The sequence below is a fragment of the Pseudomonas sp. ICMP 10191 genome (assembly GCF_001467335.1).
GTDB classification, from domain to species: Bacteria; Pseudomonadota; Gammaproteobacteria; order Pseudomonadales; family Pseudomonadaceae; genus Aquipseudomonas; species Aquipseudomonas cerasi.
In genome coordinates, this window is record NZ_LKGW01000146.1 from 173,014 (window position 1) to 230,684 (window position 57,671).

At 59.4% G+C, this 57,671-nt stretch carries 45 protein-coding genes and 3 pseudogenes (1 of these 48 running past the window's edge); 36 read left to right on the forward strand and 12 right to left on the reverse strand.

Annotation, left to right across the window (positions count from 1 at the left end; all coding sequences use genetic code 11):
• Positions 1 to 181: 181 nt before the first annotated feature.
• Both AO388_RS22545 and AO388_RS22550 read right to left on the reverse strand, forming a co-directional pair.
• Complete coding sequence (locus AO388_RS22545; RefSeq protein ID WP_058417167.1) at positions 182 to 1,618, reverse strand: coniferyl aldehyde dehydrogenase; 1,437 nt, start codon at positions 1,616 to 1,618, stop codon at positions 182 to 184.
• A 181-nt stretch (positions 1,619 to 1,799) separates the two neighbouring features.
• Positions 1,800 to 2,483 (reverse strand): TetR/AcrR family transcriptional regulator, encoded by a 684-nt coding sequence (locus AO388_RS22550; RefSeq protein ID WP_003433998.1) that lies wholly within the window; start codon positions 2,481 to 2,483, stop codon positions 1,800 to 1,802.
• A gap of 160 nt (positions 2,484 to 2,643) precedes the next feature.
• On the opposite strand from AO388_RS22550, the gene AO388_RS22555 reads away from it, so the two are divergent.
• The 27 genes and pseudogenes from AO388_RS22555 (at position 2,644) to AO388_RS22680 (ending at position 38,654) form a co-directional block, all read left to right on the forward strand.
• A complete protein-coding gene (locus AO388_RS22555; RefSeq protein ID WP_054081427.1) occupies positions 2,644 to 3,069 on the forward strand; it encodes a DUF2147 domain-containing protein in 426 nt (141 codons plus the stop codon).
• 28 nt (positions 3,070 to 3,097) lie between these two features.
• Complete coding sequence (locus tag AO388_RS22560; RefSeq protein WP_003433995.1) at positions 3,098 to 3,979, forward strand: TorF family putative porin; 882 nt, start codon at positions 3,098 to 3,100, stop codon at positions 3,977 to 3,979.
• Positions 3,980 to 3,989: 10 nt separating this feature from the next.
• Positions 3,990 to 5,618, forward strand: coding sequence for a xylulokinase (locus AO388_RS22565; protein ID WP_058417168.1), 1,629 nt, complete (start codon positions 3,990 to 3,992; stop codon positions 5,616 to 5,618).
• On the forward strand, positions 5,615 to 6,298 hold the full coding sequence (locus AO388_RS22570; protein ID WP_058417169.1) for a class II aldolase/adducin family protein: 684 nt from the start codon (positions 5,615 to 5,617) through the stop codon (positions 6,296 to 6,298). Before AO388_RS22565 ends, AO388_RS22570 begins: the two co-directional genes overlap by 4 nt.
• Positions 6,295 to 7,776 (forward strand): aspartate aminotransferase family protein, encoded by a 1,482-nt coding sequence (locus AO388_RS22575; RefSeq protein ID WP_003433991.1) that lies wholly within the window; start codon positions 6,295 to 6,297, stop codon positions 7,774 to 7,776. Before AO388_RS22570 ends, AO388_RS22575 begins: the two co-directional genes overlap by 4 nt.
• 10 nt (positions 7,777 to 7,786) lie before the next feature.
• Positions 7,787 to 8,407, forward strand: a complete 621-nt coding sequence (locus AO388_RS22580; protein ID WP_058417170.1) for a hypothetical protein — start codon at positions 7,787 to 7,789, stop codon at positions 8,405 to 8,407.
• Positions 8,408 to 8,429: 22 nt separating this feature from the next.
• Positions 8,430 to 9,605 carry an MFS transporter gene (locus AO388_RS22585; protein ID WP_058417171.1) on the forward strand — a complete coding sequence of 392 codons (1,176 nt, stop codon included), beginning with the start codon at positions 8,430 to 8,432 and terminating at the stop codon, positions 9,603 to 9,605.
• Between the two features lie 280 nt (positions 9,606 to 9,885).
• Complete coding sequence (locus AO388_RS22590) at positions 9,886 to 10,395, forward strand: sigma-70 family RNA polymerase sigma factor (protein WP_058417172.1); 510 nt, start codon at positions 9,886 to 9,888, stop codon at positions 10,393 to 10,395.
• Complete coding sequence (locus AO388_RS22595; RefSeq protein WP_054081424.1) at positions 10,392 to 11,357, forward strand: FecR domain-containing protein; 966 nt, start codon at positions 10,392 to 10,394, stop codon at positions 11,355 to 11,357. Before AO388_RS22590 ends, AO388_RS22595 begins: the two co-directional genes overlap by 4 nt.
• A gap of 69 nt (positions 11,358 to 11,426) precedes the next feature.
• The gene (locus tag AO388_RS22600; protein ID WP_058417173.1) at positions 11,427 to 13,835 is read left to right on the forward strand and encodes a TonB-dependent receptor; all 2,409 of its coding nucleotides are present in this window, start codon (positions 11,427 to 11,429) and stop codon (positions 13,833 to 13,835) included.
• Positions 13,836 to 14,183: 348 nt separating this feature from the next.
• Positions 14,184 to 15,560: a diaminobutyrate--2-oxoglutarate transaminase gene (locus tag AO388_RS22605; RefSeq protein WP_003372849.1), complete on the forward strand. Its 1,377-nt coding sequence runs from the start codon at positions 14,184 to 14,186 to the stop codon at positions 15,558 to 15,560.
• 195 nt (positions 15,561 to 15,755) lie between these two features.
• A complete protein-coding gene (locus tag AO388_RS22610) occupies positions 15,756 to 17,540 on the forward strand; it encodes an IucA/IucC family protein (RefSeq protein WP_058396922.1) in 1,785 nt (594 codons plus the stop codon).
• Positions 17,533 to 18,741 (forward strand): type III PLP-dependent enzyme, encoded by a 1,209-nt coding sequence (locus AO388_RS22615; RefSeq protein WP_003433977.1) that lies wholly within the window; start codon positions 17,533 to 17,535, stop codon positions 18,739 to 18,741. Before AO388_RS22610 ends, AO388_RS22615 begins: the two co-directional genes overlap by 8 nt.
• Positions 18,738 to 20,144, forward strand: coding sequence for a DHA2 family efflux MFS transporter permease subunit (locus tag AO388_RS22620; protein WP_058417174.1), 1,407 nt, complete (start codon positions 18,738 to 18,740; stop codon positions 20,142 to 20,144). The genes AO388_RS22615 and AO388_RS22620 overlap by 4 nt, the downstream gene beginning before the upstream one ends.
• 21 nt (positions 20,145 to 20,165) lie before the next feature.
• Positions 20,166 to 22,025, forward strand: a complete 1,860-nt coding sequence (locus AO388_RS22625; protein ID WP_058417175.1) for an IucA/IucC family protein — start codon at positions 20,166 to 20,168, stop codon at positions 22,023 to 22,025.
• Positions 22,025 to 22,798: an HpcH/HpaI aldolase family protein gene (locus AO388_RS22630; protein ID WP_003433971.1), complete on the forward strand. Its 774-nt coding sequence runs from the start codon at positions 22,025 to 22,027 to the stop codon at positions 22,796 to 22,798. The genes AO388_RS22625 and AO388_RS22630 overlap by 1 nt, the downstream gene beginning before the upstream one ends.
• A gap of 3 nt (positions 22,799 to 22,801) precedes the next feature.
• Complete coding sequence (locus AO388_RS22635; RefSeq protein ID WP_058417176.1) at positions 22,802 to 24,685, forward strand: IucA/IucC family protein; 1,884 nt, start codon at positions 22,802 to 22,804, stop codon at positions 24,683 to 24,685.
• A complete protein-coding gene (locus tag AO388_RS22640; protein WP_058417177.1) occupies positions 24,675 to 25,580 on the forward strand; it encodes an ABC transporter substrate-binding protein in 906 nt (301 codons plus the stop codon). Before AO388_RS22635 ends, AO388_RS22640 begins: the two co-directional genes overlap by 11 nt.
• Positions 25,577 to 26,566, forward strand: a complete 990-nt coding sequence (locus AO388_RS22645; RefSeq protein ID WP_058417178.1) for a FecCD family ABC transporter permease — start codon at positions 25,577 to 25,579, stop codon at positions 26,564 to 26,566. The genes AO388_RS22640 and AO388_RS22645 overlap by 4 nt, the downstream gene beginning before the upstream one ends.
• On the forward strand, positions 26,559 to 27,590 hold the full coding sequence (locus AO388_RS22650) for a FecCD family ABC transporter permease (protein WP_058417179.1): 1,032 nt from the start codon (positions 26,559 to 26,561) through the stop codon (positions 27,588 to 27,590). Before AO388_RS22645 ends, AO388_RS22650 begins: the two co-directional genes overlap by 8 nt.
• Positions 27,591 to 27,600: 10 nt before the next feature.
• Positions 27,601 to 28,392: an ABC transporter ATP-binding protein gene (locus AO388_RS22655; RefSeq protein WP_058417180.1), complete on the forward strand. Its 792-nt coding sequence runs from the start codon at positions 27,601 to 27,603 to the stop codon at positions 28,390 to 28,392.
• Positions 28,389 to 29,168, forward strand: a complete 780-nt coding sequence (locus AO388_RS22660; RefSeq protein ID WP_058417181.1) for an IucA/IucC family C-terminal-domain containing protein — start codon at positions 28,389 to 28,391, stop codon at positions 29,166 to 29,168. The genes AO388_RS22655 and AO388_RS22660 overlap by 4 nt, the downstream gene beginning before the upstream one ends.
• Complete coding sequence (locus AO388_RS22665; RefSeq protein WP_058417182.1) at positions 29,159 to 29,809, forward strand: RraA family protein; 651 nt, start codon at positions 29,159 to 29,161, stop codon at positions 29,807 to 29,809. Before AO388_RS22660 ends, AO388_RS22665 begins: the two co-directional genes overlap by 10 nt.
• A gap of 196 nt (positions 29,810 to 30,005) precedes the next feature.
• Positions 30,006 to 30,728, forward strand: a pseudogene (locus AO388_RS30425) (PAS domain-containing protein); the annotation flags it as partial.
• Between the two features lie 111 nt (positions 30,729 to 30,839).
• Positions 30,840 to 31,268: pseudogene (locus tag AO388_RS30430) on the forward strand (methyl-accepting chemotaxis protein); the annotation flags it as partial.
• Positions 31,269 to 31,541: 273 nt separating this feature from the next.
• Positions 31,542 to 33,146, forward strand: coding sequence for a putative bifunctional diguanylate cyclase/phosphodiesterase (locus tag AO388_RS22675; protein ID WP_058396919.1), 1,605 nt, complete (start codon positions 31,542 to 31,544; stop codon positions 33,144 to 33,146).
• A gap of 306 nt (positions 33,147 to 33,452) precedes the next feature.
• A complete protein-coding gene (locus AO388_RS22680; RefSeq protein WP_058417183.1) occupies positions 33,453 to 38,654 on the forward strand; it encodes a DUF4011 domain-containing protein in 5,202 nt (1,733 codons plus the stop codon).
• Positions 38,655 to 38,661: 7 nt separating this feature from the next.
• On the opposite strand, the gene AO388_RS22685 is transcribed toward AO388_RS22680, so the two are convergent.
• The 4 genes and pseudogenes from AO388_RS22685 to AO388_RS22700 form a co-directional block, all read right to left on the reverse strand.
• Complete coding sequence (locus tag AO388_RS22685) at positions 38,662 to 39,780, reverse strand: metallophosphoesterase (protein WP_003372883.1); 1,119 nt, start codon at positions 39,778 to 39,780, stop codon at positions 38,662 to 38,664.
• Entirely contained in the window at positions 39,780 to 40,004 is a 225-nt protein-coding gene (locus AO388_RS22690) for a hypothetical protein (RefSeq protein ID WP_054081409.1), read from the reverse strand. The genes AO388_RS22685 and AO388_RS22690 overlap by 1 nt, the downstream gene beginning before the upstream one ends.
• 45 nt (positions 40,005 to 40,049) lie before the next feature.
• Positions 40,050 to 40,265, reverse strand: a pseudogene (locus AO388_RS22695) (helix-turn-helix domain-containing protein); the annotation flags it as partial.
• 50 nt (positions 40,266 to 40,315) lie between these two features.
• Positions 40,316 to 41,305 carry a SphA family protein gene (locus tag AO388_RS22700; protein ID WP_058417184.1) on the reverse strand — a complete coding sequence of 330 codons (990 nt, stop codon included), beginning with the start codon at positions 41,303 to 41,305 and terminating at the stop codon, positions 40,316 to 40,318.
• Between the two features lie 256 nt (positions 41,306 to 41,561).
• Between AO388_RS22700 and AO388_RS22705 the strand changes: the two genes are divergently transcribed.
• From AO388_RS22705 to AO388_RS22720, 4 genes are read left to right on the forward strand one after another with little or no spacing between them, the layout of a single operon-like run.
• On the forward strand, positions 41,562 to 42,554 hold the full coding sequence (locus tag AO388_RS22705; RefSeq protein ID WP_058417185.1) for a TRAP transporter substrate-binding protein: 993 nt from the start codon (positions 41,562 to 41,564) through the stop codon (positions 42,552 to 42,554).
• 4 nt (positions 42,555 to 42,558) lie between these two features.
• On the forward strand, positions 42,559 to 43,053 hold the full coding sequence (locus AO388_RS22710) for a TRAP transporter small permease (protein WP_058417186.1): 495 nt from the start codon (positions 42,559 to 42,561) through the stop codon (positions 43,051 to 43,053).
• Positions 43,050 to 44,336, forward strand: coding sequence for a TRAP transporter large permease (locus AO388_RS22715; protein WP_054081406.1), 1,287 nt, complete (start codon positions 43,050 to 43,052; stop codon positions 44,334 to 44,336). Before AO388_RS22710 ends, AO388_RS22715 begins: the two co-directional genes overlap by 4 nt.
• A 25-nt stretch (positions 44,337 to 44,361) precedes the next feature.
• On the forward strand, positions 44,362 to 45,588 hold the full coding sequence (locus AO388_RS22720) for an aminotransferase class III-fold pyridoxal phosphate-dependent enzyme (protein WP_003433944.1): 1,227 nt from the start codon (positions 44,362 to 44,364) through the stop codon (positions 45,586 to 45,588).
• On the opposite strand, the gene AO388_RS22725 is transcribed toward AO388_RS22720, so the two are convergent.
• The 3 genes from AO388_RS22725 to AO388_RS22735 form a co-directional block, all read right to left on the reverse strand.
• The gene (locus AO388_RS22725) at positions 45,561 to 46,478 is read right to left on the reverse strand and encodes a LysR substrate-binding domain-containing protein (RefSeq protein ID WP_042931183.1); all 918 of its coding nucleotides are present in this window, start codon (positions 46,476 to 46,478) and stop codon (positions 45,561 to 45,563) included. The two genes, AO388_RS22720 and AO388_RS22725, sit on opposite strands and share 28 nt — an antisense overlap.
• 72 nt (positions 46,479 to 46,550) lie before the next feature.
• Complete coding sequence (locus AO388_RS22730; RefSeq protein ID WP_003372901.1) at positions 46,551 to 47,618, reverse strand: NAD-dependent epimerase/dehydratase family protein; 1,068 nt, start codon at positions 47,616 to 47,618, stop codon at positions 46,551 to 46,553.
• A gap of 146 nt (positions 47,619 to 47,764) precedes the next feature.
• Positions 47,765 to 48,832: an AraC family transcriptional regulator gene (locus tag AO388_RS22735; protein ID WP_003372903.1), complete on the reverse strand. Its 1,068-nt coding sequence runs from the start codon at positions 48,830 to 48,832 to the stop codon at positions 47,765 to 47,767.
• Positions 48,833 to 49,052: 220 nt separating this feature from the next.
• Here AO388_RS22735 and AO388_RS22740 point away from each other — a divergent pair, with 220 nt between their 5' ends.
• The 3 genes from AO388_RS22740 to AO388_RS22750 all read left to right on the forward strand — a co-directional run bounded on the left by AO388_RS22740 (position 49,053) and on the right by AO388_RS22750 (position 52,194).
• The gene (locus tag AO388_RS22740) at positions 49,053 to 50,465 is read left to right on the forward strand and encodes a flavin-containing monooxygenase (RefSeq protein ID WP_058417187.1); all 1,413 of its coding nucleotides are present in this window, start codon (positions 49,053 to 49,055) and stop codon (positions 50,463 to 50,465) included.
• Entirely contained in the window at positions 50,462 to 51,313 is an 852-nt protein-coding gene (locus AO388_RS22745) for an SDR family oxidoreductase (protein WP_058417188.1), read from the forward strand. The genes AO388_RS22740 and AO388_RS22745 overlap by 4 nt, the downstream gene beginning before the upstream one ends.
• A gap of 140 nt (positions 51,314 to 51,453) precedes the next feature.
• Entirely contained in the window at positions 51,454 to 52,194 is a 741-nt protein-coding gene (locus AO388_RS22750; RefSeq protein WP_042931175.1) for an IclR family transcriptional regulator, read from the forward strand.
• Positions 52,195 to 52,276: 82 nt separating this feature from the next.
• Here AO388_RS22750 and AO388_RS22755 read toward each other — a convergent pair whose 3' ends face one another.
• Both AO388_RS22755 and AO388_RS22760 read right to left on the reverse strand, forming a co-directional pair.
• A complete protein-coding gene (locus AO388_RS22755; protein ID WP_058417189.1) occupies positions 52,277 to 53,611 on the reverse strand; it encodes an MFS transporter in 1,335 nt (444 codons plus the stop codon).
• A 78-nt stretch (positions 53,612 to 53,689) separates the two neighbouring features.
• Positions 53,690 to 54,667 (reverse strand): hydroxyacid dehydrogenase, encoded by a 978-nt coding sequence (locus tag AO388_RS22760; RefSeq protein ID WP_003372913.1) that lies wholly within the window; start codon positions 54,665 to 54,667, stop codon positions 53,690 to 53,692.
• A gap of 236 nt (positions 54,668 to 54,903) precedes the next feature.
• On the opposite strand from AO388_RS22760, the gene AO388_RS22765 reads away from it, so the two are divergent.
• Positions 54,904 to 55,581: an RraA family protein gene (locus AO388_RS22765; protein ID WP_058417190.1), complete on the forward strand. Its 678-nt coding sequence runs from the start codon at positions 54,904 to 54,906 to the stop codon at positions 55,579 to 55,581.
• A 234-nt stretch (positions 55,582 to 55,815) separates the two neighbouring features.
• A complete protein-coding gene (locus AO388_RS22770) occupies positions 55,816 to 56,838 on the forward strand; it encodes a zinc-dependent alcohol dehydrogenase family protein (RefSeq protein WP_044308095.1) in 1,023 nt (340 codons plus the stop codon).
• A 431-nt stretch (positions 56,839 to 57,269) separates the two neighbouring features.
• On the opposite strand, the gene AO388_RS22775 is transcribed toward AO388_RS22770, so the two are convergent.
• Positions 57,270 to 57,671, reverse strand: partial view of a helix-turn-helix transcriptional regulator gene (locus tag AO388_RS22775; protein ID WP_003433926.1) — the 3' end only. The gene runs 453 nt beyond the window's last position; the window shows 402 of its 855 coding nt (coding positions 454-855); its start codon lies beyond the right edge, outside the window — the gene reads right to left on this strand; it ends in the stop codon at positions 57,270 to 57,272.

Below are 57,671 nucleotides of genomic sequence, written 5' to 3' on the forward strand. Positions count from 1 at the left end.
TATCAGAAAGAGTGATGGTCATCGGTCGGACGGCGGACAATGGCGTCGCAGAAGTGGGGCGGGCTGGCCGGCGTTAGCTCATGGTGCCTGATGTTGTGACGGGAAGTAGAAAGTGAATAAAACCCCGCGCATATGCATGTAAACGTCGTGATATGGCGGGGTAACATCGTTCGGCAGGCGCCTACTTTCCGATCATGAGTCGGGTGACCAGACGCGTAAGCCGTCCGTAAGGTGCCGAGACCTTGTCGGACATGTTGAAACGACCGAGCTTGAGAACGCCGCGGGCATGGGACAGGCGGACGAAGCCTTCGTAGCCGTGATAGGCCCCGGTGCCACTGTCGCCGACACCGCCAAAGGGCAGGTCATCCTGGGTTGCGTGCAGCATGGTGCCATTGATGGTCACGCCGCCGGACTGCGTGCGGTTCAGCACCCTGTCCACAGACGTTTGAACGTTGGAAAAGCAATAAAGGGCCAGCGGTGCCGGACGAGCATTGATAAAGGCGATGGCTTCATCCAGAGAGTCATACGCGAGCACCGGCAGCAGCGGACCGAAAATCTCTTCGCCCATGACATCTGCGTTCAGGGACACCTGAGTGAGTGCCATTGGTGCAATCTTGCGTTCGCCCGCCGTTGCAGGCGCATTGTGTTGCCACGCCTTGGCCCCCGTCGCGACGGCCTGACTGGCCATCGCCATAAGCCGGTCGTAGTGGCGCTGGGAGATGATCGAGGTGTAGTCCGGATTGCCATCGAGGGTCGGGTAAAGTTTTTTTGCCGCAGCCAGCCACTCGCTGGCAAAGCTGTCCACCTGTTCGCGCGGGACGAGGGCATAGTCAGGTGCTACGCAGGTCTGACCGGCGTTGAACAGTTTGCCGATAGCGATCATCCGGGCGGCTTTCGTGATCGAAAAGTCGTCGCAGACCACGACTGGCGACTTGCCGCCCAGCTCCAGTGTGACCGGTGTCAGATGGCGTGCCGCCGCCGCCATGACCTGGCGGCCCACGTGGGTCGAGCCGGTAAACAGCAGATGGTCAAAAGGCAGCTCACTGAACTGGCCCGCCAGCGTGGCGTCGCCAGTGACCACGACAACCTGCTCGGCGGGAAACGTTTCGCCGAGCAACTGCCTGAGCAGCTCGGAGGTTCGGGGTGTCAGTTCCGAAGGTTTGATCATCGCCCGGTTACCTGCAGCCAGCGCCTCTATCAAGGGCACCAGCGTCAGCGTCAGCGGGTAGTTCCACGGAGCGAGAATGCCGACGACGCCCAGCGGCTGATAAACCACCCGTGCTGCGGCGGGCCTGAAGACAATACCCGCCTTGCGCCGGGACGGACGCATCCACGCTTTGAGGTGCGAGCGGATGTGCTTGATGCCGTTGACCACCGGCATCAATTCACCGAGCCGGGTTTCGTCGAACGAACGGTTGCCGAAGTCTGCGCTGACCGCCTCGAGCAACCTGTCCTGATTATCGCTGACCATACGCAGGACGGCGTTGAGGTCTGCGATTCGTTGATCGTAGGAAGGCGCGCCCTGAGCACGGAATGCAGCCTGCTGTGCCTCGAACAGCTCGGTTAGCCCGGCAGCGTGGAACGTGGTACCTGGCGGAACCCTGACGGGTTGATTCATGACGCTGCTCCTGTGGCTGCGTGTTTTTTATAGTCACTGCGACCGAACCTGCCGCAAGTGCAGGCGTGTCAGCGGTAATGTGTCGATGTCCTGGCTCACCTAACCGTATAGGACACTGCAAAGCCAATGGAGGGGCGATCCGGCCGGTTAAAGTGGCTGGAACGGCCAACCTGTATTGCAATCATTGCTCGCCATGCACGGGTTCGGGCGCCAGGCGATCCAGATGACTGACAATCATCGCTGCCACCATCGCGCAGGTTTTCGCGGGCTCCAGCGGTTCATCGAACAACAACTCAATGGTCGCGTGAATCATTTCCACCGCAACGCGGGCAACCATGGCGATGTCCTCGGACGCCGCGTCTGGAAAAGCACTGCCGATGATGGCGGCCTGAGCCTTGGAAACCCTGCGGTGGGAGTCGAGCCGCACATGCTCCAGCGCGGGAACCGCCCTCAGTGCCTTGAGCGTCCACATGCCGCCCAGCGTGGCATCGGTGACCCGGTACGTATCCAGAATCAGCTCGGCGAGCGCCTGCTCAAGCGCCTGAGGCGGACCTGCGATCAGCTCGGGGGTGATCCAGTGATCGATCCGCTCGTTCTGTTTCTCGAGCAGACGTTCGCCCAGCACCGTCAACAGCGCGTACTTATTGGGGAAATAGCGATACAACGCGGGCGGCGTAAGGCCGGCCCGTTCGCATACCAGATTGGTCGACAAACGTTCTATGCCGACCTCGCACAGGGTGTTTGCCGTGGCGACCAGAATGCGTTCGTAGGTTTCGGTAGCACGCTGCTGCGCGGGCAACTTCTTGCGTTCAACGCTTTTCCCGGCGATCTGCTCGGGAAGGGTTTCGGTTTTCAGCCTGGCCATAAGTACCTGTCAAGAAGAATGGGGCGCCAGCATGACGATCAAAAAAACAGTTGCTGCACGATAAAATGATAGTTATAACTATCGTGTAGCGATGACTATCATAACTGAAGCGTCGTTATTGTGACGGTCTGTCAAAACAAAAAATAAAAAAGGTGACGCTATGAACGTACGGCAGTGGCTTTTCCTCTCTTCAGTTCTGATGTGCTCCACCGGCATTCATGCTGCTGCCGGTCCGCTTGAGGCCAAGGGCCTTTGGCTGACGGCGGAAAAGGACGCGGTAGTCAGGCTTGACGACTGCGCAGACAAGACCGGCGCTATCTGCGGCCAGATTGTCTGGGTCAAGGATGCTGCTTCGACGTCGAGTGACTGCGGCGTACAGATTCTGCAGCTGACCCGCTACGACCAGGACGCCTGGCGCGATGGCTGGGTGTATGACCCTCGTGATCAGAAAAAATATAAGGGCGCCGTTCGAGTCAAGGATGGACGCCTCAATGTAAGGGCTTTTGTCGGCACCGAAGTTCTCGGCAAGACAGAGCAATTCGAGCGAATCGCAACACTGCCTCCTGCCCCGGTTTGCAAATCGTAAATCCGGCCCTTTAGCGTGGGAGAGAATCATGCGCACGTATACAACCCGTTATGTAATGGCTGCAGCCCTGTGCTGCGCAGCAGGCCCGACTCTTGCCATCGCCGATGAAATGTCGAGCTACGCAGTGGATGTTACCGCCAAGGTCAGCTCGGACATTCGTACCCGCGGGATTTCCGATTCTCTGAATCGGCCCGGGGCCAAGGTGACCCTCCAGGTCGCCCATGAAACAGGCCTGGTGGCGCTTGCCGAATTTACCACGGTCAGCAAGAAACAGTTCCTCGACGGCGACGGTGCAGGTGTATTGCTGGCGGGCGGTTATCGCTTCGGCGATCCGGATGCCTGGCACTATGGCGTCGGGCTGGCGGCCGAGATGTTTCCAGGGGCTCAGTTCAAGGCACCGAACCGGTTCGATTTCGAAACGTTCACGCCAGGTGAAGAGCACTCGACCAATTACAACAGCCAGTTCGCCGTGCTTGAAATCGGTTACGGCGCGCTCGAAGGGCGAATCGCCCGGGTGCTCTCGAAAAACTACCGGGGTGCCAACAGTGGCGGGGTATGCGGCGCGCAATTGCAGTTCCGCGATGACCCGACCAAAGGCCTCGATTGCTATGCCAAGGGTGACCGCAACTCCCGGGGCAGCATGCTCTATGACCTCGATTACAAATACGCGCTGGGCATCAACACCAACCTGAAGCTGCACGCCGGCTATCAACAGATCGAAAACTTCTCGGAAGCCGACTTTGCCGATTATGGCGCAGGTCTGGTCCACCACTGGTGGGGCTTCGACTGGGGGCTTGACTGGGTGACGACCAAGACCAGGGCGCGCGAGCTGTATATGGCCGAGGACGACGGACATGTGCGCACCACGGACGGCAGTCGCTGGGTAGCGTCGATTTCCCGCACATTCTGAGTAGACCTTTATGACTTCGCTTTTCATTTCCCGGACGCCTGAGGCGGCTACCGGCCTGGAGCAACTCGTCCTCGCGATCGACCTGGGAACGTCCGGCTGCAAGTGCGCGCTGGTCTCCATGGAGGGAGACATCCGCGCCTGGGCGTTTCACGGCGTACCGCTGCACGTCAGTGGTCTGAGTGCCGAGCAGGAACCCGAGGACTGGTGGAACGCGTTTCTGCTTGGTGCCCACGAATTGCTGGCAGCCGACCCGCTCAGGCGTCGTCAGGTGGTGGCCGTGTGTTGCTCGACGCAAAGCGAAGGCACGGTCTGTGTCGATCGCGAGGGGGCCGCGATTGGCCGGGCGCTGCTGTGGCTGGACAAACGCGGCGCCGACTCGATCAAAAAACGCATGGGCGGAGGCTGGTGCAATCTGGGCGGCTACGGACCGCTCAAACTCTGGAAATCGCTGCGACTGACCGGCGGGGTAGCGTCGCTGTCGGGCATGGATTCGGCCGGGCACATGGCCTATATCCTTGACCACGATCCGGCAAGGTATGACCAGACGCACAAGTTTCTGAATGTGCTCGACTACATGAATATGCGCTTGTCGGGGCGTTTCTGCGCCACAGGTGACTCGATGCTGACCGCCTGGGTAACCGACAATCGCGATCCTCATCACATCCGTTACGACGCCAGCCTGATCAGGGCTCTGGGTATCGACGCAGGCAAACTGCCTGAGCTGGTGGGCTCGACGGAAGTCATCGGCACCTTGAAGCCCGAGCTCGCCGATGCTTTGGGGCTGCTTCGATCCACACCTGTGGTGGCGGGTGCTGTGGACACCTCGGCGGTGGCCGTTGGCGCCACCGTGCGCGACTTCGCTCCGCATCTTTATCTGGGCACCTCGTCGTGGGTCGGCGCTCACGTGCCGTTCAAGAAATCCAGTGTTCGCCACCACATTGCTGCGGTACCCAGTGCGGTCAAGGGCCGGTATCTGGCAATGGCCATGCAATCGGCGGCGGGCTCCAATCTGTCGTTTCTGCGCGACAAGGTGCTGTATCACCCGGATGAGTTGCTGAGCGATGAGCAGCAGCCGGACGTGTACGCCTTGCTGGACCGTATCGCCGCCCGAGTGCCACCGGGTTCGAGGGGGCTGATCTACACGCCATGGTTGTGTGGCGAGCGCTCTCCGGTAGGTGATCCGAGCCTGCGTGCCGGCCTGATCAACCTGAAACTCGAGCACTCGCGGGAAGACATCATCCGGGCCTTCATGGAGGGCGTCGCGCACAACACGCGCTGGATGCTGGAACCGTTCTCGCAATTTATCGGCCAGTCGCGCGGAGTCATCGTCGCCACCGGAGGCGGAGCGCAATCGGATGTGTGGTGCCAGATCATGGCCGATGTCTGCGGGCGAGTCATTCAGCAACCGCATAACCCGATTCAGACCAACGCACGGGGTGCGGCCTTCATTGCTGCAGTAGCGCTCGAAAAACTGCAGTTCAACGATCTGCCGGCCCTGCAACGGCCGCATCGGCTGTACGAACCCTCCGAATCAACCCGAAACCTGTATGACGACCGCTTCGCCACGTTCAAGGAAGTCCGCAAACGTCTGGCGCCGCTCTATCGCAGGTTGAACCCATCGCAGGAGACGGCACCATGAGCAATGTTCAACAGCAGATCGTCGACCTGTCGCGGCATCTGTCACGCCGCGGCTTCTTTGCCGCAACCGGCGGCAACCTTGCGCTGCGTATCGACGCATTGCACATCGCGGTCACTCCGTCGGCCACCGACTACTTCAGCATGCGGCCAGAGGACGTCTGCGTATTGCGACTCAAGGACCTCAAGCAGCTGTCGGGCGAACGTTCGCCCTCGGTTGAAAGCGAGCTGCACGCGAAAGTCCTGCGCAGTCGCCAGGACGTCAATTGCAGCATTCATACCCATCAACCATTGGCCAGCGCCTGCACATTGTTCGGCAAATCGCTGGAAGTGCCATACCCGCCGCTGTGGCAATCGCTGGGCCGGCGAATTCAGCTGGTGGGTTATGCGCCGTCCGGTTCCGGTTGGCTGGCGGGCAAGCTGGAAAAGACCATCCGGCCTGACCAAAACGCCTACCTGATGCGCAATCACGGCGTTCTGTGCTGTGGCCCGGACATAGAAGCCACCCTGAAGCGCCTGGAGGACCTGGAAACATTCTGTCGTGACCATCTTCTCAACCAGATCAAAGCCAACAGCCGTGGCAAACCCGAATCACGCGTTGCAATAGCACGCCTGATCGACGCCCTGACCAGTGCCGGCTCGCACGCCCTCAGCCCTCAGACTTTTTCAGAGACTCAATCATGAACAGACCTCTCGATCCTGCCAACATCCCTGACATTCCCGCATCGGCCGTGTCGCAATGGCCCGATGTCGATTCACTGTATCGCCGCTTCGATGAGCTCGTGAAACAGCCGATTCGCCCGATCAAGCGCGACGCGATGAACAAGATCATGGGCTATTTCGACGAGCGCTGCCAAGGCTCGAAGCGGCTTTCCGAGGCGGCGAAAAAGGTCATACCGGGAGGCGTGCAACATAATCTGGCGTTCAACTATCCGTTTCCGCTGGCCTTCGCCCAGGCTAACGGTGCGCACCTGACCGATGTCGATGGCAATCGCTACACCGACTTCCTGCAGGCAGGCGGCCCGACGTTGCTGGGCTCCAACCATCCGGCCATTCGCGAACAGGTTGACCGGATTCTCGATGAGTGCGGGCCGGTGACCGGCTTGCTGCATGAATATGAAGTCAAACTGGCGGAACTGGTCTGCCAATCGATGCCGGGCGTCGACATGCTGCGCTTGCTGGGCTCGGGCACCGAGGCGGTCATGGCCGCGGTTCGTCTGGCCCGTGCCTATACCCGCAAGAAATGGGTGATCAAGATCGGCGGCGCCTACCACGGCTGGAGCGACCAGTTGGTCTATGGCATGCGCTTGCCGGGCACCGGGCGCATGGAGGCAGTGGGAATCCCGCGAGGCGCCACCGCAAACACTCAGGAGAGCCCACCCAACAATCTCGATGCGTTGCGTCGCAGGCTGCAAATCAATCGTCTGCGTGGTGGCACCGCAGCCATTATGGTCGAACCTTTTGGCCCGGAAAGTGGCACGCGTCCGGTGCACGCCGACTTCAACCGACAGCTGCGTGCGCTATGCAACGAATTCGATGCCCTGCTGATCTTCGACGAAGTGGTCACCGGATTCCGTGCCGGTCTGGGCGGCGCACAGGCTTACTTCAATGTCATGCCGGACATCACGGTACTGGGCAAATGCCTGACCGGGGGCTATCCGATGGCGGGTGCCATTGGCGGGCGCCGGGACGTGATGCAACTGCTTGCCGGTGGCATCGGCACATCCTCGCGACGGGCGTTCGTCGGCGGCACGCTGTCGGCCAATCCGTTGTCATGCGTCGCTGGTTATTACGCGCTGGTCGAAGCCCGCCGCCTGAACGCGCCGGCGCTGGCGGGAAGGGCGGGCGACCGTATGCGCGCAGGACTGGAAGAGATCATCAATCGGCGCGGCTTGCCCTACGTGGCGTACAACATGGGCTCCATCGTTCACCTGCAGACGTCCGGCGTCCTGCTGCTCGATACCGGCAACCCGCTCAAGCTGCTGAGGGCGCGCAATGAAGCCAAGACTCGCAAGCACATGATGGAAGAGATGGGTGCCGCGTATACCGCTCACGGCCTGATCACGCTGGCCGGGAGCCGCTTGTACACCAGCCTGGCTGACACCGACGATGTCATCGACGACGCGCTCGAACGCTTCGACGCTGTCTTTCAGCTGGTGTGAGGTGAGCAGCATGCGCGATTCACTTCGAAAACAGTGGTTTGATCTGCGTGAACGCCTGATGGGGCAGGTGGACTCACACAGCAGTGTGTCGTTGCGATTGCCGGGCGAACAGAGCATGTGGCTGGGCAAGCTCGACGACCTGGCGCCGCAGGTGGTTGATTGCAACGACTCGGCAGCGGGCGACGGCCAGACGCACGCGGCGATCTACCGCGCCCGAGCTGACGTCGGCGCCGTTCTGCTCGGCGGCGGTGCCTTTGCCAAAAGCCTGGTGGATTTTGGCGGAGTCCTGCCGATTCTATTTGATGAGCAGGCACGCCATATAGGCCATATGGCTACGCCTGCCAGTTCCGAGCAACCACTGACGCGACTGTTGAAGCGTGGGGGAAATGCTGCGGTGATCGACAGCACGCCGGTGGTGATGGGTACTACAGGGGCGCGAATGGTCCTCAATGCAGAGTTGTTCGAAAAATGCGCCAAGGCCTATACGCTGGCCAAGGCATGTGGCACGCACCTTACGTTACTGCCCTGGTGGGTGGTGCTGGTGGCCAACGGAAGGCTGATGAAAGACGAGAAGCGGGCGGCGCAGTGTTTTGCCGAAGGCCGTATTCCACCTGAAACCCGCGGTTACTGAAACTTCCGAAGAGGCGCATGCCATGCAAACGTCGTCCGCTGTAACTCGCAGGCACCTGAGTGCCGCCTTGGCACTGGGCTCTGTCGCGGTGCTGATGGTAGGGCTGCAACCATTGCTTCTTGGCGAGTTACTGGCGCAAGACCACGTATCACTGGAAGGTGTCGGGCTGGTCGCGATGGGTGAAATCGTCGCGCTGGGGCTCGGTGTGGTGCTGGGCGACCTGCTGCGCTCGATGCTCAACCTGCGTCTGCTGACGGTCACCGCCATCCTGTGCGCTGCCGGAATGGATCTGGTCACGGCCACTGTCACCGGCGACGGGCCGTTGACCGCTGCACGCGCGCTGGCGGGGCTGGCCGAGGGCCTACTGCTCTGGGGCGCCGTCAGCCTTATCGTTCAGGGGCCTGCGCCAGATCGGGTGGCAGGCGTGTTTATGGTCGTCCAGACCCTGGCTCAGGCACTGATGGCCGCAGCGCTTGCGTACCTGATACTGCCTGATCGTAGCGTGCATGCAGGGTTCGTGTTTCTGGGAATGATGACCGCAAGCTCAGTGCTGTTCGTTGTCTGGTTACCAAGACGCTTGCCGCAGCAGCCTGACAGACAGCTGGATACATCAGGTTTCAGATGGAATTTGAAGCAAGTGCTGCTGCTGATGCTGGTGTTCATGCAGCTCTCGGCCGTTGGCGGGTTGTGGGCGTATCTGGAGCCGCTGGGCATCCACGCAGGGCTGGGCGCTCATGCGGCGCAATTGCTGGTGTCCGCGATGTTATTCATGCAAGTGCTGGGCGGCTGCCTGGGCATTCTGCTGGTACGCAGGGTGCCTGATTACTCGATGTTGGCTACCGCCGCGTTTCTTCTGGCCGGCATTGCATTGGGCATGTACGTCACAGCCGATCAGGGGGTAAACGTATTTCTGGGCCTGTGCGCGCTGTTTGCCCTGATCTACCTGATGCTGACCCCGTTTCAGGTGCGCATTGCGCTGCAGATAGACCCCTCGGGACGCATCGCCGGGCTCATTCCCGGCATGCAACTGCTGGGCTGCGCATTCGGACCGCTGCTGGCGTCGCAATGGGTGTCTGGCGACAATGCTCAACCGGTACTGCTGGTCAGCGTCTGGCTGTCGGTATCGGCTTTGTGCCTGATAGCGCTGCTGCACCGGCGGGCAGTTGATAGAAGGGTCGGGGTTGTGGGCGGGGTTTGATTGGCGGCGTACTTAACAGTAATGGGAGTAGCCGATTCACCCATCCCGGCAGGCATTGTCTCGGAAAACGTACAAACAGGACACGAAGGGCGCTTTTTCAGCGCTCATTTGTCGTGCAGGTGAATCGCCCGAATGCAGCGCGGATCAACGTGTTGCGGGCTGACAGCCCCGATTTCACGCAGCGGCGATGGGCTTTTTGAAAAAAAGAGCGTGGACTCGGGATATAACACTAATTAGAATCAGTCTCATTTGGCGCATCCCATCGCTCAAGGCTTTTGACATGACTCAAGCAGCGACGCTATCACAGCAGACCTTGCATTCCCTGTACCGCGATCATCATGGCTGGCTGGAAAGCTGGCTGCGCAGACGCATGGGCAATGCCTGGGATGCGGCTGACCTGAGTCAGGATACGTTCCTGCGCGTGCTCTCCAGCTCCCAGCAGATCGCCGATATGCAGGAGCCGCGTGCCTACCTGCTGACCGTGGGCAAGCGCCTGCTGAGTAATTTCTACACGCGTCGCAGCCTTGAACAGGCTTATCTGGAAGCGCTGGCGCAGTTGCCTGAAGAAAGCGTGCCGTCGCCTGAGCAGCGCTGGCTGTTGCTGGAAATCCTGCAGGCGCTGGACGAGCTGCTCGATGGTCTGTCGGCAGTGGTGCGACGGGCGTTTCTCTGGAGTCAGCTCGAGGGGCTGGGCTATCGGGAAATCGCTGAACGCCTGAGTGTTTCCGAACGCACCGTCAAACGCTATATGGCACAAGCCTACGAGCACTGTTTGCTGGTGGACTGGTGATTCGCCCGGCACCTTCTACCGAAGAACGCGAGGTAGTACGCAAAGCGGCGCAGTGGCTGGCGCTTCTGGAATCCGGTGGTGCCAGCGATGAAGATCACGCCATGCTGCAACACTGGCGTGACAGCTCCGCCAGTCACGAACGCGCCTGGCAAAAGGCCCAACAGCTGCGTCAGCGTTTTTTCGGTCTGCCTGCCAACCTCGCCATGGCGACGCTGGATCGTCCTGACAAGGCCAGGCGTGCGACGCTAAAAAGAGCGTTGGGCGCCGTGACACTGGTCCCTGCAGTCTGGCTGCTGGGGCGTCAATTGCCGCTGGATGTCTGGCGTGCCGACCTGCAAACCGCAGTCGGCGAGCACAAGCGCCTGTCGCTGGCTGATGGCAGCATGTTGCAACTGAATACCGACAGTGCGGTGAACGTGGACATGGGCGCCCGGGCAATCACCCTTGTACGGGGCGAAATAGCCCTCAAGGTGCCTGGCAGCGCGCCGCTGACCATCAACGGTCCTTACGGGCGCATCGTGGTTGGCCGGAGTGAAGTCTGTGTGCGTCTCAACGCCAGCGATTGCAGGGTCTCGGTCATCAGCGGCACGGTGCAGCTTTATCCCCTGCGCGGGCCGGTGCTGGCCTTGAATGCGCAGCAGCAGGTCACGCTGAAGCAGAGCGGCATCGGTCCTGTCAGTGCCTTCGACGCCTTGCTGCCTGGCTGGCGCGACGATGTGCTGAGCGCGCAGAACCAGTCACTGGGCGATTTCCTTCGCGAGCTGAGTCGTTACCGTCCGGGCCTGCTGCGCTGGGAACCTGAGCTGGAAAACCTGCGAGTGACGGGCAGTTTCAGGCTCGACAATACCGACCGCGTGCTGTCCTTGCTGGCGGCCAGTCTGCCGGTGGACGTGCAGATGCGCACGCGTTATTGGGTGACCCTGGTGCCTCGAAAAAACATTTCGACAAAAAATAGTGCGTAATGCTGTCCCTTTTTTTTGTCTCGCTGGTCATTCCAGGTAAGTGCACAAAAAATACGAGAGCTTCCCTCTATGTCCGCAGTGTCTTCCTACCGTTTGCGTCCACTTTTGCATTTCAGCCTGTTGCTGACGTTGAGTTCCAGTCCGTTATTCGTCTCGACCAGTTGGGCCGACACATCGGGCAGACGCGCCTATGAGGTGCCGGCCGGCAGCCTGAGCGCTGCGCTCACCCGTTTCGCCGGGCAGGCCGGGGTCAACCTGTCGGTAGATCCTGCGCTGGTGAACGGGCGGAACAGTTCGGGGTTGTCCGGCGAGTTCGCGGTCGAGGAAGGCTTTGCGCGCCTGCTGCAAGGTTCCGGCCTGCAACTGATGCCCGTCGGGGAGCAGGCCTACACGCTGATCCCGGCACCTGACAGCGCCAGCGCAGGCCTGCAACTTGCACCCACCTCGATTGTCGGTGACAGCGGCTCTACCGATGGCCAGGAATACGCAGGCGGCCAAGTGGCACGCAAAGGCTCGCAGGGCATGCTGGGTTCGCGGGACTTCATGGAAACGCCGTTCAGCATGACCACCTACACCAAGGACGCGGTGAAAAACCAGCAGGCCCGAACCTTGGGCGACCTGATCGCCAGTGACCCGTCAGTGCGTGCCACCAACCCCGCAGGCGGGCGTTACGAGCAGTTCACGATTCGCGGCTTCAGCCTGTTCAATAGCGACGTTTCCTACAACGGCCTGTACGGCATTCTGCCCACTTACACGATCGACATGGAAATGGCCGAACGGGTGGATATCCTCAAGGGGCCGAGCCAGTTGATCAACGGCATTTCGCCGCGAGGCAGTGTCGGCGGCGGGATCAACGTGGTCCCCAAGCGCGCGACGGATAAACCGCTCACCGAGCTCACCACCAGCTATGCCTCCAAGGGGCAGGTGGGTGCTGCAGTCGATGTAGCCCGTCGGTTTGGCGAAGACGACAAGTTCGGGATTCGTTTCAACGGCGTGAAACAGTCCGGCGACACTGAATGGGATCACCAGAGCGTCGATCGCGACATGGCCGTTTTGGGCCTGGATTTCCGTGGTGATCGCCTGCGTCTGTCGACGGACATCGGGCACACTGAACGCGACACCGATGCTCCGCAGGAACGCGTGCAGGTCGGTGCCAACGCGAAGGTGCCCAACGCCAACGATGTGCGTGACAACTATGCGCAGTCCTGGAGCAAGGCGCGCACCAAGGATACGTTCGGCGCAGTGAATGCCGAATATGACCTCAGCGACTCGGTGATGCTCTACGGCGGTGTCGGCGCGCGCAAAAGTAACCATGACTTCCTGCGCCATGCGGTATCGGTCACCAACGATGCAGGCGACTTCAGCGTTCAACCACGCGATTTCACCCGTGACGAAAATGTGCGCACAGCCACTGCCGGCGCGCGCAGCTGGTTCACTACCGGGCCGGTCAGCCACGAGGTCAATCTGGCTGCCAGCTATTTCTATATGGATTTTGAAAACGGTGGTGCACGCTACGCGGCAGCGCCGAGCAATCTTTACAACCCGGTCGACACGCCGACACCCTCGAATCCCACGCGGGCCGACTCCAAGGTTTACACCGAGAACCGCTTCAGCGGTGTGGCGCTGACTGACACGCTAGGTTTTTTCGAGGACCGTCTGCTGCTGACACTCGGCGCCCGCTGGCAGCGTGTCAAGGTTGATGACTGGACCGATGGCGTGAAAGGCGACACCGCCTACGATGAGGAAAAGGTCTCACCATCAGGCGGCATCCTGTACAAGGTGACCGACGACTTTTCGGTGTACGCCAACTACATGGAAGGCCTGAGCCAGGGCAAGATCGCTCCGTCGACCTCGGTGAACGAAGACCAGATCTTCCCGCCGTTCGTCAGTCGTCAGGTCGAGGTCGGCGCCAAATATGACCTGGGGTCATACGCCTTCACCGCCAGCGTATTCCGTATCAAACAACCGGCCTACGAGACCAATACCACCTCCCGTGTGTTCGGCCCGAATGGCAAGCGCCGTAACGACGGTGTCGAGCTGACCATGTTCGGTGAGCCGATGAAGGGCTTCCGTCTGCTGGGCGGGGTGATGTACATCGACAGCGAACTGACCAACACCGTCAATGGCACATTCGACGGCAACCGCGCACCGGCCACCCCCAAGTACAACGTCAATCTGGGGGCCGAGTGGGACGTTCCGGGCGTAAACGGTCTGACCCTGACCGGACGGGGCATCTACACCGGTTCGCAGTATCTGGATCAGGCCAACAGCAAAAGCATCGACTCATCGGAGCGTTTCGACGTCGGTGCGCGGTATGCTTTCAAGGTCGATCAGAAGGACATCACACTGCGGGCCAACGTCGAGAACGTGATGAACAAGTACTACTGGAGCTCGGCCGGCGCGTCGGATGACAGCGAGCCGGGGCTGACCCTGTCGACACCGCGCACCTATCTGTTGTCGGCCACCATCGGTTTCTGAGTGGATACGCGACGCCCAGGGAAGGGCTCACGTGTATAGCGAACGACCGGCAGTCCTCATCGAGGGATAACCTGTGTGCAGTATTAAATAATAAACCTCAACACGGCGACACCACAGTCTGTTATTTAAATAGACTGCTTGGTCATATGCCAGAATAACAAATGGCCACTTTCAATAGTGGCACATTGAGTTATACCGATTAATTCTGTCGGTATAACTGCGTGCCTTATTCATTGTCAGGCGCGCAGAAGCGTTCATTTAAATTTCATCTTTGTTTTCGAAATAATGGGTTGCACTTTTGGGTAAATGATAATAATTTGCATCCAGAAATCCAGCGAGGACTTACAGATGTTGAATAATGGCTTATTGCACTCTACGACGTCGCAGAAAACCAATGCCAACTATCTGGACAGGCAGAGCAAGTTTGAATCGAATGTAAGGAGTTACCCGCGCAAGTTGCCATTGGCGATAGCCAAGGCACATGGTGTATGGGTCACGGATGTCGAAGGCACCACGTATCTGGACTGCCTGGCCGGCGCCGGAACACTGGCACTGGGACACAATCACGAAGCTATCATGGCCAGTCTCGACAGCTTCCTGACCTCGGGCATGCCGATGCACACCCTTGACCTGACCACTGCGGTCAAGGACGCCTTCAGCGAAACGCTGCTGAGTCTGCTGCCAGGACAGGGGCGTGATTATTGCCTGCAATTCTGTGGTCCGTCCGGGGCCGACGCCGTCGAAGCCGCGATCAAACTGGCCAAGACCGCCACCGGCCGCCATAACATCATCAGCTTTTCCGGCGCCTACCACGGCATGACCCACGGCGCCCTGGCGCTGACCGGCAACACGGCGCCAAAAAACGCTGTCGCTAACCTGATGCCCGGTGTGCAGTTCCTGCCGTATCCCCATGAATACCGTTGCCCGCTGGGCATTGGCGGCGAGGCCGGCACTGAAGCACTGAGTTATTACTTCACCCAGTTCATCGAAGACGTGGAAAGTGGTGTGTCGCTCCCGGCCGCGGTAATTCTGGAAGCGGTGCAGGGCGAGGGCGGTGTCAATCCGGCACCTGCGGCATGGCTGCGCCAGATTCGCGAAGTCACCCGCAAGCATGGCATTCTGCTGATTCTGGATGAAGTGCAGGCCGGTTTTGGTCGTACCGGCAAGATGTTTGCCTTCGAACACGCCGGGATCGAACCCGACGTCATCGTCATGTCCAAGGCGGTCGGCGGCGGTCTGCCGTTGGCAGTGCTGGGTTTCAAACGCGAGTTCGACGCCTGGTCTCCGGGCAATCATGCCGGCACCTTTCGTGGCAACCAGATGGCCATGGCCACCGGCCTGGCGACCCTTGAAGTGCTGCAGCGACAGAACCTCGCTGGCCAGGCCGCAAAACGTGGCGACTGGCTCAAGGAACAGCTCGGTCTGTTGCAACAACGCTATCCGGCGATCGGCAATGTGCGCGGCCGCGGCCTGATGCTGGGTATCGAGATTGTCGATGAGCGCAAAGCGGCAGACCGCCTCGGCAGCCTGCCGATGGACCCGGACCTGGCTGTCGCCATTCAGCAGCATTGTTTCAAACAGGGGTTGTTACTTGAACGCGGTGGTCGCAATGGCAATGTCATTCGCTTATTGCCGCCGTTGATCATTACCGAAGAGCAATGCCACTTGGTGATCCAGCGTTTTGAACAAGCGCTCAAGGCGGCACTGTCCCAGCTACGTAAATAAAAGTTTGTAATAAGCAAGGCATAAACAGCCCATCATCGTGACACTGATATCACGATTGAAACAACACCGCACACAACGTTTGGCTGGGCGAACTTATCGCCCCTCGACAGCTCGATTGTTGTGCCGCAAGCGATAAATCAACGTTTGTTGCGACGTCATTTGAACGGTCAGCGTAAAGGCGACTGTGGAGCAGACATGACTAATACCGATCGCACCGTCTTATCAAACATGGTGAGCGAGTTGGCAACCACTCGCGCGTTACTCAATTGCCTGATCAAGGAATTTGCACTGCCGGAAGAGTGCCTGCATTACACCTGGCCTGAAGGCATGCAAGGCATAGCGCCTGGCAGTTTCGTCGATGGCGGGCAATGGAAGGGCATTCCGCTCACCATCAGCCTGCCCAATCAGCAGCAGTTCTTTGTTCTGGTGGACCGCCGCGACCACCTGGGCAGCCATCGCTACCTTTCCGATGTCTACGCTCGTCAGGGGCAGGGCACCTGGCGCTGCCTGGCGTTCGCCGAATTCGCCCGGCAACTGCTGACCGCCTGTGAGCACATGACCCGTGCCAGCAATGACGAACTGCTGGATCAGGTCCTGCAAAGCCAGCACCTGACTGCTGCCATCGTTGCGCACAACATGACCGGTCAGCATCCGGCACCGCTCAGCGGCTATCTGGCCAGTGAGCAGGGTTTGTGGTTCGGCCACCCCAACCATCCGGCGCCCAAGGCACGCCTGTGGCCTGAGCATCTGGCGCAGGAGACCTACGCCCCGGAGTTTCAGGCGCAGACCGCGCTGCATCTGTTCGAAGTGCCGATGGAAGGGCTGCGAATCACCTCCAATGGCTTGAGCGAAGCCGAGGTGATGTCAGGCTTCGCGGACCAATCGCGGGCCCGGCCCGGGCATGCGCTGATCTGCATGCATCCGGTACAGGCGCAACTGTTCATGCAGGACCGCCGCGTGCAAAGGCTGCTTGAGCTGGGGGATATCTCGGACCTGGGTGCCAGTGGCCTGCTGGCCAGCCCGACGGCGTCGATGCGCACCTGGTACATCGAGGGGCACGACTACTTCATCAAGGGTTCGCTGAATGTGCGCATCACCAACTGCGTGAGGAAAAACGCATGGTATGAACTGGAGAGCACGTTGATCATCGACGAACTGTTTCAGCGCCTGCAGCAGACTCGTCCGGAAACCCTCGGTGGGCTGTCCACAGTCGCCGAACCCGGTTCGATGAGCTGGGCGCCAAAAGGTGCGAGCGAGGCTGACGGTCACTGGTTCCGCGAGCAGACCGGCGCCATTCTGCGGGAAAACTTCTGCCGCCGCTCCGGCGCCGACAGCAGCGTGATGGCGGGCACACTGTTCGCTCGTGATCTGCGTTCACGCCCACTGGTGCACGACTTCCTCCAGCGTTTCAATGGCGGGGAGCTTGAGGACCAGCATCTGCTGGACTGGTTCGATGAGTACCAGGCCTTGCTGCTGAACCCGGTCATGGCGTTGTTCTTCAATCACGGCATCGTGATGGAGCCGCACTTGCAGAATGCGGTGCTGATTCACGACAACGGACGCCCGCAACAGCTGCTGTTGCGCGACTTTGAAGGCGTCAAGCTAACCGAAGAGCTGGGTATCAAGGCGATTCAGGTGGGGTTGCACCCGAGAATTCGCCAGTCGCTGCTCTACAGCCGCGAACAGGGCTGGAACCGCATTACCTATTGCCTGCTGATCAACAACCTGTCCGAGGCGGTACTGGCCTTGAGCTGGGAGCGCCCGCACCTGGCACCACTGATGTGGCAGCGCGTCGAGCGGCAATTGCAGCGTATTCGTGACGAACTGGTACTGCCTGCGCCCGAGCTGGACGCGCTGATCGCAGGCCAGTCGATTGCCTGCAAGACCAACCTCAAGGTCCGGCTCGCTGCCAAGGCCGATCGCGAAGCCAACTATGTGCGTCTTGCGTCGCCGTGGGCCACGGAGGCACGTTATGCATAAGGTGCCGGAAACCGTACTGGCGGCCATCAAGGAGGCTCGGGCGCTGGAAACCGATCCGCTGGCGGCCTTTGTCTACGATCTGGACGCGCTGCAGCAGCATGTCAGTGAAGTCATGGCGGCGCTGCCCGCCGGTGTCGAGCTGTATTACGCGATCAAGGCCAACAGCGAAGCGCTGATGCTGGAAACCCTGGCCCCGCTGGTCAGTGGCTTTGAAATTTCCTCTGGGGGCGAGATCGAGCGGGTGATGGCCTGTCCGACACGCAAGCCCTACGTGTTCTCGGGCCCGGGCAAACTTGATTCCGATCTGCGTTCGGCGTTGCTGAGCAAGGTTGAAGCCATCCACCTGGAGAGCCTCAACGAAATCGCGCGTCTGCAACAGTTGGCAGAACAAGCGGGGCGCGTGCAGCCGGTGTTCCTGCGCATCAACCCGCAACTGCCCGCTGCGCAATCGAGCAGGCTGGCGATGGCCGGGACCGCGACACCGTTCGGGATTGACGAAGCGGATCTGGCCGAGGCGGTCAGACGCGTGGACAACGCCAGTCACCTGACGCTCAAGGGCTTCCACGTACACGCCATGTCGCATCAGATGTCGGTTGAACGTCATGAGCAACTGCTCGATTTCTACCTGCAGCGCTGGCCGGAATGGAAGGCTCTGGCCCGAGATCCGAGCCAGCTCACCCATTTCAACGTCGGCGGCGGTATTGGCGTCGATTACCTCAACAGTCAGCAGTTCGACTGGCAGCGGCTGTGCCGTTATCTGGAAAAACGCCTGGGCGAGCAGCACGACGCGCCGATCCTGCGCTTCGAGCCGGGACGCTTCATCAGTGCCTATTGCGGCTATTACGCCATCGAGGTGCTGGACAGCAAAACCAGCCACGGCGAGCATTTTCTGGTCTGTCGAGGCGGTACTCACCAGTTTCGCCTGCCGGTTGCGCAAAGCCATGACCATCCGGTTATCCACCTGCCGAATGCACCGCAGAGCACTGAGTCGTCAGAGCAGGCTTACACCATTGTCGGGCAGCTGTGCACGCCCAAGGATGTGCTGAGCCGTCGCCAGCCACTCAAAGGTGTGAACATTGGTGACCTGTTGGTCCTGCCGCTGGCGGGAGCCTATGGCTACAACATCTCCCACGCCGACTTTCTCTGCCATCCACGACCGTCACAGCACTTCGTGCGCAACGGTGAACGGGTTCGCCAATGAGTTTCAACGTCCCACGCCGCTGGGTGGTGTTCAACGTGCTGCTCGGTACGCTGACGGTCAGCCTGAGCAACAGTTCGCTTAACCCGGCGCTGCCGACCTTTATGGATGCGTTCAGGATCGGCCCTCTGCTGGCCACCTGGATTGTCGCCGGGTTCATGACCAGCATGGGCATGACCATGCCGCTGACCAGCTTCCTCAGTCAGCGCATCGGACGCAAACGCCTGTATCTGTGGGGTGTGGCGCTGTTCATCGGCGGTTCGCTGTTGGGCGCGCTGGCCGACTCCATCGCACTGGTGATCACCGCACGGGTGGTACAGGGCATTGCCAGCGGGCTGATGATCCCGTTGTCGCTGGCGATCATCTTCTCGGTGTATGAAAAGCACGAACGGGGCAGGGTGACCGGGCTCTGGAGCGCAGCAGTAATGCTCGCACCGGCGCTTGGTCCGCTGTGTGGCAGCCTGATGCTGGAGTGGTTCAGCTGGCGCTCACTGTTCCTGATGAATGTGCCCATTGGTCTGCTGGCACTGTTGCTGGGCGTCGGCGTGCTGCCGGACTCCGAGCCTGCCGAGCGCAAGCCGTTCGACCTGATCGGCTACCTGCTGGTGGCGTCGGGCATTGGCTTGCTGATGGTCGCCATCAGCCGCATGCACCATGCTCAGGCGCTGCTCGACCCAGTCAATCAGGCCATGGTGCTGGTCGCGGTGGCTTGTCTGCTGGCGTTCGTCCGCGTCGAGTTGAGTCGCCAGGCACCGCTGCTGAATCTGCGCCTGTTCAACCTGCGCGGTTATCGTCTGAGCGTAATCATCGCCGTGGTGCAATCGGTCGGCATGTTCGAGTGTCTGGTGCTGTTGCCGCTGCTGGTGCAGAGCGTGCTGGGCTACAACCCGATCTGGACCGGCCTGGCGCTGCTGTGTACCGCCAGCTTCGCGAGCCTGTTCGGGCAGTGGGGCGGCAAGGCACTGGACCGCCATGGGCCGCGCACCGTCGTCGCCGTCGGCCTGCTGTTGACCGGCGTTTCGACCCTGGCGCTGGGCATGCTCAAGGCCGATGCCGCAATCGGCGTGGTGTTCGTGCTGATGATGATTCGTGGCGCCGGTCTCGGGCTCTCCTACATGCCGGTGACCACGGCGGGGCTCAATGCCTTGCCCGAGCCGATGGTCACTCAGGGCGCCGCGATGAACAACATTTCCCGCCGTCTGGTCGCGTCGCTGGCCATCGTCATTGCGTCGCTGTGGCTGGAGTTCCGCTTCAACACCGCGGGACCGGCCGCCACGCCCTCGGCCATCAGTGAAGTGTTCATCGCCACCGGCCTGCTGATCCTGCTGGCACTGCCCTGTGCCTGGCGTTTCCCCCTTAACGACGAGCGCGCCGAGGCCCAGCCCGACGCGGTCGAACCCCGATAATTTTTCGTTCGAGGTATGAACATGGCTACCCCTTTACCGCTGCAACGTAACGCCGCTTCGACAACGACAACGACGGGTACGGGTGCCTGGCTGGCTGACGTCAGCGCCGAGCGCTATCAGCAAGTGCAACGCCGCGTGATTGGCCAGTTGCTACAAACCCTGCTGTACGAGGCGGCGCTGCCTTATCGCTGTGAGCCGCAGGATGATCATCGGCATCGTTTTGCCGTGGCCGTCAGTGGCGGTGTGGAATACCACTGCGACGGTCTGCTGAGCACCAGCTTCGAGCTGATCCGCCTCGATCACGCCACGCTTGAGCGGGTGGACAGTACCGGCGAACGCAGCGTGCCGGATCTGCATCTGGCGTTGACCGAGCTGCTCAGCCCGTTCAAGGACAGCCCGCACCTGACGCGCTTCATCCAGGAAATCGAGCAGACCCAGCTCAAGGACCTGCAGGCCCGTAATCAGGGGTATCAGCCCGCCAGGCCTGCGCATCAGCTGGATGTCGATGCGCTGGAGCAGCACTTCATGGACGCCCACAGCTATCACCCGTGCTACAAGTCGCGGATCGGCTTTTCCCTGGCGGACAACCGCCACTACGGGCCAGAATTTGCCACGCCTTTCGCGGTGGTCTGGCTGGGCGTGGCGAAATCCAGCGCCTCGGTCGGCCACTCGCGGAGCATGGATTTTCAGGCGTTCATTCGTCAGGAGCTGGGCACACAGCGCTGGCAGGAAATAACTCAAGAACTGGCCGCGCAGGGCAAGTCCATCGACGACTATCAACAGATGCCGGTGCATCCGTGGCAGTGGGATAACGTCACGGTGTCGACCTTCTACCCGGAACTGGCCAGCGGCGAGCTGATTTACCTGGGTACTTCGACCGATCGCTACAAGGCTCAGCAGTCGATTCGCACGCTGGCCAACGCCAGTCAGCCACAGCGCCCATACGTCAAGCTGGCGATGAGCATGACCAACACCTCCAGCACACGCATCCTGGCGCGCCACACGGTGTTGAACGGCCCGATCATCACCGATTGGCTGCACCAGTTGATCGCAACCGACAGCACCGCTCAAGCGCTGGATTTCGTGATTCTCGGTGAGGTGGCGGGGGTGAGCTTCGATTACCGCCATCTGCCGGAATCGCGTTCGGCGCAGACCTACGGCACGCTGGGTGCGATTTGGCGGGAAAGCCTGCATCAATACCTCCGGGACGACGAGCAGGCGGTGCCATTCAACGGCCTCAGCCATGTGGAAAATCGTTACGGTGATGGCCAGCAGACGCCTTTCATAGACGCATGGGTCAGCCAGTACGGGCTCAAGGAATGGACCCGGCAACTGCTGCAGGTCACGGTGCCGCCGATCATTCACATGCTCTATGCCGAAGGCATCGGCATGGAGTCCCACGGCCAGAACATCGTGCTGATCGTCAAGCAGGGCTGGCCGCAGCGCATCGCCCTCAAGGACTTCCATGACGGCGTGCGTTATTCACCTGAGCACCTCGGGCGTCCCGAACTGTGCCCGGAGCTAGTGCCGCTGCCCGCCAGCCACGCAAAGCTCAACCGCAACTCGTTCATCATTACCGACGACGTCAACGCGGTGCGCGACTTTTCCTGCGATTGTTTCTTCTTCATCTGCCTGGCCGAAATGGCGATTTTCCTGCGCCAGCAATACCAGCTGGACGAAGCACTGTTCTGGCAGATGACCGCCGACGTCATTCTTGACTATCAGCAGGCTCACCCGCAGCACCGCGACCGTTTCGGGCTGTTTGACGTGTTTGCGCCCTCGTACGAAGTCGAAGAGCTGACCAAGCGCCGCCTGTTGGGAGATGGCGAGCGCCGCTTCCGCTCGGTACCTAACCCACTGCATACCTACAGGCCGCAATGATGCTGAGGACCAATGCGCTCAAAAGCAGAGTTGCGGACGGACAGCCGGCACACGGGGTGATCAGTTCGATTCCGGCCCCGGCCGCCATCGAGTTGATCGCTGAAGCCGGGTTCGACTTCGTGATCATCGACATGGAGCACGTCCTGATCAACCCGGAAACCGTGGAAAACATGATCCGTGTGGCAGAGAGCTACGGCCTTACACCATTGGTGCGGGTCGCCGATCTCAACCCGAAAACCCTGCTGCGCCTGCTCGATGGCGGCGCGCAGGGCATCGTCTTGCCGATGATCGAGAGCCCTGAGCAATTGGCAGATGCGATTGCCGCCTGCAAGTACTACCCGCTGGGTCGTCGCAGCCTCAATGCCGGACGTCCCGGCTCTTTCGGCAAGCACAGCCTGGCGCAGTACGTGGAGGCCGCCAATCAACAGATCATGGTGGTGGCGATGATCGAAAGCGCCGAAGGCGTGCGACGTGCCGCCGAGATCGCCAGCGTGCCGGGGCTGGACATGATTCTTGAAGGCGCGGCAGACCTGTCGCAGTCACTGGGCATGCCCTGGCAGATCGATCAACCAGATGTACAAAACGCGCTGCTTGCAACCTGGCAAGCCGCCGACGCGGCGGGCATCGCTTATTGCGCGATCCCTCGTCAACCCGGTGACGCTGCCCGCTGGCAGGCTCGCGGGGTCAACACCTTTGTCCTCGGGGATGAGCGCGGCATTGCCTTTCGCGCGCTTCAGGCCCGCCTGGCTCAACATTCAGCAGAAGGAAAATAAACCATGAACTTCACTTCACTCGCCGCTGACCTGGTCATGCAGGATTTGGTCGATTGCCTGCTGGCTGAAGATTTCTTTGGTCGCGAGCCATTGCGCCTGCAGGACAGCAGCCAATGGCAACTGCGCCATCCACAGGCTCCGCAACTGGTGGAGCAGGGCAGTGCGCAGCAAATCTGGGAATGGTGCTGCGATGATTCGGAGCAGCGCTTTATCAGCATCGCGTTGCGCGCCGGTATTACCCAGCAATGGGAAAAAGTACCCGGTACGCCGGTACTGGGGCGACAGGACGAGCGCTGGACGCAGTTGTCGCCGGAAGACTTCATGAAGTGGGTGTTCGCCGGCAAGGCAACGCTGCTTCAGGACAGCGAGCGCCAGGACAACGAAAAGGGTATCGCGCTGTTTCTCGAGGTATTGCGTATCAGTGTCTGGCAGACCGCGCTGTCGCTGGACCACAAGGTCGACGAGCAGAACCTGATGGCTCAGGACGGCGCAACCTTCTTCAGGACCATGGAGCAGTGGGCGTCGCTGCGTGATCGCCCGTATCACCCGCTGGCCAAGGCCAAACAAGGCTTGAATGAACAGGAATACTTACACTACCAGGCCGAGTTCGCCCGGCCGGTAGCGCTGAACTGGGTGGCGGTCGACAAGACCTTGCTGCAATGCGGCGATGGCGTAAAGGACTTGAACGCATCGTTTCCGGCCCGCTATCTGCTGCCCGAGCACCTGCAAGCGGAGCTTGACCAGGAGATGCAGGCGCGTGGCATTGCCGGCAGCCATGTTGCGCTGCCGGTTCACCCGTGGCAGTTCGAGCATGTTCTGCAGGCCCAGCTGGGCGATGCGTTCGCCAAGGGCGATTGCCAGCGGCTTGACTTCAATCAGGCGCAGGTCCACGCCACTTCGTCGCTGCGTTCGATGACACCGTGCTTCAACAGCGCTGACTACCTGAAGCTGCCCATGGCGATTTATTCGCTCGGCGCTTCGCGTTACCTGCCAGCGGTCAAAATGATCAACGGCGGGCTGAGCGAAAAACTGCTGCGCCAGGTGGTCGACAAGGATCAAACCCTGGGCCGTTCGCTGCACTTGTGCGACGAGCGCAAATGGTGGGCATTCATGCCGCCGCAAGCCACGTTGTTCGACGAAGGGCCTCGGCATCTTTCGGCGATGGTGCGCGGCTATCCGGCCGCCTTGCTCGATGATCCGGAGTGCCGCCTGCTGCCCATGGCGGCACTGGGCACACCGCTACCGGGGAGCAATCGGCATTTCTTCGACGAGTGGATGGACTATCGCGACCTGCCGCGCAATCAGGCTTCGGTACTGACACTGTTTCGCGAGTTGAGCCACAGTTTCTTCGACATCAACCTGCGCATGTTCCGCCTGGGGATGCTCGGCGAAGTGCATGGCCAGAACGCGGTCATGGTCTGGAAAGCCGGACAGGCCCAAGGGCTGTTGTTGCGTGACCACGACTCGTTGCGTATTTTCGTGCCCTGGCTGGAGCGCAACGGCATGCACGACCCGGAGTATCGCATCAAGAAAGGTCATGCCAATACGCTTTATCATGACCGTCCCGAGGACTTGCTGTTCTGGCTGCAGACACTGGGTATTCAGGTAAACGTTCGGGCAATCATGGATACGCTGGCGCAGGTGTATGACGTGCCTGTCACAGCGCTGTGGACCGTATTGCGTGATGTTCTGGATAATCTGATCACAACCATCGAATTTGACGACGAGGCGCGTGGCATGATCAGGCAACAACTGTTCGAAGCCCCCAACTGGCCGCAGAAACTTCTGCTGACACCCATGATCGAGCGCGCGGGCGGTCCGGGCAGCATGCCGTTCGGCAAGGGCGAAGTGGTCAACCCGTTCCACAGGTTACGCCGTGCAACCTGACCGAACCCTGCATCCTTCGCGGCGCACAGTGTTGCGCCTTTCGCTGGGGTTACTGGCGCTGCCTGGCATTGCCCGGGCAGCGCCGCTACGCGTTGTCACCCTGTTTCAGGGGGCGTCCGATACTGCCGTGGCTCTGGGCGTGACGCCTTGCGGCGTGGTGGATTCGTGGAGCGAAAAACCGATGTATCGCTACCTGCGCCCGGCGCTGGCGGCGGTACCGCATGTGGGGCTGGAAACCCAGCCGAGCCTTGAAGATATCGTGCTGCTCAAGCCGGACCTGATCGTCGCCTCCCGCTTTCGTCATCAGCGCATTGCGCCGTTGCTGGAACAGATCAGTACGGTACTGATGCTTGAAGAGGTATTCGAATTCAAGCGCACCCTGGCGATGATGGGTGCGGCCCTGCAGCGTCAACAACTGGCCATCGAGCTGCTCGGGCAATGGCAACAGCGTGTGGCAGCGCTGCGTGGCCAGTTGCGGGCGAAGTTCACCGGACGCTGGCCAATCACCGTGTCGGTGCTCGACATTCGCGAAGACCATATCCGTAGCTATCTGCCGGCCAGCTTTGCTGGCTCGGTGCTCAGTGAACTGGGCTTTGCCTGGACGCCCGCGGCCCGCCAAGCCACGGGCGTGTCCCTTAAACTCAGCAGTAAAGAGAGTTTGCCTGTGGTCGATGCCGACCTGTTCTTCGTCTTTCAGCGCGCGGACAGCACCGCCGCGCAACACACTTACGACAAGCTGGTACAGAACCCGTTCTGGCAACAGTTGCGGGCAGTACGCGACGGTCAGGTATGGCGCGTCGATGCCGTCGCCTGGAGTCTGTCCGGCGGCATTCTGGGCGCCAACCGCATGCTTGATGAAATCGCTCGCGTGGCGCTGGCGGATAGCGCCTCATGACGGCTGCGGTAAAACTGGGCCTGGGGCTGTTGGTACTCGTAGCGTGCATGGGGTTGAGTCTGGCCACCGGGGCCACCTGGATATCGCCCGCTGCCATTGTGCGAAGTGCCTGGCAGCCCGATGCGCTGAGCGCTATCGAGCACGTGCTGCTCGACACACGGCTGACACGCACCCTGATGGCCGTCGCAGTAGGCTCTAGTCTGGCGGTTGCCGGGGCGCTGATGCAGGCGCTGACGCGCAATCCGCTGGCGTCGCCTGGCCTGTTCGGTATCAATGCTGGCGCGACGTTTGCCATCATCGCCTGTTCGTCGCTGCTTTCACTGTCGTCCATGAGCCAATGGCTGTGGTGCGCGTTCATCGGCGCTGCGGTGGCGGGCACGATCGTCTGGGTCATCGGCAACCGGGGGCAGGGCAGCCTCAATCCATTGCGCATCGTATTGGCTGGCGCAGCGATCACTGCCTTGTTTACCGCGTTCAGTCAGGCCTTGCTGGTGGTCAATCAGGACGGTCTGGATACCGTGCTGTTCTGGTTGGCTGGCTCCTTGTCGGAGCGCGAACTGAGCACTGCTGCGCCGCTGCTCTTCTGCGTGGTCATGGGGCTTGTCGGCGCGCAGGTGCTGGCGGGGCAGGTCAACGTGCTCAACACCGGGGAATCCATCGCGACGGCTTTGGGACAGCGTACGGGGCTGATTCGTCTGATGATGAGCGTGGTGATCATTGCCCTGGCAGGCAGCGCCGTGGCGCTGGCGGGCAGTATCGGCTTCATCGGTCTGCTGGTGCCGCACATGGTGCGCAAGACGCTGTCCATCGACCATCGCTGGCTGCTGCCCGGCTGTGCGTTGCTGGGCGCGACGCTGTTGTTGCTGGCCGACACCCTGGCACGAGTGGTGATTGTCCCTCAGGAAGTGCCGGTGGGTGTAATGACTGCGCTGTTTGGTGCGCCGTTTTTCATTGCGCTGGTTCGGCGGGGGGCGCGCTATGGATAAGCATGTCACCGTGCGCTACCGGAGCTTTTCCCGGCAGTTCAGCCTGACAGTGTTGACGCGTTTGCTTACGGGTCTGGCGCTGACGCTGCTGGTTGCCTTGATCTCGCTGGCCGCGGGCAAGATCAACCTGTCGCCCACGACCCTGCTGAGTGTTTTTACCGGCCAGGCGGACGCCAGCCTGGTGCTCATCGTTGAACAACTGCGCATGCCCCGGCTCGCCCTGGCCGCACTGGTCGGTGCGGCCCTGGCGGTGTCCGGGCTGATCCTGCAAAGCATCATTCGCAACCCGCTGGCCTCACCGGATCTGTTAGGCATCACCAGCGGTGCCAGCGCCGCCGCCGTGTTGTACCTGTCATTCTTCTCGGCTGCACTGGGCGCGCAGTTTCTGCCCCTGGCGGCGATCTCCGGCGCAGGCCTCGCGGCGCTGGTCATTTATCTGCTGGCCTGGAATCAGGGCGCTTCACCCTTGCGTATGGTGTTGATCGGGGTAGGGGTGTCGGCTTTGCTGGCTGCGGTCACCACGTTCATTCTGGTGTTCAGCCCGTTGACCACCACCTTGTCGGCTTATGTCTGGCTGACCGGTAGCGTGTATGGTGCCAGTTGGCCGGAGCCCCGCGCGCTAGCCGGCTGGCTGCTGATGACGTTGCCGCTGCTGGTGCTGCTCGCTCGTCAGGTGCGCATGCAACAACTGGATGACGCGCTGGCCCAGGGCATCGGCGTGCGCGTGCAATGGCTGCGTGCCGGTTTGCTGCTGGTGAGCGTGGCGCTGGCCGGCCTGGCGGTCGCCTGGGGCGGGGCGATTGCCTTTGTCGGGTTGATAGCGCCTCATATCGCCAAACGCCTGATGCCGCCGGGGTTCGTCGGTCAGGCGCTGATGGCGGCGCTGATCGGTGCCAATCTGGTGATGCTTGCCGATCTGGCCGGACGCACGCTGTTCCTGCCGCTGGATCTGCCCGCAGGGATTTTTGTCGCGGTGCTGGGCACACCGTTTTTTCTGTACCTATTGATCAACCAGCGGCATTAAGGAATTACGGATGGCGTCAATCGCAACCCACGACCTGACCCTGAGTTACCAGCGGCAGGTGATCATCGACAGCCTTGATCTGCAGCTACCCTCAGGCCAGGTGACCGTGCTGATCGGCAGTAACGGTTGCGGCAAAAGCACCTTGCTCAAATCCCTGGCGCGCCTGCTCAAACCCCAGCAAGGCACCGTCGTACTCAACGGTGCCGACATTCACCAGAAGTCCACTGCGAATGTCGCGCGTGAACTGGCGATTCTGCCGCAGATGCCCAGCGCACCGGAAGGCATCAGCGTACGGCAATTGGTGGCGTTGGGGCGTTATCCCTATCAGAACTGGATGCAGCAATGGTCCGCCGAGGATGAAGCCATGGTCGCGCGGGCTCTGACGCAGACCGGCATGCAGGAACTGGCCGACAGACCTGTCGATGCCCTATCAGGTGGTCAGCGTCAGCGCGCATGGATCGCCATGACCCTGGCGCAGGATACCGACATTGTATTGCTGGACGAACCGACGACCTTTCTAGATCTGGCTCATCAGATCGAAGTGCTGGACCTCTTGCGCGACCTGAATCGGCAAGAAGGCAAGACCATCGTGATGGTCCTGCATGACCTGAATCTGGCCTGCCGTTACGCCGATCACATGGTCGCTGTCCACGAACGCAGCGCCTTTGCTCAGGGGCGTCCGGCGGACATCCTCAGCGAGGCGCTGGTCAAGCAGGTCTTCGGCCTCAACTGCCGGATCATCGCCGATCCATTCTTTGGTACGCCGCTGTGCATTCCCTTTGGCCGGGACCTGCCGCAATGAGTCTCGCGCAGGCGTTCAGCGAGTCCGAATGGTCGTTGCTGTCCGGAGCGCTGCGGCTCAGGCCGGCAGGTGAACACGATACGCGCTCACTCCCGGCCCGAGCGCTGCTGGACGACGCCGTCTGCGAGCAATTGCTCGGCGTGCTGGGGCCGGTGATCGGTTCTCCGACCCAGGCAATCACCGCGTCATTGCTGGCCAAGCGCTTTTCCTTCCTCAGCACCGGTGCCTGTCTGTACGCGATGTCGGTCTACGACAAGGGCCTGGCCCTGTCGCTGGACAATAGCGTGGTTGAATACGCGCACGATAACGGCCTTTGGACCTCTTCAATGCCCTTGCTCGATACAACGCCTGTGGGTTACGCACCGGGGGCTCGCGAGGCGTGGCGTGATGTGATCGTCGCCACCCTGTTCCGCGACCTGCTTCAGCCACTGTGGGAAACCTTCAACCGTGTCACTGGCATTTCCCGACGCATTTTGTGGGAAAACACCGCAGTACGTGTCTATTCGCTGTACGACAAGCGCATGGACACGGTTGACGACCCGGTGATCCGGCAGCGCTGTGAAGCCGATTTCGACTGGCTGCTGCATCAGGCCGATCCGGCGCTGTTCGGCCTGACCTACAACCCGCTCAAACACTTCCGCCGTCCACCGATTGTGCTCGAAGGCGAAGGCAAAAGCGTCCGTTTTCGGCGTACCTGCTGCTTCTATTATGACGCCAGCAACCCTGTCGAGTATTGCTCGACCTGCCCGTTACTGAGGCCCAAAAAATGTCGATGAACAAGCAGATCGCCCACCGCCAGCAACAGCTCAGCGACGCGGTCATAGAGCAATACCGTGAAGTTGCCGCGTCAACCATTGGCCATCTGACCGACGTGGGTTACCTGCGTGGGATCAGGCCGCTGTTCGAGGGTGCCAGACTGGTCGGCAACGTTGTCACAGTCAAACTGCAGCTGCCCGACGGCAGCATCCTGCGCGACGCTTTGCTGAACAGCCTGCCCGGGGATGTGCTGGTGATTGAATGCGTCGGCGACGAGCATTGTGCCTGCTGGGGCGAACTGCGCACCCTGGCCGCGCTCATCAAGGGGCTTGCCGGCGTCATCATCTCGGGTACGGTTACCGACGTCGCCGCCTTGCGCGAACATCGTCTGCCCGTGTTCAGCCGGGGAGTCAGCGCAATGACGACGCGCAGTCTCGGGGAAAGCGGCGAGCTCAATGGGCTGATCAATGTAGGCGGCGTGGATGTAAAGCCGGGGGATATCGCAGTCGGGGATGATGACGGGGTGTTTATCCTGAGTCCGCAACAGGCGAACGAACTGTTACCCGAGTTGCTTGGCAAGGAGAGTGCGGACAGAAAAAGACGGGCGGAATTGCTCGACAGACTTAAGGGGCAGCAGCCGGAAATCAGAAGTCGGCAATGACAATATGTTTAATATTTGGATCCTAATATCAACAATCAGACAATAGGCAGGCCATTTACGTATTAAGTTCGCCGGCACTGCTCAAGATTGCGGTTCGATGACCGATGCAGATTGCAAACCCAAACTGTCCCGGATAGCCGCAATGTTCAATTCGCATTTGAAAAATACCAATAAGGCATTGGAGCGCCGCCTCGCCATGCTTGAGCAAGCAGGGCAAATCCTCAATCTGGAGACAGTCGCCGTCGTTCTGGATGGCACGGGCAAGGTACAGACCGTCAATGCGTTGTTCGAGACGGAGATGAGCTACGCCCAAGCAGAGCTTGTCGGACGCAACCTGTCTGAACTGAGCCCGCCGGAACTGAGCGGTGACGTTCACCAGAAACGCGCGTTGACCGCGATTCGCGACGGCAAGCATTTCAGCGGCACGTTGCGCCTGGTCAGCAAGGCCGGATCGAGGGTGTGGCTGAGAACCATTGTCGTTCCTTATAAAAATGAAACCGGCGGCGTCGAGCAGATCACCCTGTACTCGAGTGTTCTGACGCGAACCATTGAAGCCTCGCGTGAGAACGAGGCCCTGGTCAACGCACTGCAGCGCTCCACCGCCGTTATCGATTTCACCCTCGATGGCATTGTCATAGGCGCCAATGACAATTTTCTGAAGGCGATGGGTTACGAACTCAATCAGATAAAGGGCAAACATCACAAGATTTTCTGCCTGCCTGAAGAATCCGCTTCTGACGCGTATACCCAGTTCTGGGAAAGACTGCGCCGAGGTGAGTTTATCGTCGATCGTTTTCGTCGAGTTGACAAAGGTGGTCGTGATGTATGGCTGGAGGCGTCTTACAACCCGATTACCGACGCCAACGGCAAACTCTATAAAATTGCCAAGTTCGCGACGGTCATCACTGAACAGGTCGAGCGCGAGAAGGCCGTCGCCGAAGCATCGGAAATGGCTTATCAAACATCTATCGATACTGACAGCAGCGCGCAGCAAGGCCGAAAAGTCATCAAGGACACGCTGCATATGCTCGGCCAGCTGACCATTTCGATGGCAGAGGCTACACGAGGTATCGAAGCACTGGATTCGCAAAGTCAGGTGATTGGAACAATCATTAAAACCATCAGCGGCATTGCCGAACAAACCAACTTGCTCGCGCTGAACGCAGCGATTGAAGCCGCCAGGGCTGGCGAACAGGGCAGGGGGTTTGCCGTAGTAGCCGATGAGGTGCGCCAGCTGGCCTCCCGCACGACAAAAGCCGCGGAAGAAATCGTAAACGTCGTTAAGACCAACCAAAGCCTGGCTTCAGACGCGGTAGGCGTCATTGTGCGCAGCACCGAACAGGCTTCCGAGGCGCTGGTATTGGCCAACGACGCAGACCGTGTGATCCAGGAAATCCAGCAAGGCGCCAACACGGTAGTGCGGGCAGTCAGCCGGTTTGTGGACCAGCGCTCCAGTTAAGTGTGAACAGTCGGGTCGACTCAGGGGACACTAAAGGTGTGCTGCCCTGAGTCACTCACTGCGCAGTTAAACAGGAAAGGAAGTGTACTGATCTGTGCAGAGCCACCTGCGTATAAAAGTTTTAAATGAGTGTGTTTTATTAAATCGATGGGACAGCACTCGCGCAAGGCGCCCACTATCGGAATCACTGTGCTACTGCCTCAAGACTGATAGCCGGCTACCGATACCCTGCTTATAACCGTTGCACCCGCCGTCATTTCGAGCATCGTTATTATGACTTTCCTGCGCAGCCCACACATGGTTCGTAAGTACCTTTACACCTTGTTGTGGTTTTACGTGTTCTCTATTTTCCTGTTGGCCATCGCGTGGGAATTCGAACTTGAATCCGTCGCCATGGTCGCAATGGGCTTACCCTACGACCAGGACTTCGAAAACGCCGAGCGTTGGCGTTTTGTATTGACCTCGACAGGCTTTGCAGTGTTATCGATGGTTATACCGTTCATTCTTCTGAAACGCCTGATGCAACGGCTCCATAGCAGCTACAACGATTTGCTCGAGTCACAGGCGCTCAGCGAATCTCTGGCCCGCCACGATCCTTTGTCCGGCTTGCTCAATCGGCGTGTGTTTCACGAGCAACTGGTTGCACGCTTACGGCAGCCAGCGACACACACTGCGGTTTTTCTGATCGACCTGGATAAATTCAAGCTCATCAACGATACCCACGGGCATGCGGCGGGAGACGCGGCGATCTGCGCCGTTGCCGAAAGCCTGCGCGACGCCACTGTCGGGTGGCAGGCTTCCGTTGCGCGACTGGGTGGCGACGAGTTTGGCCTGGCGGTCAGCGGTGACTTCAGCCATGCCGAACTGGCGCCGCTCGCTGAAAACATTCTGGCCAAAATCGCGGCATCCAGCGTTGGCCTGCCGCGTGTGGTCCTGAGTGCAACCCTCGGCATTGCCATTGCGCCAATGGACGGCTCAGACGCCGACCTCTTGCTGCAACGTGCTGACAGCGCCATGTACCGCGGCAAGACCGGTGGCCGAGCCACATTTCATTTCTATGAAGTCAGCTTCGAGCGCGAGCAGCGCCTGCAGGAGCAGTTCGCGCGGGAACTCACCCTGGCTATCGAAGAGAAGGATATTCAACCGTTCTATCAGCCCATTGTCAGCCTTCCAGAGCAGCGCCTGTCCGGGTTCGAACTGTTGGCGCGATGGCTGCATCCGGAGCGCGGAATCATTCTGCCGCTTGACTTCATACCCGTAGCAGAACAGTTGGGACTGATCAAGCCACTCACCGCGACCCTTTTGCTTCAGGCCTTCGATCAGGCACGCGCTTGGCCAAGCGACTTCACGCTGGCAATCAATGTCACCTCACTGATGATCGAAAGTCCCGACTTTCCGGACTGGCTGGAACAGTTGGCCAGCGAAGGAAAATTCCCGCTGAGTCGGCTGGAAGTGGAAGTGACGGAAAACGCTCTCGTCGCCAATGTCGACAGTGCCCGCCTGAATCTCGAACGTCTGCGCGCGATGGGCGTGAGCGTCGCCCTGGACGATTTCGGGACCGGCTATTCAGGGCTTTACCACCTGACCAAACTTGCCATCGATAAGATCAAGATCGACAGATCGTTCTTTGACACGACGCTCGAGAACCAGAACGAGATGGTCAAGGCCATCCTCGCTCTGGGGAAAAGCCTGCGGATGAAAATCACCGCCGAGGGTGTTGAGCACGAGCGACTGGCTGACTGGCTGGCCACTCATGAGTGCGACTTTGCCCAAGGTTACCTGTTCGGACGGCCCTTACCGTTGGCTCAGGTAACAGAGCTGCTGACAATGAGTGAGACTAAAGGGCCGGTCAGGGCGTTGGCGGTTCTTGGAAAATAAGGGGGATGTGCTTCAAGTCAGGCGCTCTCGAACTTCAATGCGGAACTTTGGATTCACCAGAGACGATGAGAGTTCTCTAGTGCTTGGCGCTCAATAAAACCTGCGGCTTTCTGCCAGTACAGCGAGCTGCAACACCCTCTTGGAACTGTGATCGGGATAGGCACCGATCGCGTCAACGTGAGGTGCTGCTGCGAATAAGGCGTTCCATTCACATATAAGCATTCCTTATTGTCGATGACTCATGGAGTATATGCGCATTTTGGCTGCCTCTATGAGGCAAGCGCTCGCAGCTTCAGGAGCCCGTGAATGAACATCGAGATTGAGGCGCTGATCGCCCGGAAGATCGGTTTCGCCTCTCACCAGAACGCCGTACCGCTGGTACGTGAACTAAGCATCTGGAACCAGGAAGAAACCGGTTTTGAAAACCTGACCCTGAGTTTAAGCACCGACCCCGATTTCGTAGAAAGCCGGACTTGGCATATAGACCGCATCCATGCAGGTGATCGCCTCAACATCTCCGAGCGCGATATCAAGCTTAATGCGGGTTATTTGGCCGGGCTGACTGAAAGCCTCAGCGCAGACGTGGTGATGCGCTTGTCCCAGGGCGACAACGTGCTCGTCGAGCAGCGCTTCCCTATAGAACTCCTGGCGCGAACAGAATGGGGCGGCTTGAGCGCAATGCCGGAGTTGCTTGCAGCTTTCTGCATGCCCAATGATCCCGCGGTAGATCGCGTACTCAAGGCCGCTTCACAGGTATTACGGCGCGCAGGCAAGAAAGATGGCATTGACGGCTATGAAAGCAAGTCGCGTACGCGAACCTGGGAGCTTGCCTCTGCCATTTGGTCAGGAGTGTGCAGCTTTCAGTTGAGCTATGCATTACCCCCGGCCAGTTTTGAGCAGCAGGGCCAAAAAGTCAGGCCTCCGAGTGTGGTTCTGGAAAACGGCGTGGCGACCTGTCTGGACACTGCATTGCTGTTTGCTGCGGCGTTGGAGCAGGCGGGCTTGAATGCTCTGCTGATCATGACCAAGGGACATGCATTTGCAGGCGTATGGTTGCAGCCTCAAGAGTTTTCCCAATTGTTGACCGATGAGGCGTCGGCAGTACGCAAACGCCTGGATCTGAAGGAAATGGTGGTCTTCGAAACCACCCTTTCTACCCAGACACCTGCGCCGGGGTTCTCCCAGGCCATTGCAGCTGCCGAGCGGCAACTCGATGATGAGCAGTTCATCATGGCCATCGATTTGCACCGTGCCCGGATGCAGAAGATTCGTCCGATGGCGCTCATATCAGTAACAGAAGGATCTGATGCGACAGCCGATGCTCCGCCCACTATTGAAGGACTGGAGGAGGCGCCGGCACTCCCGGGGTTCGATGTCGAAATAAATACCGACAGCGAAGGTCCTGCCGGCAAACTGACGCTGTGGCAACGCAAACTCCTCGATCTGACGACCCGCAACCGTCTCCTGCACCTCCCGGACAGCGCAAAAGGCGTACGCCTGTTGTGCCCCGATCCGGCAGCGGTTGAAGACCTTCTCTCCAGTGGTCAGCGAATTCGCGTGCTGCCGGTGCCTGACCTGAAAAGCAGTGGCCGGGATGTGGCGCTGTACGAACAGCAGAATAATGAAAACCTGGTCGACGAAGTTGCTCGTCAGGCTCTTGCTCGTGGTGAAGTGCTCGCCGGGCTGGAAAAAGTCAAACTTGAAGCCACCCTGATTGATCTGTTCCGAAAGGCGCGTAGCGATCTGGAAGAGGGCGGTGCAAACACACTGTTTCTGGCCATCGGCTTTCTCAAATGGAAGAAGAGTGCCGACGACCCGAAAACTTACTCCGCGCCCCTGATCTTGCTGCCAGTAAAACTTGAACGTAAAAGTGCCTTGTCCGGGGTAACGCTAAGCCTGCTTGATGAGGAACCACGTTTCAATCTGACGCTGCTTGAACTGCTGCGCCATGACTTCGAGTTGGTAATTCCCGGACTGGACGGCGAACTGCCCAGCGATGAAAGTGGCATTGATGTGACGGGTATCTGGAACATGGTGCGGCGAGCAGTGCGTGACGTGCCGGGTTTCGAGGTGAGTACCGAACTTGTGTTGGGAACCTTCTCATTTGCCAAATACCTGATGTGGAAAGACCTGAATGCCAACGCAGCACTGCTGCTGCAAAGCCCTTTGGTCAAGCATTTGCTGGACCCCGCTGAGGTAGATGAGGGCTTCTCCGGCTCAGACGAGTTTCCCAGACCAGAGCATCTGGACTCGTCAGTAACGCCCGCCACGCTTTTCGCCCCGTTGCCGGCCGACTCTTCACAGTTATCTGCCGTGGTGGCATCTGCCGGTACTCATAGTTTCGTCATGGATGGGCCTCCGGGAACCGGCAAGTCGCAAACCATTGCCAACATGATTGCCCACAATCTGGCCTTGGGCCGCCGCGTGCTGTTCGTGGCAGAGAAGCGCGCGGCACTGGACGTGGTTTACCGTCGCCTGGCAGAACAGGGGCTGGGCGAGTTTTGCCTGGAACTGCATTCAAGCAAGACCTCTAAAGTTGAAGTACTCAAACAACTGGACCGCGCCTGGGACGTCAGCGACGCATTGAGCGCCGACGAATGGGAGCGTGAAGCCACTCGTTTGCAGACACTGCGTTCGCGACTCAACGAACTGGTCGCGGTACTGCACCGACGCTGGAGCAACGGGCTCTCCCTGCATCAGGCGATTGGTCGTGTGGTTCGTGATCATGGCCCTCAAACACCCAGGCTGACCTGGCCATCAGACACGCAGCATGATGCTGCCGAGTACAGCCAGTTGCTGGATCTGTCGCGCCGGTTAGGCCTGAACGGTGATGCCGCACGTAATTTGTCAGGCAAATTCGGCGCTCTGGCGCAGACCCAGTGGTCGAACGCCTGGCAGGCACACATTGCGAATGCCGCACGTGAGCTGCCGCAGGCCCTTGACGCGCTGAATGCGGCGAGTGAAAGGCTTCTTGTCCTGACGCACCTTGACTTGCCTGTAGCCGAAGTGGCGCAGGTTCAGCACCTTGGCGAATTGGCGACTCTGGTCGTGGAGTCCTATGGACTGAACCTCTCATTCGCTTTTGCACCCGACGCCGTCGCGCGTATTGAAGCCGCCCGGCGCGCGTGCCAGTTAATCGAAAGCTATCGAGAGCTTGAGGAAGGTCTGTCGCTGGATTATGCGGACGAAGCCTGCCGTCGCATTCCCGTTGAGGCGATGCGCAGCGAATGGCGAGATGCCGAAGGAAAGTTCTGGTTCCTGGCGACTTTCGCCAAGAAAAAGGTCGCGAAGAAGCTGGCCTCTTCAGGTGGCGCAGCAGGCCTGCCGGACACGCTTGGCGACCTGGCGATTTTCGAGCGCCTGCACGCGCAACTGAACGAACTGGATACATTGGCCGGCAGCCTGCAATCGATCCCGGGCTGGCAGGGCCTGACCAGTGACGTGTCACAGATATTTCGTGCAGCCTCAATGGCTGAACGTCTGCGCGGGCTGATAAGCGGTCTGGCCCAATCACCGGACCACCTCGTTTCGCTACGCGGTGCCGTCGCGCGACTGGTCGTTGAGGCGAACGAAATGTTGGCGCCGGGCGGGCAAATCGGCGTAGCGTTATCAGCCTTGCAACAGGCGTTGTCTCGCTATGAAGACGCCGCTCGACTGTTTGCCGAATTATCTGCAGCCGGTACAGATACACAACCGAGCGTTGGCGTGTTGAGGGCTACTTCGCTCTCAATCCAGCAACAAGAAGAGCAGCTCAAGGCATGGTGCGATTGGTGCCGGGTTCGCGAGCAGGCTGGTGAGGCTGGGTTAGCCAGTCTGGCGCGTGCGCTCGAGGCAGGGAGTCTGTCACCTGCAGCAAGCGAGGAAACCTTCATCACGGCCTATGCCCATTGGTTCGCTACGCAGGGTATAGACGGCGAACCTCTGTTGCGGAATTTTGTGGCTGCCGAGCACATGAGTGATATTGCGGCTTTCGTTCGTCTGGACGACGAAATGGCGAAACTGACGGTGCGTTACATCCGGGCCAAACTGTGTGGCTTGATCCCCTCCAAAAATGACATACCCAAGAGCAGCGGCTTTGCCATTCTCAAACATGAACTGCAGAAGTCTCGCCGGCACAAACCTGTCAGGCAACTGGCTGTCGAAATGGGCGACGCGCTGAATCGCCTGGCGCCTTGCATGCTGATGAGCCCGCTGTCGATTGCGCAATTCCTGCCCGCCGATCAACCGCCTTTCGATCTGGTCATTTTCGACGAGGCTTCGCAGATTGCTCCATGGGACGCAATCGGTTCGATAGCTCGCGGCAGGCAAGTGGTTATCGCGGGTGACCCGCGTCAAATGCCGCCGACGAACTTTTTCAACCGTGGCCCGAATGCCAGCGACGACGATACCGCGGAAGACATGGAAAGCATTCTGGACGAATGCCTGGGAGCAGGGGTGCCGAGCCACAGTCTGAGCTGGCACTACCGGAGTCGCCATGAAAGCCTGATTGCCTTCTCCAATCATCGTTACTACGACAGTAATCTCATTACCTTTCCGGCAGCAGAGACTCGCGCGAGTGCCGTCGAGTGGCGCAGGGTTGACGGTGTTTATGCAAAAGGCAAAGGGCGCTACAACCAGGCTGAAGCCGAAGCCATTGTCAGCGAGACAGTCAAGCGCCTTACCGATCCCGCGTTCGTGGCTGCTGGCCATTCGATCGGTATTATCACGCTCAACTCCGATCAGCAAAAACTGATCAATGATCTGTTGGACAATGCCCGCAAGCAGTACCCGCAGATCGAGCCGTTTTTTCAGGACACACAGACCGAGCCGGTTGTCGTCAAGAATCTGGAGACAGTCCAGGGCGATGAGCGCGACCTGATTATGCTCGGGATAGGCTACGGTCCTACCGAGCCCGGCGCGCAGGTCATGTCCATGAACTTCGGTCCCCTCAACAAGGACGGCGGCTGGCGCAGGCTTAACGTGGCGATCACCCGGTCTCGCCGAGAAATGTTGGTGTTCTCATCCTTTGATCCTTCAATGATCGACCTGAACCGCACCAATGCCCGCGCAGTCCGTGACTTGAAGCATTTCATAGAGTTTGCCCAGCGCGGACCAAAAGCTTTGGCCGAGGCGGTACAAGGCTCGGTCGGTGGTTACGACTCGCCGTTCGAGGAGGCAGTCGCTCAGGGCCTGAGGCGTCTTGGGTGGCAAGTGATTCCGCAGATCGGAGTCTCTCGTTTCCGCATTGATCTGGGAGTTGTCCATCCGGATCGTCCGGGTGACTATCTGGCTGGCGTCGAATGCGATGGCGCTACCTATCACAGCGCTGCCACTGCTCGGGATCGGGACAAGGTCCGCGGAGCAATTCTCAGCGGTCTTGGCTGGAATCTGGTGCGGCTATGGTCCACGGAATGGTGGGTAGACAAAGAGGGAGCATTGCAGAGGCTGAACGCAGCGTTGAACGATCTTTTGGCTCAATCCCGGGAGGAGACAGCAGACCCACTAAACGAACAGCCAACGCCCCACTGATGGAACGCTAAAGCGCCCGCCGAAGCGTAATCCGGGTCAATTCCGAAGGTTTGCCAAGACGAATGGCAAACCCGGGCCAGAGTGCGGTGCCGTTGTTGACGTACAGTTGCATCCCGCCCACATCATAAAGCCCGGATACGAATCCGCCGTTGGCCAGGGCCAGCAGCCGGTGTAGACCGAAGATCATGCCGCCATGGGTATGCCCGGAGAGTTGCAGCGCTATGCCGTGAGTCGCTGTTTCCTCGGCGTTTCTGGGTTGGTGGTCGAGCAGGATGATCGGTGTGTCTTTCGCGATGCCTGCTATGGCTTTCTGCAGGTCTGGCGCAGGGAAGCCGGTTTTCGGCGCCGTGACATCGGTGACGCCGGCCAGAGCGATGCGTGCACCGTCGTGCTCGATCAGCGTGTGGCTGTTGGCGAGAGGGATCATGCCCAGCGAGACGAAGTGCTGCATCCACGCCTGGTTATCGAAAAAGTACTCATGGTTGCCGGGGATGACGTACACGCCATCCGGCGCACGCAAATCGCGCAGCGCCTCGATATCCTGCTTCCGGTCGTTGAGCGAGCCGTCGATGAGATCGCCGGTGATGACGATCAGGTCAACCCCCAGCGCATTGGACTGCTGCACCACAGCCCGGGTCCAGGGCGCATCGAACAGGCGGCTGATGTGCATGTCCGTCAGTTGCAATACCTTGTAGCCCTCGAATTGCGGAGGCAGGTTTTTAATCGCGATCTGGATGTCTTTCACTGGCGGCACGCGCACGGCCTGCTGGACGCCGATTGCCGCCAGCACCAGGGCCGCCATACCGATGAAATAACGCAGATTGGCCGGAATGCTCAGCGTCTGCCGGCGCACCAGCATCGTCAGCAATGTGCCGATGTCGACGATGATTTGCAGTACCGCAAGCAACAGGATCGCGCCGAACGCCCAGTTGAACAGCATCACGATGTAGCGTGGAAATTCCGGCGAGAACACGCTGCCGGAGGAAAACCGGCAATACAGATGATATTGCGAGGCAAGGACAAGCAGCACCGCAACGGCGATTTTCGCCGATAACGCCCAGGGCATCGGCCATAGGAATCGGGCGATGACGTACAGGCAGGGCATGCTGAACATGACATGAAACATTAACGTGCTCCGTTGGCGATATCGATGAAGTGGATAACTGCGTCAACGGCACGGGCAGTAATGAGGTCGATCTGGTCCTGCCGAACGCCGCCCGTTGCAGCGTATTGGTGAGCAGGGATGCTGGAGGTCATGGTGCCGAGGCGGAATGCCGATACGAGCAGACCGTGCTGCCAAGTTTCTTGCAACGCGCGCCGATTGTCGAGCTGACGTGCTTTTGCCGGCATTGCACGGCTCGAAACCGGTCTGAAACCGTCGCTTGATTGCAGCTGTCAGGCGGCACTCGACGGCTTATCCCTGCCGCGAGCCATCTCTCGAAACAGCCGGGGCGACATACCGAATGTCGATTTGAAGTGCCTGCTGAAATGCGAACTGCTGCCATAGCCCCAGGCATAGGCGATATCGGTCAGTGAACGATGGGCATGCTCATTGCTGCGCAACTCTTCGGCGCAACGCGACAGGCGTCGTTGCCAGATATATTCACTCATTACCTCTACAAAGGGGCCGCCCACCGTGCACGGGCGGACACAGACATCGGTCAGAACGTGTGAACGTAACGAACCTGCACCATGTAATCCGCGCGTGAGCGGTTCTCGACGCCGGTTTCTTTGTAGGTGTTCAGCCAGAACGCCTGCGGTTCGCTTATTTTCCAGAACAGGCCAGGTCCGATGCCGAGTACTTTTTCCCGGGAGTCACTCAAGCGGCTGCCATTGACCTGATCATCCGATATCTGCCTGAAGTAGTAGCCGTTGATGCCGACGGAAACCTTGGGGAACACTTCATACGACGCGGTGAAGTTGGCCCACGCCGACTGGCCGGATTGGGTGTTGCGCACTGACTGCCCGTCGAAAAACTGTTGCGAACTGCTCGCCGGGTCGTCGTTCTTGAAGTTGTACAGGTAGTTGAGGCGCCAACTCATTTCCCAGCGCGGCGCAGGCATCCAGGTGGCCGCCCAGTAGGGGTTCAGCGAGAAATGATTGGAGCCAGGGTTCAGGTCTTTGTGCTTGTCGTATTTGCCCGTGGGCACGATGGTATCGAAAGCCACACGCTGGACGAAAACCGGCCTTCCCTGGGCGTTGATTATTGGGTCGAACTGCACCTGAGGCCCGACCGTAACGTCGCCCAGCCCCGCGCCGTTGTCTTTGAGTGTGGCACCGTTGTCACCGAAGTCACCGTCCAGAGAGACCACCGGCACCAGCAGACTCCAGCCCAGGTGCGCACCACCAATGCTCTCTGGCGAGTAATAGCTCAACTGATTGATCATCGTGACAACATTGATCTTCGGGTCGTCGAAGGCGCTGTTGTCTTTGCCGCCGTTGGTTCTGATGCTGCTTGCCGTGCTGAACTTCAGATAGGTCTGATGCGTCAGGCCAGGCGGTCCGGCAAAACCGTCGTAAAAGCTCGTGCCGCCCAGATTGATACCACTGGGCTGGCTGACCGAGGGCGGAGGAGGGCCATCTGCTGCGTGGGCAACGAACGGCATGAAGCTAAGCACCAGGCAGGCTGGCAAGGATATTTTCAGTGTCATCGGCGCGGCTCTATTTTTGGAGTTGTGAGCAGAAGGCTTCGCTTGGCACCTCGACTGTAATCACCGGGTTATCGCAATACTTGAGTGGAGCGGCCAGAGTTGACTGAGAGCGCCAGGATGGCGGAGAGGGTGCCCATAAATAAATATATGTATGGATGTATTACGCATCTTAATCGCAAAAAGCCATCTCTCAATTGACGCTGCAGCAGCGGCTCATGGTTAATAGCTTCAACGCCATCAACGAGAGTTCGCCGCCATGCTCAGATCCCTGTCTCGTAGAACCGTAGTACTTCAGGCCATCGCCGGTCTGGCGTTTCTCGTGGGTACCAACCTGGCAACGGCCGGGCAGACCTTGCGTCTGGCCCATGCCTCCAGCTCCGACAGTCTGATCAACCAGGCGATGACGCGTTTTGCCGCCGAGGTCAGCGCCGAGACGAAAGGTGAATTGAACGTACAGGTCTATCCGGACGGCCAACTGGGCGACGAAGCGCCTATCGTCGACTCGGTCGGCGCCGGTGCCATCGACATTGGCCTGGGCGGCTCGACCGACGGCATCGATCCACGCCTGAATGCATTGTCACTGCCATTTCTGTTCGAAGATTCTGTCGCCGTGCATGCCTACCTCGATAGCGAAGCCGGCAAGAAATTTCTGAGCATGGGCCAGGACCATGGCTTCGTCATGCTCTCGGCACTGGACTCGGGTTTTCGTCAGTTCGCCAACAGCAAACACCCGATATTGCAACCAGCGGACCTCAGCGGCCTGAAAATACGCACGCCGCCCAACCCGGTCATTCTGGCAACCATCAAGCAATTGGGCGGGCTGGGGCAGTCGATTCCGTTTGGCGAGGTCTATACCTCGCTGCAATCGGGTGTAGTGGACGGGGTAGAGCCTGAACTGCGCGATTTTCATGATCAGAAGTGGTATGAGGTCGCCAAGTATGTCTCGCTCTCGAACTACGTGTGGTCGGCAAACTTCTGGTTCATCAACAAGGATAAGTATGAAAGCCTGAGCACAACGGAGCGGGCGGCTCTCGACAAGGCGGTGGTAGACACCACCGCCTGGTATCGCTCACAGCTGGAAGCGGTGTACAGCAAAATCCAGCAGGAAATGCAGAGCAAGGGCGTGAAGTTCAACGACGTCAACCCTCGGCCGTTTCGCGAGCTGAGCAATCCGGTCTATACGCAGTTCGGCAAGGTCTGGGGCGAAGACTTCGTCAGCCAGCTGCGACACGACGCGCAAGGCGAGTGACGCCATGTCTATCAGCCCGCATCCCGACCAACCACCCAGCAGCCTGGCTGAACGCTGCCTTGCTGTATTCGGCGCGTTGATGTTCGCCGTCACCTTTCTGTCCATTCTGGCGGGCGTCTTCTCCCGCTACCTGAACCTGCATGGCTTCGAATGGTCGTTCGAGATCGCCACCATCGGGTTTATCTGGGTGACGTTCACTGGCGCGGTGATCGCTGAAATCAGGCACGAGAACGTGCGATTCCAAGGCTTGGCAGGCATGCTGCCGGCCGCTCTGCAAAAAGCTCTGGATGCCTTTGCGAGCTTGGCTTTGCTGGGGATCAGCGCCTGGCTGCTGAGCAGCGGTGTGGCGTTTATTTCACGCACAGGCTGGATGCCGACCCCGGTGCTGCGCTGGCCGGCAGGACTGAGTTCACTGGCGCTGATCAGCGCTGCCGCAATGCTCGCGATACTGGCCGTTGTGCGCCTGACACGCCTGATTCGCAACGGAGTACGCCCATGACCGTGCTGATTCTCTTTCTGGCGTTTTTCTGTTTGTTGATGGCTGGCCTGCCCGTCGTCTGGGCGATGGCCGGTGGCAGTATCGCGGCTTTGCTATGGGGCGATCTGCACATGCCGCTGGCCTGGCTCGCCCAGCAGACACTGCGCGGTGCGGACTCATCCACCCTGGCCTCGATTCCGTTGTTTCTGCTGGCCGGAGAATTGATGAACCGTGGCGGCCTCACGCTGCGCATCATGCGCGTTGCAGAGCATTGCTTCGGACGTTTGCGTGGTGGACTCGGACTGGTGAACGTGGCCACTGCGTTCGTTTATGGCGGCCTGACCGGCTCGGCCACGGCCGATACCGGCACCGTTGCCAAGGTCATGATTCCGGTGATGGAAGCGCGAGGCTACCCTCGTGCCTTCGCCGCGGCAGTCACCGCTGCTTCCGGAACGCTGGGTATTATCGTGCCACCGAGTGTCATCCTGATCATGTTCGGCGTGCTGACCAATACGTCTATCGGCGGTCTGTTCATGGCCGGCGTGATCCCCGGCCTGATGCTCGCCGCAGTCTTCATGCTGACCGCTTATATAGTAGGGGTTCGCGAGGGCTTTCCAAAAGCCGAAGGCAAGATGGACTGGGGCCTGTTCCTGCGTGATACCGCCGGCGCGCTACCAGCATTGCTGATGCCGTTCATGGTGTTGGGAACGATAGTGACCGGCTTTGCCACGGCCACTGAAGCAGCCTCTTTGTCGGTTCTTTACGCGCTGTTCGTCGGCACCATCGTCTACCGCCAATTGCGCTGGCGTGACCTGTTCCCGGCCGTGACCGAAGCGGTCACCACAACTGGCTCTGTAATGATCATCATGGCCGTGGCGATGCCGTTCGGCTGGATTCTGACCTTCGAACTGGTACCGCATACCGTGGCGACCTGGATCGTCGGCCTGCATACCGGACCGCTGATCACCATATTGCTGGTGATTCTGGTGCTCAAGGTCGTTGGCTTCTGGCTGGACCTGGGCCCGGCGATGATCATCCTGGCCCCCATTCTGGTTCCCGTTGCCAAGGCGGCAGGTTTCGAGCCCTACCAGATCGGTCTGATCTTCACCATGACCCTGGGCTGGGGGCTGTTCACTCCGCCTATCGGAACCAACATCTTTGTGGTGTGCAATGTCGGGCGTATTGATATCGGCTCCGTCTCACGACGATTGATACCGTTCTGGATCGCTACGGCATTTGCCATCGCCTTGCTCGTGTTTTTCCCGAATCTGACCCAATGGTTGCCCCGCGTCATGGGCTATTGATCCCTCCCATTTCCTGAGAAAAAAGATGAAACATTTGATCGGTGGAATTTCCAGCGGCGGCCGCGCTTTGCCTGAAATCGATGGCCAGGTCTTCAATGTCACGCGTTCCAGTGGCCCATGGCTGTGGGACAGCGAGGGGATTCGCTACGTGGACACGGCAATGGGCTTCGGTGCAACCATGCTCGGTCATGCCCAGACGCAGGTCATGGCTGCAGCCAGTGCTGCGATGATCAATGGCCCGATGCCGTCCTTCGCCCACGCAGACGAGGAGGCTGCGGCGGCGGCGTTGGCAGCGTTCACCGGCGATCTCAGCCAGGTGATATTCGTCAATACCGGAAGCGAAGCGGTGCACCTGGCCTGCCGGACTGCCCGCGTCGCGACGGGCCGCCAGCGTATCGTCAAGTTCGCTGCCGGCTATGACGGCTGGTACGACTCGGTCGCCTTTGGCAACGCCGGACAGGCATCGGCCCTGATGGCCGATACGCAGCGTCCGGAAAGGGACGGTGTACTGCTGCTGCGCTACAACGATTTTGCCGACGCCGAGCAGCTGTTTCGCGACTACCACGACATTGCCGCTCTGGTGCTGGAACCAGTGCTGGCCAATGCGGGTTGCATCGAACCTGCAGCCGGGTACTTGAAGTACCTCAGCGATCTGGCCCACCGCAATGGGGCGCTCATTATTCTGGATGAAGTGCTGATGGGGCTGCGCCTGTGCCCGGGGCTGACCGGCACGTTGCTGGGTGCCGAGGCCGACCTCGCCACGGTCGGCAAGGCCATCGGCAGTGGTATTCCCGTCGCTGCACTGGTCGGAAAGCCCGAATACATGGGGTTGTTCGAACAGGGGAAAATCGTCCGTGCCGGTACTTACAGCGGAGCGCCGCCGGCCTGCGCCGCAGTACTGGCAACCCTCAAGCAACTGGCCACTGCGGACTATCCCGCACTGCTGAGACGCGGCGATCAGTTGCGCGCGCAACTGGTGGCAGCCTTTGCCAACAAGGGCATGGCGGTAAGCAGCACGGGTTACGGGTCGGTGTTCACCTTATGGCCGTCGGCAGTCCCGCCCAAAGACTACGCTGATGCAGCGCAAATGGCTGACAGTCGCTGGACGCTGGCCTTGCACAAGGCGCTGCGTCGGCAAAGGGTCATGAGCATGCCGTTTGCTTTCGGCCGCACCTACCTGACCTTTGCCCATCAGGAGCAGGCATTGCAGGCCTTGCTGGAAGGCTACAAGGCGGCCATCGCTTCGCTTTGAATCGTGCCTTTAGAAGTGACTTGTGAGCTGTTTTCCGAGAGGCTTTCGGCCTTGAAGCAGTCGCGAACGAAATGTGCCAGGCGGCGCGTGTTCAGCAGGGCATGTTCGGGCACTACAAGCTCCAGCTCGATGCTCGGCAGCTCGGGCAATTGCTCGCAGTGCAGAATGCGCCAGCCGGACGGCACGACCGAAGCGGGTAATACCGTCACCGAGGTGCCCAATCGAACCGAATGCATGACGCCCGGGAGATGGGATGACGAACTGACCACTCGCCAGGGCGTGCCTAGCAGATCCAGCGCCTCGATGATCTGCGGACGCGCCCGGCAGCTGTCGGTAAACAATGACAGCGGCACAACCTTCTGTTGCTCGGGAAAATGCCCCGGCGCTGCGCACCACAACATCGGCTCGCACCGGAGTAACTCACCCTGTACCTTGGTGTTGGCGCGGGTGATGATCGCCAGGTCGATGCTACCTTCCGTAATCATCGCCTCGAGGCGAGAAGAAAAATCACAGATGATTTCCACCTGCAGATGCGGGTGGCGCAGGGCGAACGCCTGCATCAGCTCGCACCCCAGTGACTCCAGGTAGTCATCCGGCATGCCGATACGGACGCGGGCAGCCTCCTGCCCGCAATCCAGCGCGGCAAGCGCTTCATCCTCAAGCATCTGGATGCGCCGGGCATAGCCGATCAGCCTTTCGCCATGCTCCGTCAACGTGACGCCACGGCGAGAGCGCTCCAGCAGCTTGCGCCCGACCCTGGCTTCCAGTCGTCCCAGCATCAGACTTACCGCTGCCTGGGTCTTGCCGATACGCTCACCGGCGTTGGTAAACCCGCCGCAGTCGATGACAGCAACAAAAGCGGCAAGGCAATCGGTATCGAGATGGCGCATGGGAAGACCTCGGGTGAAACGTGATGGCAGATAACCATGCATGTTCCATTCCGTTTACACAGATGGGGCAACCTAACGGTTTCGGGCCGCCTGACCTTTCAGCTGGCGCTGCGCTTCCCAGCACTGATAGTGGTCGGTCAGCGTTTCGGTGATCGAGCGATACCTGACTCCCAGATCATTCACGCTGCGCTGGTTATCCACGCTGAAACGGATGCCCAGATGCTTGCTCAGGTAAGCCTGAGTGAGCCCGAACATCGGACCGATCAAGCGCACGAGCACATTGGGGATCTGATAGCGGGGCAGCAGCCAGGGACGTCGATGCAGACGTCGCACAATGCCGGCGATCTCCACGAAAGAGATCATTCGTTGTTCGGCAAGGATGTAACGTCCATGAGCGTCAGCCTTGTTGGCCGCGGTGATATGGGCTGTCGCCACATCCCGGACGTCGACCGTCGTAAGGCTCAGGTCGGGCATCCCGTAAAAGAAGTAGCCACGGAACATCTCATCCAGCAGGAAGAGGCTTCCGGACTCCGAGGCGGGTGTCAGAGACGGGCCCAGAATCATGCCGGGATTGATCGTCACCAGGCTCCAGCGGCTCTGCGCTTCGCAGATTCGCCACGCCTCTTTCTCGGCTTCGACCTTGGCGTAATGGTAGGGATTGGTCTTGAGTGTGCTGCTGGTATTGAAATACTCCTCGGTGAGGGTCTTGTTGCTCATCTGCAGCACATCGATGTAGTCACCAAAGATTGCCCCGACCGTGGAGGTCATGACCACGCGCATCACGCTGGGGGTTTTATCGACGCTCTGCAGGACATTCCGAGTGCCCTGCAGTGCGGGCTCAAGCATCTCCCGGCGACCGTCTTTTATTTTCTCGGGCAACAGGAAAGGTGACGCCACATGATGGACCACGCTGCAGTCGCGCATGGGCGCATCAAATGCGCCCTCTGCCAGAAGGTCCGCCTCGAACAGATAAAGCCTGCCCGGATACTGCTTTTGCAGCGTCCGCAAAGGCAGCACTTTTGCCTCGTTGGCGAGATTGCGCACGGTGGTATTGACGGTAATACCGCTGGCGAGCAATTGCTGAATAAGGTGGCAGGCAACGAACCCGCCACCTCCGGTAACAAGAACTCGATCGGTCATGGCAGCCCATCTCTTGTTTGATTGGTTATGCAGAGCAGGGCTACGTTAAACAATCGGTTACAGAACGATCAGGGCTGAACCGGACGCGAAAGGGGGCGGCGATGGACTTCCGTCAATACGCTGCAGACTGCGGATCACGCGAAACATCAGGGCGATGTCGGGCGCTGGATATCTTTGCGGAACTGCTGCATCTCGTGCCTGGCCTCTCGCGGCGTTACCCCGGTCCAGCGCTTGAATGCCCGGCGAAAATCACGAATATCACTGAAGCCGGTTTCGCTGGCCACGTCGATCAGCTTCGTTTCGCGGTGACTCAGCAGTGACAATGCCTTTGCCCGGCGCAGTGAATCGATGACGCCCTGATAAGACTGTCCGGCTTCATCCAGACGCCGCCTCAAGGTGCGCTCGCCTATATTGAGTTGCTGCGCGAGTTCATTGAGTGACGGCGGCGCGCAGAGCCGCTTGCGTATTTCCCGTTGCACGGTTTCGACAAGATCAGACGTGCCTTTATCTTCCCAGTTTGCGCTGTCCAACAACTCGGCCACTTCGGCCGCGACGAAATCGTCACGCGTGACTAATGGCGTTTCCAGCCAACGGGCGTCGAACTCGATCAGATTATGCGTACCGGCGAATACCACCGGGCAGCGGAACACTTCCTTGTACCGATGCGCGTGCTCGGGCTCCGGGTATTCAAGTTCCACACGACTGGGAACCAGATCATGACGGCCACTCAGGTGCCGAACGATCGCCATCGCGCTGGCGAACGCCTCTTCCAGATAGAAACCGATTACATCGGGGTCGAAGAACTGCGGCACGATATACGTCAGGCAACGCCCCTCGTGAAACTCCATACGGTGGGAGAGCAGGGCGCCGGCGTGTTTCTGATAGCGGATGGCCAGATTGAGCGCATCGCCCAGCGTCGGGCTGGCCTGCATGCCCAATCCGACGATACCCCATGACACGGCCGTCTGGCGCTGGCCGACCGACAACCCCAAGCCATCATCGCCCAACTCCGAAAGGGTCCGGCGCACCAGCAGGTTGCTTTGCCGGTGCGACAGTAAATAACCCGATTTCTTCAGGTCATCAGGCGCGAAACCCAGGCCACGGCACAGCCACTGGGTATTGACGCCACGATCGGTCGCGTACTGCAGAAGCATACGCGATACCTGTGGCGGGGCAGAGGCTTCGGAGAACAGTGGGTCGGCAATGAGCTTCATATTGATCCAGACCTTTCACGTGCAGGTATTTTTGTCCCATCGAATCACAGCATGCCTGAAAAAACAGCTGAAACATCCGTGTAAACGTTCATTTTTATCGGCTTGAAGTGCCTGTCGGACAAGTCCGTTATCACCCCCTTTAACGTCCATAAACCCCCTGCTAGCGCTACGGCTCCTTGGCTAACTTAGGGTTCTCGCTGTAGAACCCGAGGAATACAAAGTGAGCAACGACAACAAGATTCACGATTGCGCCGACGCGGTATGCATTATCGGAAGCGGGCCTGGCGGGCTTTGCATGGCCAGGGCGCTCAAGCGCCAGGGACTCGATTACGAACAATTCGAGCGACACAGTGAAGTGGGTGGTGTCTGGGATATCAATAACCCCGGAACGCCGATGTACCATTCGGCGCACTTTATCTCTTCGCGCGATCAGTCTGGCTTCATTGATTACCCGATGCCCGCGCACTTTCCCGACTACCCGAGCAATCGGCAGATTTTCGAGTACGTCCGCTCCTTTGCAATGGCGTTTGACCTGTACGGCAAAATCCGCTTCAACACCGCCGTCGACAATGTCGAAAAGGAAGAAAACGGCCGCTGGCTGGTGACACTGGCCAACGGTGAACGACGCCGCTATCGCGCGGTTGTGTGCGCCACAGGGTGCAACTGGGACCCGAACATGCCCGAGGTGAAAGGTCAGTTCGAAGGCACCATCAGGCACTCGGTAACCTACAAGCATGCCGACGAATTCAAAGGCAAACGGGTAATGGTCATCGGTGCGGGCAACTCCGGTGCAGATATTGCCTGTGACGCCGCCAGGCATGCGGATAAAGCCTTTATCAGCATGCGCCGCGGCTATCACTTCATCCCTAAGCATCTGTTCGGAATGCCGGTTGATGAGTTCGGCGAAAAGGGGCCGCAACTGCCAATATGGCTGGCGCGGCCTATATTTCAGGCGATTCTGCGTGTGATCAATGGCGACACCCGCCGTTTTGGCTTGCCCAGACCTGACCACAAGCTGTTTGAAAGCCACCCGTTGCTCAATACCCAGTTGCTGCACTGTTTGCAGCACGGTGATATTCAGGTCAAAGCGGATGTTTCGCACTATGAGGGGCAGTACGTGGTGTTCAAGGATGGCACACGCGAGGCGCTGGATCTGGTGCTTTACGCCACCGGTTATAAATGGAGCTGCAAATACGCCGCAAACTATTTCGAGTGGAAGGGCGGTCGGCCCCGATTATACCTGTCGATTTTCAGCCGCGAGCACCACAACCTGTTTGGCATCGGTTACGTTGAAACCAACTCCAGCGCCTACAAGCTGTTCGACAGCGAGGCCCACGCGGTGGCCTGTTACTTGCGCGACCAATTGCAGCAAAAAGCCAGAGCTCGTCAATTTGATCGGTTGATTGCGTCTGACGATCCGGATCTTTCCGGGGGGATCACGTTCGTCAAATCCCAACGCCATGAGGTGTACCTGGAGGCTCATACGCTCAAGAAATACCTGCGCAAGTTGTCTCATGGGCTGGGCTGGCCAATGGTCGAGGAAGGCTACTACAAGAACCTGCGCAGAGGTGCCGGCTATGTGGCTGCGCCGCTGCTCCAGGAAACAGCCGCCATTCAGGAGACGTGCTCATGAAAACGGTGGTCCTGATTACCGGTGCGGCCGGTGGCATAGGCCAGGCCATCTGTGCCCAGCTGATCCGTCGGGGGATGCAACTGGTCCTGGCTGATATCGACGAAAAACAATTGTGTTCGCTGGCAGAAAAACTGGGGGAAGGCGCTTATCCCTATGTGATTGATCTGACCGATCAGCAAGCCCTGGCTGATTTGATGGCCTATATAGAAGCAGAGTTTGGCCGACTGGACGTGCTGATCAATAATGCCGCCATCGCGGTGGTCGAGGCGTTCGATACACGCTCGGTGGACAGCATCAGCAGAGAGCTCAATATCAATCTCGTTGCACCCCTGATTCTTACGCGCCTCGCCATCCCATTGCTCAAGCGCTCGGCTGACGCCCGGATCATCTCCACGGTTTCGCTGGGCGGTGTATTTCCCACGCCGGAATCACCCATCTATTGCGCCAGCAAGTTCGGCCTGCGTGGCGCCATGTTGTCGATCGGGCTGGATCTGGCAGAGAAGGGCATCAAGGTCGGCTCGATCCTGCCCACTGCGACAGACACACAAATGTTGCGCAAGGAAGCGATTGAGGGCGGCAACGCCTTGCAGTTCATCGCGCCGCCGCAATCGCCGGATGACGTCGCACGTCAGGTAATGCTCATGCTCGACAAGCCCTGCCTGGAGCGATCACCGAAACCGAGTGAATCCTGGGCGTCCAGTCTGGCCATGTTGTTCCCCAATCTATTGCCGCGGGCCATCCGCCTGCTACAAAAACGTGGCGAAAAGGGCATGCAGAAATATATCGAATCATTGGGCGAGCGAGGTCTGGCGCACCAGGTGGAAGGTGTCTGGCGTTTGAAGCAGTAAGCCCGACATTGGGCTGGCGGCGTTTTTTTGACCTTTGCAGCGCGGCTGATACCAAGGGTTTCATGGCTATCCGTTTTCAGCTAACGGATAATGCTGCGAGTTCGAGGTTCATGCTGCAATCTGCCGCACAGGAGATAATGATGGTCAAAACGCGTCCACGTCCCGCCGTGAATGGAGTCGCATCAGCGGATAGAGTGCTCACCGTTCTGTCTTCGTTTCAGATCGGAGACTCGGCCTTGAGCCTTGTGGAACTGGTCGAGCGCACCGGACTGATCAAAAGCACGATCATGCGTTTGATGGTTTCCCTGGAAACCTATGGCTTCGTCAATCGTCTTGCAGACGGTCGCTATATGCTCGCGAGCGAGGTCATGCGCCTCAATGCGGTCTACCAGGATGCTCTGGATCTTGAGCGGCATGTGTTGCCAAGACTGCACAAGTTGACCGGTGAAACCGGCGAGACGGCCTCTTTTTATGTGAAACACGGCGCCTATCGGTTGTGCCAGTACCGGGTCAACTCTCCTCACCGGCTGCGATTGCATATGCAGCCTGGAGACATGCGCCCCATGGACGGTGCGGCGAGTGCCGAAGCATTGCGTACCCCGTATGCCCGTGCGAAGGATGGGCTGGAGCCTTTTTACTCCAGCGGTGCGACTGACCCGCATGCTGCCTCGATGGCATTGCCCATTTTTGGCCCGCTGCATGAAAACATCGGAGCACTGGTACTTTCGGGCCCGTCCATGCGACTGACCGCTGACTACGCAAAAGCGATCCGGTCGATCTTCATCGAGGTGGCTGACGACCTGACGCGCAGCCTCGGAGGGAAAAGCTTCGGCGAGGAGAAGGTCACACACCGCGCGACGGCGGTAGACGAAGCGGTCTGAAGCCGGCGTCAGTAGCCACTTCCATAAACAGCCGACTTGAAGCGCTGCGTCAGGCAGCGTTTCAAATCGTTATTGCCGCGCCTCAACTGACCTCTACGGATTTGGCATCCTCAAGCGCTTCACGCTTGCGGCTTCTGCCCATCACAAGCACGGCGATTGCACCGGCTGTGCACAGCGCGGCCAGAGGCAACAGAGCGACCGCATAACTTCCCGTGGCCTGATGGATAGCGCCATAAGCGTTGACCATGATCCCGCCTCCGATCAGATTCGCCAGAGCGCCGATGGCCGCCAGTCCGGCAGCTGCCGTGCTGCTCGAAAGCCAGTTGGACACCAGTGCCCAGAACGGACCTTTCATCGAGTAGGCGCCGATGAGCACCATGGTCAGCATCACCACAGTGGCGGGTAGAGAGGATGTGACCAGCGCCAGCAGCAGACCTGCCGTGATCAAAAACAACGTGGCGGAGGTGTGCCAGCGACGTTCATTGCTGCGGTCCGAGCTGCGCCCCCAGACGATCATGGCAACCGATGCAATACCGTAGGGAATGGCATTGACGAAGCCGATCTCCAGATTGCTCAGGCCAAAGCTTTTCAACAGCTGCGGTGCCCACACGCTCATGGTGCTGCCTGCTGCAGACGCGCCTGAATAGATAAGCGCCATGACCCATATGTCCTTGTGCTTGAGCAGCTTCCACAGCGAGATATGGCCGATATTGGTCTTGAGCTTGCGCTCTTCGTCCAGCTTGTTGACCAGCCAGGTGCGCTGCTCGTCATTCAGCCAGCGAGCCTGAGCGGGACGATCCGTGAGAATGAAAAGGCAGGCAATTCCCAGCAGTACCGCGGGGATCCCCTCAAGAATGAACAGCCAGTGCCAGCCCCTCATGCCCATCCAGCCGTCCAGTGTCAGCAGGTAGCCCGAAAGCGGCGAGCCCAGAAAGTTTGCACCTGGAATAGCGACCATGAAGATCGCCACCATGCGTGCGCGATAGGCTGACGGCAACCAGTAAGTCATGTACAGCAGCACCCCCGGGAAAAAACCTGCCTCGGCAGCGCCCAGCAGAAAGCGCATGACGTATAGCGAGTTGGCGCCCTGGACAAAAGCCGTACCTGCGGAAATCAGCCCCCAGGTGATCATGATGCGTGCAATCCAAATGCGCGCGCCGAATTTCTGCAGTGCCAGGTTGCTCGGCACCTCGACCAGAAAGTAGGAGACAAAGAACAGGCTGCTCGCGAAACCGAAGATCGCCGGGCTGAGGCCCAGGTCATGATTCATCTGCAGCGATGCCATGCCGATGTTGCCGCGGTCGATGATCGCAATCAGGTAACAGAGGATAAGGAATGGAAGCAGTCGCCATGCAACTTTGCGCATGGTAGTGAGCTCAAGTTCGGTGACCGGTTGAGTCGCTTGGGGGCGGGCCATGGTGCTCTCCTGTGTTTATTTTTGTGGAGAAACGGTAGATGTTCGCCCCGCCGGCCAGGCAGCGGGGCGCAAGCCGGATCAGCTATCGAGCAATTGGCGATTCACGACGCAGCGAGGATCAAGCGCGTCGCCTTCCCACACTTTCACGATCTGTTGAACGGCCAGCAGTCCCACGCGATCAAGGGATTCGGTGGTATTGGCACCCGTATGCGGTGTGGCAACGAGATTTGGCAGCTGCCACAGCGCGCTGTCGGCAGACGGTGGCTCCGGATTGAACGTATCCAGCCCCGCACCTGCGATTCTGTTGGCTTGCAGCGCCTGGATAAGCGCCTGGGTGTCGACCAGTTCACCACGGGCAGTATTGATCAGGATGCAGTTGGAGCGCATGCGGTTCAGTTGCGCGGTACTGATCAGGTTGCGATTTTCGTCAGTCAGCGGGCAATGCAGGCTGATGATATCGCTGGATTCGATCAGGCGGTCAAAGTCGGTTTCACGCTCGACGTTTGAACGTTCGGGTAGCGTTTTGAGGTAAGGGTCGAACACCTTGACCTTCATCTGCAAGGGCGCAACCAGATCCATCAGGATGCTGCCGATCGCCCCAAGGCCAACCAACCCCAATGTCTTGCCGGACAACTCGATGCCGTTGGCGGTGGCCTTATCCCAATGCCCCTGACGTGTACGGGCATCCAGCCAGGCAATTTGCCGAGCCACGCTGAACATGAGCGCAAAGGCATGTTCGGCCACGGATTGCGCGTTCGCCCCGAGGGCGATCATGACAGGGACACCTTTCTCTGCCGCCGCCTGAATATCGATGGTGTCGTAGCCGACCCCATGCTTGGCGACCGCCTTGAGCCTGGGGGACGCTTCGATCATTTCTCGCGTGAGCTTGCCTTGCCTGACGATGATCGCGTCGGGCTGCACGTCGCGGATGAGCGAAGTGAGCTCTTCAGCCGGCAGATAGGGGGTGGTGGGGAAAATCTGAATGCCCAGATCATTCGCATAGCTCATCGCGTTGTGTGCTAGGGCGGGGCCCGTCAGCAAAATCTTGCGGGTCATGGATGCGTACCTTGTTCTTGTTTGCGTCGCGTTTGGTGTGCGACCGGGCAGCGACTTCAACCCGATATCTAAACCCTACCATAATGAAATGCCATTTCACTATCCTGATTTTTATCGGACTAAAAAAGTTTATTAATTATTTTTTACCGCTTGATTGATACAAAATGAAATGTGATTCTGAAAAAGCTTCCCCAGCCTTTCGGCGGCAACCCATAATTTCAAGAGAGCCATGCCCCATGACGATTGGATTCCGAGTCCTCGAAGCAGCCCGCAAAGTCAGCGCTGAGTGGGTATCACGTTATCGCGACGTACCCGTCGCAAATGTCAGCGATTCGATGAATAGAATGACCGCAGGCGGCGCTCGCCTGCGTCCGATGCACCGCGAAGGCGTGCTGGCCGGACCTGCTCTGACCGTGAAAGCCCGGCCCGGTGACAACCTCATGTTGCATTACGCCATTGATATCGCCGAACCGGGCGATGTGATCGTGGTGGATGCGGGGGGAGACCTGAGCAACGCGCTCATCGGCGAGATGATGGTGGCCTATGCGGTGAAGCGTGGCGTGGCGGGCATCGTCATCAACGGCGCGATTCGGGACGCAGGGAGCATTGCTGAGGGGACATTCCCGATGTTTGCAGCAGGCATTTCCCACCGGGGCCCTTACAAGGACGGACCGGGTGAGATCAACGTGGCCATTGCGATCGACGGTATGGTGATCGAACCGGGTGATCTGGTCATAGGCGACGAGGATGGCTTGCTGTGCGTACCGTACGAGCATGTCGCCGACGTCTATGATCGAGCCGCGGCCAAGCACCATGCCGAACAAAAGCAACTGGAACAGATTGCCAGGGGAGAAAACGATCGCTCCTGGGTCCTGGAATCCTTGAAGAAAAAGGGCTGCCAGCTACCACAATAACTCGGTACATCAGGCGTAAGCACGGCCGTGGCGCAACGCTGCGCCGTGCCGTTACGCCACGCCAGGCAGCAGACCAAGACGGCCGGGATGCGAGTGCCGGACTTGATGCTCAGCGCTGAGCAGGTATCGTGTAGGCGACACGTTGAAAAACCCGCGGCCCTGAACCGGGCGACACGATATTTTCAAGGCGCGATGCAGAGACCTCATGGCGCTGACGGCACAAGGATTATGTTCATGAAAGCTTTTCAGATCGGATCTCAACAAGGCCTGGACGCGCTGACCGCGACCACTCGGCCCGAGCCGATCGCCGGGCCGGGGCAGGCCATCGTGGCGCCTCGCCTGGTGAGCCTTATCAGCCGGGATGTTCAAATCCTGCGTGGTACATACGGCCCCCGACAATTACCAGAGCGCATTCCCATGTCCGAAGGCGTGGGTGAAGTCATCGCCGTAGGCGAGGGCGTCAGCCAGGTCAAACCGGGCGACCGGGTCATCTGCGGTCACTTTCCCGGCTGGCTGCAGGGCGAATTTCGCACCAGCGTGTTCGCCCACGATGTCGGTGTAACCCATGACGGCTGGCTGGCTGAAAAAGTCGTATTGCCCGCCGCTGCCTTGATTCACGTACCGGACGCGTTGGCTGACAAGGACGTTGCCGCACTGGCATCTGCCGGTCTGACAGCCTGGAACGCGCTGATGGAGGTCTGCAAGGTCAAACCGGGTGAACTCGTCCTGTGTCTGGGGACCGGCGGAGTGGCGCTGGCCGCGTTGAAACTGGCCAGGCTTCACGGCGCACGCGTGGCGATCACCTCATCGAGTGACGAGAAGCTGGACATCGCGCGTCAGCTTGGCGCCGACATCACGATCAATTACCGCACGCACCCGGACTGGGCGGCGCAAGTCATGGCGCTCAGTGATAACGCCGGTGCCGACATCATTATCGAGACAGGAGGGCAGGACACCTTGGGACAATCGATCGCGGCGGCTGCCGTCAACGGCCGTATTGCCGTGATAGGCGTGACGCCAGGTCAGCACTCGCCGATTCCCGACTACCTGTCGCTGATCCTCAAAAACGTCACAATCAGAGGCATCGCCAACGGCAGCCGCGAGATGTTTGTCGACCTTATTCGAGCCATCGAGGCCAATGGAATTGAAACGGTAGTCGCCAGGACATTCAAATTCGCCGATGCCCCCGAAGCCTACGCATATTTCGCCGCCGCGCGGCACATTGGCAAGGTACTGATCGAGTTTGAACAGGGGTGAGGTTACCGCGCCTTAGCTGAACATATAGCGAAAGGCTTACACACGCCGAGGTGAATCAGCCCTGTACGACATGCTCGCGAAGTAGCAATCTATACCCATCAACCGTTGCGCAGGAGGCGCTTCGGAGGTCAGGGATGATCACCATTGCCGGGATGGCTACTGACAGGATGTTGGAATGGTATTGATAGAAAAACGACCCGCTTCGGCGGGTTTTTTTATGGGCGCAAGAAATGGCGCAATGCGCACATCGTCTGAACCGGTTGGTCGTCTACCCTCGACGTTGATCAGTCGAGCGCCGCGCTGGGGATGTACGACGTATGCCGGATGGCGCGGCGGTAGCGGTCTGAACGGGCATCAACCGATCCACAGACCGCACCGGTGCATGGCGGGAAAATCCCTGAATATGGAACAACAATGAAACTGCCCTCGGCTCAGACTGCCGCCTGAAACATTTCTACAGGGGTGGGATGATGCACGCTATGCTCGGCATGCAACCAGCGAAGTAGCGCACTGCGACCCGCGATGCCCATTTTTACTGCCGCGCGCTTGAAGTAGCTTTCCACCGTGCTGACTTTCAGATCAAGCCTGTCCGCCAGTTGAGGCACAGTGAGACCGGCCAGCAGCCCGACGCACACTTCGGTCTCGCGCGAAGACAGGCTCAGTGCCGAGGCTTCCAGGCGACCCAGGAAACGCTGGCGCAGGCCTTCCATGGCATCTTTGTTTTTAAGGCTTTTTGTGACAGGCGAGGGGATTGTAGAAACAAGGGTAGGCGTCACAGTTGCAATATGCTGCTTTACGATGGGCAACACGACCCAGGACAGATCCTTGAGCCG

Coding starts and splice junctions, on each gene's coding strand:
- AO388_RS22545 (WP_058417167.1), bottom strand. CDS start 1,618: ATGAATCAACCCGTCAGGGTTCCGCCAGGTACCACGTTCCACGCTGCC.
- AO388_RS22550 (WP_003433998.1), bottom strand. CDS start 2,483: ATGGCCAGGCTGAAAACCGAAACCCTTCCCGAGCAGATCGCCGGGAAA.
- AO388_RS22555 (WP_054081427.1), top strand. CDS start 2,644: ATGAACGTACGGCAGTGGCTTTTCCTCTCTTCAGTTCTGATGTGCTCC.
- AO388_RS22560 (WP_003433995.1), top strand. CDS start 3,098: ATGCGCACGTATACAACCCGTTATGTAATGGCTGCAGCCCTGTGCTGC.
- AO388_RS22565 (WP_058417168.1), top strand. CDS start 3,990: ATGACTTCGCTTTTCATTTCCCGGACGCCTGAGGCGGCTACCGGCCTG.
- AO388_RS22570 (WP_058417169.1), top strand. CDS start 5,615: ATGAGCAATGTTCAACAGCAGATCGTCGACCTGTCGCGGCATCTGTCA.
- AO388_RS22575 (WP_003433991.1), top strand. CDS start 6,295: ATGAACAGACCTCTCGATCCTGCCAACATCCCTGACATTCCCGCATCG.
- AO388_RS22580 (WP_058417170.1), top strand. CDS start 7,787: ATGCGCGATTCACTTCGAAAACAGTGGTTTGATCTGCGTGAACGCCTG.
- AO388_RS22585 (WP_058417171.1), top strand. CDS start 8,430: ATGCAAACGTCGTCCGCTGTAACTCGCAGGCACCTGAGTGCCGCCTTG.
- AO388_RS22590 (WP_058417172.1), top strand. CDS start 9,886: ATGACTCAAGCAGCGACGCTATCACAGCAGACCTTGCATTCCCTGTAC.
- AO388_RS22600 (WP_058417173.1), top strand. CDS start 11,427: ATGTCCGCAGTGTCTTCCTACCGTTTGCGTCCACTTTTGCATTTCAGC.
- AO388_RS22605 (WP_003372849.1), top strand. CDS start 14,184: ATGTTGAATAATGGCTTATTGCACTCTACGACGTCGCAGAAAACCAAT.
- AO388_RS22610 (WP_058396922.1), top strand. CDS start 15,756: ATGACTAATACCGATCGCACCGTCTTATCAAACATGGTGAGCGAGTTG.
- AO388_RS22615 (WP_003433977.1), top strand. CDS start 17,533: ATGCATAAGGTGCCGGAAACCGTACTGGCGGCCATCAAGGAGGCTCGG.
- AO388_RS22620 (WP_058417174.1), top strand. CDS start 18,738: ATGAGTTTCAACGTCCCACGCCGCTGGGTGGTGTTCAACGTGCTGCTC.
- AO388_RS22625 (WP_058417175.1), top strand. CDS start 20,166: ATGGCTACCCCTTTACCGCTGCAACGTAACGCCGCTTCGACAACGACA.
- AO388_RS22630 (WP_003433971.1), top strand. CDS start 22,025: ATGCTGAGGACCAATGCGCTCAAAAGCAGAGTTGCGGACGGACAGCCG.
- AO388_RS22635 (WP_058417176.1), top strand. CDS start 22,802: ATGAACTTCACTTCACTCGCCGCTGACCTGGTCATGCAGGATTTGGTC.
- AO388_RS22645 (WP_058417178.1), top strand. CDS start 25,577: ATGACGGCTGCGGTAAAACTGGGCCTGGGGCTGTTGGTACTCGTAGCG.
- AO388_RS22650 (WP_058417179.1), top strand. CDS start 26,559: ATGGATAAGCATGTCACCGTGCGCTACCGGAGCTTTTCCCGGCAGTTC.
- AO388_RS22655 (WP_058417180.1), top strand. CDS start 27,601: ATGGCGTCAATCGCAACCCACGACCTGACCCTGAGTTACCAGCGGCAG.
- AO388_RS22660 (WP_058417181.1), top strand. CDS start 28,389: ATGAGTCTCGCGCAGGCGTTCAGCGAGTCCGAATGGTCGTTGCTGTCC.
- AO388_RS22665 (WP_058417182.1), top strand. CDS start 29,159: ATGTCGATGAACAAGCAGATCGCCCACCGCCAGCAACAGCTCAGCGAC.
- AO388_RS22675 (WP_058396919.1), top strand. CDS start 31,542: ATGACTTTCCTGCGCAGCCCACACATGGTTCGTAAGTACCTTTACACC.
- AO388_RS22680 (WP_058417183.1), top strand. CDS start 33,453: ATGAACATCGAGATTGAGGCGCTGATCGCCCGGAAGATCGGTTTCGCC.
- AO388_RS22685 (WP_003372883.1), bottom strand. CDS start 39,780: ATGTTTCATGTCATGTTCAGCATGCCCTGCCTGTACGTCATCGCCCGA.
- AO388_RS22690 (WP_054081409.1), bottom strand. CDS start 40,004: ATGCCGGCAAAAGCACGTCAGCTCGACAATCGGCGCGCGTTGCAAGAA.
- AO388_RS22700 (WP_058417184.1), bottom strand. CDS start 41,305: ATGACACTGAAAATATCCTTGCCAGCCTGCCTGGTGCTTAGCTTCATG.
- AO388_RS22705 (WP_058417185.1), top strand. CDS start 41,562: ATGCTCAGATCCCTGTCTCGTAGAACCGTAGTACTTCAGGCCATCGCC.
- AO388_RS22710 (WP_058417186.1), top strand. CDS start 42,559: ATGTCTATCAGCCCGCATCCCGACCAACCACCCAGCAGCCTGGCTGAA.
- AO388_RS22715 (WP_054081406.1), top strand. CDS start 43,050: ATGACCGTGCTGATTCTCTTTCTGGCGTTTTTCTGTTTGTTGATGGCT.
- AO388_RS22720 (WP_003433944.1), top strand. CDS start 44,362: ATGAAACATTTGATCGGTGGAATTTCCAGCGGCGGCCGCGCTTTGCCT.
- AO388_RS22725 (WP_042931183.1), bottom strand. CDS start 46,478: ATGCGCCATCTCGATACCGATTGCCTTGCCGCTTTTGTTGCTGTCATC.
- AO388_RS22730 (WP_003372901.1), bottom strand. CDS start 47,618: ATGACCGATCGAGTTCTTGTTACCGGAGGTGGCGGGTTCGTTGCCTGC.
- AO388_RS22735 (WP_003372903.1), bottom strand. CDS start 48,832: ATGAAGCTCATTGCCGACCCACTGTTCTCCGAAGCCTCTGCCCCGCCA.
- AO388_RS22745 (WP_058417188.1), top strand. CDS start 50,462: ATGAAAACGGTGGTCCTGATTACCGGTGCGGCCGGTGGCATAGGCCAG.
- AO388_RS22750 (WP_042931175.1), top strand. CDS start 51,454: ATGGTCAAAACGCGTCCACGTCCCGCCGTGAATGGAGTCGCATCAGCG.
- AO388_RS22755 (WP_058417189.1), bottom strand. CDS start 53,611: ATGGCCCGCCCCCAAGCGACTCAACCGGTCACCGAACTTGAGCTCACT.
- AO388_RS22760 (WP_003372913.1), bottom strand. CDS start 54,667: ATGACCCGCAAGATTTTGCTGACGGGCCCCGCCCTAGCACACAACGCG.
- AO388_RS22765 (WP_058417190.1), top strand. CDS start 54,904: ATGACGATTGGATTCCGAGTCCTCGAAGCAGCCCGCAAAGTCAGCGCT.
- AO388_RS22770 (WP_044308095.1), top strand. CDS start 55,816: ATGAAAGCTTTTCAGATCGGATCTCAACAAGGCCTGGACGCGCTGACC.